This window comes from Spongiactinospora gelatinilytica, assembly GCF_003236385.1.
GTDB lineage: Bacteria > Actinomycetota > Actinomycetes > Streptosporangiales > Streptosporangiaceae > Spongiactinospora > Spongiactinospora gelatinilytica.
In genome coordinates, this window is record NZ_POUA01000004.1 from 1 (window position 1) to 57,211 (window position 57,211).

Here is a 57,211-nt window from a genome sequence, read left to right on the forward strand (position 1 = left end):
CCTGATCGGCGGTGCGCTGACCGAGTACCTGTCCTGGCGGTCGATCCTGCTTATCAACGTGCCGATCGGGCTGGCCTGCCTGGCCGCCGCCCAGGCTCGCGACGGTGAACACCACCAGGCCGGCGCTGAAGACGCGCCGGTGCCCGTACAGGTCGGCCAGCCGCCCGCCGACCAGCAGCAGCCCGCCGAGGCTCAGCGCGTAGGCGTTGCCCACCCACGCCAGATGCCGCGCGTCGAAGCCGAGCGCGTGCTGGATGGACGGCAGCGCGACGTTCACCACCGACACGTCCAGCACCACCATGAACTGCGCGGCGCACAGCAGCGCCAGTACGACCGGCACCGACCACCTCCCCATATTTCGATGCGATCACATCGAATTACCGAGCCCCAGCATATAATCCGATGTGAGCACACTGAAAAGCCGGGAGGAGCCATGGGCAGGGGGCCGGGCGCGCAGCATGTGCGGCGGCGCGGTGAGATCGCCGACGCCGTGCTCGCCATCGTCGCCGACCGCGGCCTGGCGGCGGTCTCGCTGACCGAGGTGGCCGCCCGGGCCGGCGTCTCACCAGGCAGGGTGCAGCACTACTTCCCGGCCAAGCGGCAACTCATCGAGGCCGCCTTCGAGCGCGGCAACGAGCTGTCCAGCGCCCGCATCCGGGCCAAGACCGGCGCCGACCTGGAGGCCGCCGAGCCGCGCCTGGTGCTCACCACCGTGCTGGGCGAGCTCATCCCCTACGACGCCGCGACCGAGGCGCACCTGCGCGTCAGGCAGTCCTTCCAGGCCATCGCCTTCGCCGAGGAGGCCATCGCCGCCCGGCTGCGCGTCCTGTACGCCGACTTCCACCACCAGATCGCCGATCTCATCGCCCGCGACCAGAAGGCCGGCCGCATCCCGGCCGCCGTCGATCCCCAGGGCACGGCGCTCACCCTGGTGGCACTGGCCGAGGGGCTGGCCGCCTACGTGCTCACCGGCGTCACCCCCGCGACCACCGCCCGTGAACAGGTGCTGGCGGCCATCGCCGCCCTCTACCGCTGACCCGCCCCACGGCCCGGCCGATTCAGTGGCGACCCGGCACACCGGCACGCCGAATCCCGATCGATCGGCCACGCCTTCACATCGCCTTGAGCGGTGCCCGTGACACACCCAGCGCCGCGGTCTTCACGGCGGGCGCCGGCCGGGGCGGGTGGAACCGGGTCGCCGGCGCCGCGATCGACACGGCCGCCACCACCGTGCCGCCTCTGAAGATCGGCGCCGCGATGCGGGCGATCCCCAGCCGCGCCTCCTCCCGCTCATAGGCCACGCCGGTCGTCCGGATCCGCCGGATCTCGTCCTTCAGCCGGGCGGGGTCCACGATCGAGTACGGGGTGAGCCTGCGCAGCGGACGGTGGAGCACCTCCTCCAGCAGCTCCGCTTCGGCGTGGGCCAGCAGTGCCTTCCCGACGCCGGTGCAGGTCAGAGGGAGTCGCCCGCCGACCGCAGACGGAAGCGAAGGCGACGTCTACGTCACCGGCTCCGGCTCCGGCTCCGGCTCCGGCGGCCGTCTCACCATGGACGGCGTACGCGACCGTGTCCGCGCCTACCGCGACGTCCTCGCCCCGGAGACCCGGCTCGGCATCCACGCCCACCAGAACCTCGCTCGCCGTCGCCGACAGCGTCGTCGCCGTAGAGGAGGGCGTGACCCGCGTGGACGCCTCCCTGGCCGGGCATGGCGCGGGCGCGGGCAACTGCCGATCGAGCCGTTCATCGCCGTCGCCGAGCCAAGGGGTGGGAGCACGGCTGCGACCTGTTCGCTTTGCAGGACGCCGCCGACGCCATCGTCCGCCCCCTCCAGGACCGCCCCCGTCCAGGTGGGCCGCGAAACCCTCACCCTCGGCTACGCCTGCGCGTACGCCAGCTTCCTGCGCCACGCCGAGACCGCCTCCCGCAGGTACGGCGTCGACGTGCGCGCCGTCCTGCTCGAAGGCGGCAGACGCCGCCTCGTCGGCGGCCAGGAGGACATGATCGTCGATGTCGCCCTCGACCTGCTCAACGCCTGAAGAGTCATGGCCGCGGGCGGGCCACGCGTTCGAGCCTGGTCCAGCCCGCCCGGCTTGGGCAGCCGCAGCGCGTACGCGGCGAGCGCCATGGCGAGCAGGCCGAGCGGCAGGTTGACGTAGAAGATCCAGCGCCAGCCCCAGGCGTCGGTGATCGCGCCGCCGGCGAGCGGGCCGCCCACGCCGGCCACCGCGAAGACACCGCCGGTGAAGCCCTGGACCCTGCTGCGCAGCCGCTGCGGGAACAGCTCCGACAGCGCGATCGCGGGCAGTACGAACAGCGCTCCGGCCCCGATGCCCTGGAAGGTCCTGGCGGCGATCATCTGCGGCGTCGTCTGGGCCAGGCCGCACAGTGCGGAACCCACGACGAAGACGGCGACCGCCGTGACGAACACCGGGCGCCGGCCGAACCGGTCGCTGATCCGGCCGTAGAGCGCGCCGGTCGCCGTCGAGGCCAATATGTAGGAGGTGACGATCCAGCCGATCGCGTCCATGCCGCCCAGGTCGGCGGCGATGTCGGGCAGGGCGATGGCCACCACCGTCTGGTCCAGGACCGACAGCAGCATGCCGATCAGCAGGCCCGCCGTGGCGAGCGGCACGTTAGCGCCGCCCTTCGGGTGGGCGGCGGCGGCGTTCTGCGCGAGGTCCGCGGACGCCATGATCAGCCCTTCGCTGAGGAAGTTGTGCACACTGCCCGCGGCGGCGTTGCGGCCCTCCTCGGCATCGACCAGCAACACCGCCCGGTGAACCCGCCCGAGCGCCAGAGCACCGGCCATCCCGGCCGGGCCCCCGCCGACGATGACGACGTCGAACATTCCTTGCCTCCGATCAGCGATCATCGCTTGATGTGAGGACAAGTCTGCAAGTTAATGTCAACATGAAGTCAAGTGGCCGGAGCCGGCCACGAAGCAGTTCGGCCAGCCCAGGTGCCGATCAATTTGAAGCTCGGGCCCAGTGGTGCAGTGCGGCGCCACGCGCTCCGCCCGCCGTACCGGGGCCGGCAATGATCCGGTTCGTCGTGGCGGTTCAGGAGGCCGCCGTCGAGACGCCGCCGACGGTTTCGGGGAGGCGGGCGAAGGCCGTCGTCGCGATCAGCACCACCGCCGCCACCACGCCATTGTGCGGAATGGGGGACAGACCGATGAAGAGCCCCACCACGATCGCGGCGATGCCCAGCGTGCGCAGTAATCGCTCCCTGCTCATGTCCCTCCCGGGGAGTCACATGAAATGAGTCTCCTTCCCCCGCCCCCTTCTGGCAAGATCACCGGCCCGTCATCTCGCGCCTTGCCCAGCGGGAGCGACGATCGCCCCCCTGACCAGCGCCATGATCGGCGGCGCGTCGCGTGTGCGATCCATGGGTGGCTCCGACCGGCTCACGTCGCGACCGTGACAGACCGTGACATCGGTGACGCCCGGCGCCCCTTGGTGCGGATCTTGATGTCGCCCATGTCGGTCACAGCGAGCTTCAAGATCTCATGCGGGTGCCCGTGCGCCTCCAGCGCGGCCATCGCGCCGAGCCCCGCCTCGTCCTCGCCGTCGTCCGGGCCCGCCGGCACCTCGCAGCGGAAGGTGAAGGCCGTCACACTCGAATCGTGGGTGAACGTCCCGGCCTCGGTGTAGGCGGTGCCGCCCGCGGCCAGCACGGCCGCCCGCCCGGCGTCGTCGAGCCCGGTGAACTTCCCTCTGATCGTCACTCTGAACAACTGCTCATTCCTCTCGTACGGCATAGCCGAGCAGGCGCTCCCCCATGAGGCCCTCCACGACGTCGATCAGCTCCAGCACGTCCGCGGCGATGACGCCCGGCCGCTCGCCGGCCGCGGTACGCCTGCCGATCTCCGAAAAGACCAGGCTGTGCAGGCTCCCCAGCTGCCAGGCGACGGCCCGGGGCAGTGGGTCGCCGGGCGCGGCGCCGGTCTCGTGGGCCAGATGGGCGGCCAGTTCGGCGGTCATCTGGTGGGCGAGCCGCTCCAGCCGGGCGGTCAGCGTGGGCGCGGCCCGCATCATCTCCAGCACCCGCCCGAACCCCTCGCTCAGCCCGACTGTGCGCTCACGTCCGCGCACCTCCTGCCGCAGCCGCGCCAAAACCGCATCGGCCGCCGACCGGCCGGGCCCTCGCCCGCGCACGATGTCGGCCAGCCGCTGCGGGGAGGCCTCCTCCGGCGGGAGGACGAGGTCCTCTTTCGCCTGGAAGTAGTTGTAGACGGTGTTGACCGACACCTCGGCGGCCGCGGCGACCTCGGCGATCGTGACGTTGTCGAAGCCGCGCGCGACGAACAGGCCGATGGCCACATCGGAGATGCGTTGCCGGGTCTGTCGCTTCTTGCGCTCGCGCAGCCCTTCGGTCATACGTGGAGTCTATTCAAAGTTTGGAGTCGATTGCAGAATTTGCCCCTGCGCGAGGGCTCCCTGGGGTCGTGGGCGTGATCGTCGCAGTCGGACCGGTCGCGACGATCACGCCCACGGTTCATACCAGGGTCAGCTCAGCGGGCGCCAGGGGCCGCGTGGATCGCCCGGTTGCTGGTTGCGGGTCCACCATGCGGCCCTGTACCGGTGGCCACGGTGTTCCACCACGTCACCGGCCACGAAGATGCGGGTCGGTGTCCAGGCGGCGGTGCCGTCGGCGGTCGCGGCGATCTCCTGCCACGGCCCGTTCGGGTCGCCCGGCGCCTGGTCGCGGGTCCACCACGCCGCCCGCCAGAGCGCACCGCGGTAGGTCACCTCACTGCCGCCGGTGTAGACGGTCCCGGCGGCCCAGGCGGGCGCCTTCGCCACGGTGAGGGCGCTGACGGCGCTGCGGGTCACGTGTCCCGCGGGGTCGCGCAGCTCGGCGTACCACTCGTAGGAGCCGCCGCGCGTGAGGCCGTTGAGCACCACCGAGACCTGCTGGGCGCCGACCGCCGGCCGTACGGGCCCGACCTGCTGCCGCGCGCCGGCCGCGACGGTGAGCGATTCGGCGGCGAGGGTCCGTGTCGTGCTGCCGCCGAGGTCGATCTCCAGGGCGAAGTTCTCCGTGTCCGCGCCGTGGAAACCGGGGATCGCGCCCTGGGGGACCTTGTGGTGCCAGTTCCCGTCGGACGTCGCCTTGCCCAGCAGGGGCGACCAGGTGTTGAAGTAGATCAGGTCGTTCTCGGCATCGACGCTGATGTGCTTGAGGTACTCCTGCCCGCCGTAGACGCGCGACTGGTAATCGGTCAGTACGCCGTAGACGTGGTTGCCGCCTGCGGACTGCCGCGAGGCGACGCCGGTGCCGGCGATGTGGCCGCCGAGCACCAGTTTGACGTTCGGGTACGGATCGACCAGCGCCTGGGTGACGTTGCCGTTCGACCAGCCGTTGACGCCCTGGTTCACCGAGTTGTGATTGGCGATGATCACCGCGTGGTCGGGATGGGCCTCGATGACGCGCTTGGCCCAGGCCAGTCCGGGGTCGCCGGCGTTGTCCGCGGAGAAGAAGCCGACGGTGATCAGCAGGAGCTTCGCCCCGTCGATCTCGGCCGTGTAGTAGTAGTTGTCGATGTTGTCGCTGCCCCCGAACCGCCAGGGGCCGCCCTTGAGACTCTTCTCGAACCGCTCCATCGGGAAGTACTTCGGCAGCATGATCCGGCCGTTGCGCGCGTCCGAGTAGTCGTGGTTACCCCACGAGATCATGTACGGCAGGCCCGCCTTCTCCAGCGCCCGCGCCGACGGCTCGGCGTTCTCCCACTGGTACTCCTGCGACAGGTACTCACGGTTGACCCAGTCGCCCGACTGGAGCACCAGCTTGGTCTTGCGCTCCGCCGCGACGTCGGCGACGTACTCGAACTGGTGCGTCATGAGGTCGGGCGTCGCCTGCGCGTAGAGCTGGGAGTCCGGCACGTGGTCGAAGGCCCAGTCGTACCGGTCGGCGGCGGGCATGGACTCGATGTCGTCGCCCTCCTGCCCCGGCAGCGCGGTCAGGCCGCGCCAGACCAGCAGGTGCAGCTTCCCGCCGGCCACGACGTTCTCGCCGGCGCGGGCGGTCACGTCCAGCTCGACTGCGGCACCGGACGGATCGGCCCCTGCGTCCTTCAGGATCCAGCGGCCGGCCGCGTGGTCGTACACGTGGGCCGAGACGGTGCGGTCGTCCCCGGAGCCCGTCCAGGTCAGATGGAACTCCTGCTGCTTCGCCTGCTCGCCGGTCAGTGAGATCTCATAGATCTGGAACGGGTTCTCGTTCGTTCCCTTCGTCGTCGGCAGCGACTCCTTGCCCACGGTGCCGCTACCGGGCTTCAGCGCGTCGGGCACCCGGTCCGGGGTGGTCCCGGTGCGTACGACGACGTTCGAGGCGCTGAGCGGGATGGTCGGGCCCGCGTAAAACCTGGCCTCGACCGGCTCGCGGTCCTGGGTCTGCGGCGTCGCGCTCAGCGTGACGCGGTTGCCTGAACCCGAGGCGGCGTCGCTCACCTTCGGCGCGGCGGGCGCCACGGTGTCCTTGACCGTGACCCGGATCTCGACCGGCTCGGCCACGTCTCGCGACCCACCGGAAGCGGGCTTACCCGACTTGCCGATGGCGGCGGCGCCGACGGTGAGCGTGTGCTCGCCGATCCGGTTCACCGGCACGCGTACCGTGAACGGCCCGGCATCGACCCGCTGGGCGAGCACCTGCTCGCCGCCCACCCGCGCGGTGAGCTCGGCGCGCCGGCTGACGGTACCGGTCACCTCGACCAGGCCCGCTTCCAGCGAGCCGCCCGCGCGCGGCGTGCCGACCACCAGCGTCAGGCGCTCGCGCGCACGCTCGACCCGCTCGCCGAAGGTCACGGCATCGCCGAACAGGTTCGCATGCCGGAATGACTCGAAGGCGGGAGTGAAGGCCACGCCCGCGATCTGCACCTCATCGACCAGTCCGTGGAACGGCGTCCGGAGGGTGCCGTCGTTGGTGTAGTAGTCGCCGATCGTCGTCTGCACGGCCGGGTCCGAGAAGGTGCTGCGGTACTCGACCATCTGGCTGTGCACCTCGCGCCCGTCGACGAACACCGAGTACGTCATGCCGTCGTAGGTCTGGGTGACCAGGTGCGGCCTGCCGTCGGCCGGGAAGCCGAACCGGTTGCTCAGATCGACGTTTCCGAACTCGAAGCTGTTGCCCGAAAGGCGCGTGCCGACCTGCTTCTCGTCCGGCCGCACGCCCTGCCAGAACGTGAGCTGCCCGTCACCGGTCGCGCTCTCCTTCGCGACCACGGGGGCCGGTGCGCCCAGCGCGGCCAAATCCTCCTCGGTGAGGGAGTACACGCCGCTGATCGCTATACGGTCGTGACCGCCGCCGACGTCGCCCGCGTACTGCAGGCGCGACGCGCCGAACCGCGCCTGGCCGGTGCCCCGCTCCGAGGGGCCGGCGGTCAGGTCGCCGCCCACCACGAGGCCGGTCTGCCGCCCCGTGGAGTCGGTGCGGCGCTCGCCGCTCGCGGTGTCGCCGCCGAAGTGCTCGACCAGGGAGTACGCCTCACCCCACACGGCGGTGGGGTCGTTGCCGGGCGCCCCGCCGCCGAAGTAGGCCCACACCTGGCGCGCCGATCCGGCGGGCAGGCTCGGCACCCGGACCCACACCGTCGAGGTGGTGCCCGGCCGCCAGGTCTCCACCTCGAACGGCAAGGGCGCGCCGTCGGCGGCGAAGAAGGCCAGCTCGTCCCGCTTGACGTCGGGTGCCGACGGGATGCGGAGCTGGACCGGCGTGCCGGTGAAGTCCGACGCGGTGTCGTTGCGGACGGTGACCATCTGGCGGGCGGTCGCGCCGGGGTCGGCCCAGGCCACGGTCTTGCCGTCGGTGGACACCAGCCCGCCCAGCTCGCGCAGCCGGCGCTCGGCGTCCGCAAGGCGCGCCAGCCCGGTCAGGGCGCCACGCTGCGCCTCGGTGAGCCCGTTCACGGCATCGCGCACCGCGGCCACCGCCTTGGCGTCCTTCAGCGTGATGTCGGGGGCGGCGGGCAGTTCGTCGATCCGGGCGGCGACCGGGGAGATCGCGCGGTCGATTCCGAAGCCCTCGAACAGGCGCGGTACGCCGCGGTCGCGGATGTCGTAGACGTTCACCGTGAGGCGGGCGGCCGTGACGTTCACCGACGTGAAGTTCTCGCCCGCCTGCTCACCGGTGCGGTCGAACAGCCGCAGGTAGGGCTCCAGGTCCACGCCCTGCGGGTTGGTGGCCTGCTTGTAGTGCTTGGCGCCGGCGGTGTTCGGCAGGAAGTAGATGGAACCCTTGGGGTCCACCGCGTACTCGACGCGCTTCCCGGCGCGGACCTCGGTGATCTTGGTGGTCTCGACCGGCCGTGCGCCCTGGACCCCCTTGGGGTCGGCGGCCAGCACCTTGGACCGGCTCATCACATGGTCGTGGCCCTGCAGCACCAGGTCGATGTCCAGCTCGTCGATCACCGGCACGAGAGTGCGGCGCATCGCCATGACGTCGCCGTCGTCCAGGTGGTTCGCCGTCGTGTAGGTGCCCTTGTGCATGGACAGGACGAGCCACCTGGCCCCGGCGTCGCGCGCGGCCTTGGCGTCGGTCCGGAGCCAGTCGATCTGCTTCCGGGAGATCCCCTCGGGCCCGCCCTCGTTGGTGTTGAGCACCATGAAGTGCGCGCGGTTGTAGGTGTAGGAGTAGTACACGCCGCCGGACCGGTCCTGGTCCTGCGGGCCTTCCAGCGTGAAGTGGTCGGCGAACGCGTTCGCCGCCGCGTCGTGGTTGCCCGACGCCGGCGCGAGCGTGGTCTTCAGCAGGCTCGGGCGGGCGGCGTCGAGCAGGTCCTTCCAGTCCTGCTCCCGGCCGCCGTCCTCGACGACGTCGCCGTTGTGCATGACGAACTCCGCGTCCGGCACGTGCCGAAGCGCCTTGGCGATGGTCTGCGCCGACAGCTCCGCCTCGGCCAGGTTCTGCGACTGGGTGTCGGTCAGGTCGATGAACGTGAAGTCCTCGTCCCCGCCCTTCGCCGTGACGAACGTGCCGGTGGCGCTCCACACCTGCTCGCCCGCGCTGCCCACGCGGTAGTAGTACGTGGTGCCGGGCCGCAGGTCGCGGGCGACGGCGCGGTAGAAGGTCTCCCCGTCCGCGCTCTCCTCGCGCTGCGCCTGGACGGTCACCGTGGCCGAGCCCTCGGGGAACTCGCGGTCGGTGCTCAGCACGGCGACGGCGCCGTCCGTGTCCAGGGTCGAATACCAGGTGAAGGCGCGCTGCGTGCCCGGGTCGCCGTGGAAGGTGGTGGTGATCCGGTTCGGCGCCTCGGCCGAGGAGACGTACTTCGGCACCGGATGGCCGAGCTTGGCGTCCCAGCTCCACTTCTCGGCGAAGTCCCAGCCCAGCTTCTCGTACGTCGCCCGCTGGGCGAGCAGGTCGGCCGTGGCGTCCGTGCCGTGCTGGTTCTTGGCGCCCGGCCCGCTGACGGCCTGCCCGCCGATGGTGATCGCGGCGTTGGCCAGGTTGTTCTCGGCCGTCCAGCCGTCATAGCCGGTGTAGCCGACGACGCGACCGGCGAACCCGTCGATCCTGCCCCGGTAGGCGATCGAGCCGGACAGCGCGACGTTGCCGGTGAACGAGCCGCCCGCGCTCGGGTTGCCCGGGTAGGCCACGATGTTCGCGGCGTCGATGCCGCGGGTGCCGCCCGCGCCGCCGTCGGCCGCCACGCTGAGGGTCGCCTCGGCGAGGTTGTTGCGGATCGTCACGCCGCCGTTGGAGTAGGACACGAGGCCCGCGGGCATCTTCTGCGCGCTGATCGCGGCGCGTACCCAGTTGTCGGTGACGGAGCCGCCGCGCAGCTCGGCGACCAGGCCCGCCACCTTCTCCGCGCCGGTGGCCGTGAGACCGGCGTCGAGCACGGCGTTGCCCGTCAGGGTCGCGTTGGTGGCGACGACGGCGAGGCCGGCCACGAACCCGCCGCGCGTGCCACCGTCGGCCTTGACGTTCGTCAGGGTGAGGCCGCGGATGGTGCCGCCGACGAGCTGCCGCACCAGGCCGAGCCGGTCGGCCTCGCCGCCGGCGCTCGACTGCGGGGCGTAGACCAGGCCGCTGACCTTGTGTCCCGCGCCGTCCAGCACGCCCTCGAAGCGGTTGATGCCGCCGAACGGCTCGCGTCCGGCGAAGTCGAGGTCGGCGGTCAGGGCGAAGTGCCTGCCGCCGGTGTACCGGGCGTTGCCGGCGTTGAGCTGGGCGGCGAGCAGTTCCAGGTCCTCGGGGGAGGCGATCTCGTAGGGCTGCTCCGCGGTGCCGCTGCCGAACAGCGTCGGGGTGTACTGCGGCACCGGGTGGCGCAGTGCGTCGTCCCAGCGCCAGGCGTTGGCGAAGTCCCAGCCCAGCTTCTCGTACGTCGCCCGCTGGGCGAGTTGGTCGGCCGTGGCGTCCGTGCCGTGCTGGTTCTTGGCGCCGGGCCCGGTGACCGGCCGGCCGCTGATGGTGATCGCGGCGTTGGCCAGGTTGTTCTCGGCCGTCCAGCCGTCGTAGCCGGTGTAGCCGATGATGCGGCCGACGAACCCGTCGGCCTTGCCCGTGTAGGCGATCGAGCCGGACAGCGCGACATTGCCCGCGAAGGAGGAGCCGTTGGGCGAGCCCGGATAGCCGGCGATGAGCCCCGCGTCGATGCCGCGCGTGCCACCGTCCCCGCCCGGGGCGTTGATCGTCAGGTCGGCCGCCGCCAGGTTGTGCCGCACCTGGGAGTTCTGGTTGACATAGGCGGCGATGCCGGCGGGCATCTTGGCCGCGCTCAGGGAGCCGGTCACGAGGTTGTCCTCGATGGTTCCGTTGTGCAGCTCGGCGACGATGCCGCCCACCTTCTCGGCGCTGTTCGCGATGAGCCGCGCGCCCTTCACGGAGTTGCCCGTCAGGGTGGAGTCGGTGGCCACCACGGCGACCGCGCCGATCCAGCCGCCGGTGCTCGTCCCGGCGTCGGCCTGCACACGGTCGAGGGTGAGGTTGCGGATCGTGCCGCCGTCCAGGCGACGGACCAGTCCCAGGCGGTCGGCCTCGCCCCCCGCCGACGCCTCCCGTACGAGCCGGATGTCGCTGATCGTGTGACCAGCGCCTTCGAGTGTTCCAGTGAAGGAGTTGATACCGCCGAAAGTGCTTCCGCCGAAGTCGATGTCGGCGGTCAACCGATAGGCCGCGCCGCCGAAGCCGCCCGGGTTCCCGTTGATCGCGCCGGCGACCGTGCGCAGGTCGTCGGCCGAGTCGATCTGGTACGGGTCCCGGGGCGTGCCGCCACCGTCGATCCCGGGCAGCGGGTCCGCCGCATGGGCGGCGGGCACAGCCGCCCCGAGGGCGAGGACGACGCCTAGCGCGGCGGTCACGCGTGCGAGGGCACGGGTGCGTGACAGGACATGGGATTGCATGCGGCGAGTTCATCGATCAACGTTGAATGCGCTCGGGCCGACCGGCAACGCCACGATGAACATCGTAGATTCGGCTCGTTGAATTCTGGATTTTCGGCCGGTCTGGCGATCCGCGCGGGCGGCGACCCCGAGTTCGGCTCAGCCGTGGCGGCCGAAGCCGCCCGCCTCCGGGAGCCGATCGCTCAGGGACCCGCCCTGGCCCAGCGGACCGCGCCGATGATGCACAGCTCGACCTTACGCGCGGGTGTGCTGGATGCGGCGGTCGCGGTCACGGCCCGGGGGCATCGTCGCCGACCTGACCAGGGCGTTCGTCGGCGTCGAGGCGTTCGATGAGGCCGTCCAGCAGGGTGCGGAGCAGGACGGTGAGGTGTTCGCGTTGGTCCTCGTCGAGGTGGGCGATGAGCGCGTCTTCATGGGTCAGCAGGGCATCGACGGTGTCCTCGACGAGCCGGTGCCCGGCATCGGACAGGGTGACCGTCTGGGTGCGCCCGCGCGGACCGCGTGTGGTGTGGACCAGGTCCGCCTTCTCGGCGCGGGTGACGCGCTGGCTGATGGCGCCCGCCGTGACCAGGCACGAGGCGCGCAGCTCTGCCGGGGTCATGGTGTACGGGGAGCCGCTGCGCCGCAGCGTGGACAGCAGGTCGAGGGTGGCGCCGTCGATGCCGAGTCGGGCCAGCGTGCGGCGGCGTTCATCGCCGAACAGTTTGGCGGCCCGCCATACGCGGGTGACGATCCCGATCGAGGCGACAGGGGTGCTCGGGCGCTCCCGGCGCCAGGCCAGTTGGATCTCATCTACGGCGTCGGGTTTGCGGTGCTGGGTCACGTTTCCTATTCTACGAGGAGAAGTTTAGATCTAAACAAGGAGTCAGGGCATGACGCGTACAGCCGTGGTGACGGGTGGCGGCACAGGGATCGGGAAGGCCACTGCGGCGGCGCTGGCAGCCGCCGGCCTGGAGGTGGTGATCACCGGCCGCCGCAAGGACGTCCTGGACAGGGCGGTGGCCGAGTTGGGAAACAGGGTGCGGGCCGTGCCGTTCGACGTGACGGTTCCCGCCGAGATCGAGGCCGCGTTGCCCGAGCTGCCGCAGCGGGTGGAGGTGCTGGTCAACAACGCGGGCGGCAACACCGACTTCAGGCGTCCCGAGCCCCGGGACCTGGCCGGGCTGCGGGACGCGTGGCTGGCCAACCTGGAGGCCAATCTGGTGAGCGCGTTGCTGGTGACCACGGCGCTCACGCCGCGGTTGACGGACGGGGGCCGCGTCGTCACCCTCGGCTCGATCGCCGCGGCCAAGGGCGCGGCGGGCTACGGCGCGGCCAAGGCCGGAGTGCTCGCCTGGAACGCCGAACTGGCGTTCCAGCTCGGCGGGCGCGGCATCACCGCCAACGTCGTGGCACCGGGGCTGATCGAGGAGACCGAGTTCTTCGGCGACGGGCTGCCCGAGCAGCGCCGTACGGCGCTGGTCGCCCAGACCGCCACCGGCCGCGCAGGCCGGGTCGAGGACGTCGCCGCCACGATCGCGTTCCTCGCATCCCCCGGCGCCGGTCACATCACCGGCCAGGTCGTACACGTCAACGGCGGCGCGCACCTCGGCGGCTGACATCTGGAGGCGACCTGTGATCGTGCCGGTGTCCCGGCTCGGGAACGTGACGCCGTCGCCGGATGCCGCCTCACTCAGGGGGTGAGGGCGTATTCGGTGAACCGGCCACAGGACTGGAAGCCCAGACGGTGGTAGACGGGTTCGCCGTCCGTCGATGCCTGGAGGACCGCGATGCGGTGGTCGTGGCTCCGGGCGGTGTGGAGGGCGGCGAGGGTGATGGAGCCGCCGTACCCGCGTCGACGGTGGGTGGCCAGGGTGGAAATGTTGTAGATTCCGGCGACCTGTGCGTGGTGGAAGACCTCTCAACTCGCTCGGCGGCGCGCACGCCATCGTCGTGGCCGCGGACGATCCGGAGGTTGCCGCCGTGGTCGCGCAGATCCCGTTCAACGGGTTCCCGAAATCGGTCGAGAACCGCAGCACCGCCCAGGCCCTGCGGCTGCTGACCGCCATCGTGTGGGATGCCGGCTGACCCTCACCCAACGGGCCATACCATATGGTATTGTATGGTCGCTTGCATGGCGGCACACCCGGACTGGCTGCACACCGGGCTCCGCGTCCTCACCCAGAACGGGGCCCCGGGCGCACCACGCACTTCGAGCCCGAGCACGCGCGCGCCTCATCTTGGCGGTGGAGGACTCCGCCGTGCGCGACGACCGGAACCCGCATCGACCAACCGCGCCTGCTGTGGCGCGACCTCGGCGGCCCGGAAAACGACGTCACCCTCCATGGCCCACCCGCTCTACCTGACCCTCATCGACGCCCCGGCCACACGACACCTGCCGGCGCGCACCGCGCCTGGCCCCGCACGAGGAGGCGTCATCTACTTCCGGGTCACCGGCGGCTGGCCGCTGCTCGCCATCGGCGTGCTCAGCCTCATCGCGTCCCGCCGCGCTCCCCAGGCACGTACCCGCCGACACTGACCAGACCATCAGACGCCCGCTACGGCTCACTCACCACCACGGCGTCGTCGCACGAGTTCCAGGAGATCTAGGGCAGCGTGGATGTCAAGGTGGTTGGTCGGTTCGTCGAGCACAAGCAGCGGGCTGTCCTGGGCGATGGCGCGAGCCACAAGCGCGCGCTGCTTTTCACCGCCGGACAGAGTGCTGATTTGACGCGACCGGTACTCGAGCAGGCTGACGCGTGCGAGCGCTTCGGTAACCGCAGCGCGATCCGCCAGAGCAGCCGAACCGGCAACGATCACGACTGAGGCCAGCAGCCCCGCGCCCGCCGATACGCCGAGCACATACGGGTCGGCGAGTGGATTTCACACGGTAGCCTGCAGAACCGTCCCTACAAGCGCCAGGCCCGCCCCGACCACACAGGCAAGCAGCACGCGGGGTACCCGAAGGTTCCAAACGATCTGGTCGCCAACGCCTCCGACATGCCGGGAACCGCCGGCCATGCGATGCCAGAGCACGTCTCCGACCGTTGACATGTCGATCCCGACCGCCCCGAAGGCGATTCCAAACGCCGTCATCGCCACGAGTACGAGGCACAGCACCGGCACGACTGCCCATGGTGACGACCTGAGCCGTGGCGTGTGGACCGGTTCCCGACCGCCGACGGCTGAGGGCTCGCCGCCCGCAGCGCGATCCTGTGGTTCGCTCAACCGCGCGGAGCCCCCGCGCAGGCTCATCGCCTACTCCTCACCGAAGGCTCCGGGATGAAGGAAGCGAGCGAACGTCTCCACGATGTACACCGGGCGCACGCTTGTCCTCGCGGCCGTATCCGCGGCCACGAGATGAATCCCGTCGGTCCGCAACAGGTCGTCGGGTGAACCGGCTTCCGTGACCTCGCCGGCATCAAGGGAGACCACCTGGTCCGCGGCGGCCAAGGTGGCAGGGCGATGCGCGATCACGATGACCGTACGGCCAGGGTCGGCACCGAGGTTGACGATGGCCTGGGTGATGGCGGCTTCGTTTTCGGGGTCGAGTGCCGAACTGGCCTCGTCGACGAGCACGATCCGGGCCTGTTTGAGGATCGCGCGGGCGATTGCGACACGTTGCCGTTCGCCGCCGGACAGTTGCGCGCCGGCCTCACCGACGCGGGTGTTCCAGGCGTCCGGGAGGCGCTTGATGACCTCGTCAAGGCGTGCCGCGCGGGCCGCCTCCCTGAGTTCATCCCAGGTCGCCTCGGGGCGGGCGAGCCGCAGATTGTTCTCAATGGTGTCATCGAACAGATAGACGTCCTGAAAAATGATGGCGATCTGGTCGAGCAAGGTCTCGGGACCGAGTTCGCGCACGTCGATGCCTCCGACGCACACCTGCCCGGCATCGACATCGAAGAAGCGCGCGACGAGTCGGGTCACGGTCGTCTTTCCCGAGCCCGATGGCCCCACCAGTGCCGCAGTCGTCCCTGATGGGCATCGCATCGAAACCGCGCGCAGCGCCGGTGCGTCACCGCCCGGATAGGTGAAGGTGACGTCAGAGAGTTCGACGTCTGCGCCGTCGATCCTGCGCACCGGATCGGCTGGAACGGGCAGGGCCGGCGAGGCGAGCAGTTCCTCAATACGGGCGATCTTGTTGGTCATCGCCCGCAGGGCGCCGATGAGGTCGATGAGATTGCCGAGCGGTTGCAGAAAGCGCGTGGCCAGCACGAGCAGGGCGATCGCCTCGGCGACGCCGGCGTGCCCGCTCAGCAGGAGCCAGGCGATCAGTCCGAGAACCGCGGCGAATCCGCAGGCGATCACAGCGGTGTAAAGGAAGAACGGGCGGCGCGCCCGGTCCATACCGTCGCGGTAGGTGTCGCGGTGGTCCTCCAGCGCGGCGTTCATCCGAGGCGTGCCTTCGGCCTGGTCGGCGGCACGCAGAACCGGCTGTGCCTGACCCAGTTCGATGGCACGGACGGCCACTTCGGCCGCAGCCCGCTCCAGCTCGACTTCCGCTTCGGCCGCCACTTTCGCAGCGTGCCGCAACGCCGAGGCCGCCAGGAGCGCGATGACACAGAGCAGCACGGCGACGCGCCAATCGACCGCCAACGTCACCACGACGACCGTCGCGGGCAGCAACGTGGAGGTGATGACGGGCCCTCCGATCGTCACGGCCAGGTTGGCCGCGTCCGCCGCACCGCCCGCTCCGACAGCGACCCACGTCCAGACCGCGCCGACTGCTCCGGAGGTGTGTTCCAGCAGGATACGAGCGATCTGGGCGGCTGCGATGTACGGCACGATCCCCGCGGCTGCGGACAGAGCCGACAGAACCGACCTGGCCCCCTCAACGTTGAGATGGTGGGAGTCGCAGCAGGTCCTTCCGAAGCCGCCACGGGTGAACGGGCGCCGCGTCTACACCGAGACGGAGCTCCGTCGCATCGGTCTCGCGTATCTGTGCTGCGTCACGGGATCGATGCCCCTTGTGCAGGCGGCCGTTGTGACGTCGGGAAAGTATCGAAATCAGCAGTGGAGGAGCACCGTGCAGCAGCACGCGGATCTGCTCGAAGAGCAGATCCGCATGCTTCAGAACACCCATGGATACCTGCTGCACCTGCTGCGATGTCCAGACGACGACATCATCAGCGAGTGCCCGGACCTTGATCAGGAATTGGCCGACCATACGCCGTGCGGGCGCGTTCTCACGCACAGCCTTGTTGACGCGGCGCAGTCGATCCAGCGAGGCCGGACACCCCGCGAGAAGCGTGATGAAAAGAGGGCGCCGCGTGATGAAACCGTCTCGGTCCTGAGCCGCTGCGCCGTGTGCGCGACACCGATCACCCAGCCGACTCAAGGACGACACCGCAAGTACTGCTCACGTGCGTGCCAGCAACGACGGCACCGGCAGAACAAGCGACAGCGAAAGGCGTAAGACCGGGCCAGACGACCAGCAGGGGAGCTCACGATCGCCGGGACGCCGACCTGCCCGACAACGTGAGCCTGACGCAAAAGGCGGGTCCATTACCGGGCCCCGTCCGCCGCATGTCGCCAGAGGGGCGACCAGAAAGTGAGCAACGAAACGGCCTGTTGGATGGTCAACGCCCTGGTGCAGGGTCTTCGCGGGCGGGGACCGCGGATCGACTTCCGGTCCCCGCCGCAGGGCGGGGCGGACCACGTCCCGCGCACCTGGAAGTTCGCCTTATCAGAAGGAGAACGCGTGCCCCATCCCCCACACCGCCGGTGGCCGACCCTCGGCCGACTGCTCATCGGCCTGCTCGCCACCTTCAGCCTGATCTTACCGGAGGCCATAGCACACGCCGAACCCGCCAACGAAAAGATCGACAGGGCGGTCGTCGCGGACCTGAAGGACGGCAAGGCCAGTTACCTGGTCCGGCTCAAGGGCGAGGCGAGCCTCGCCACCGCCCGCACGGCCACCACCAAGGCGGCCAAGGCCCAGGCGGTTCATGACGCCAAGTCCGCCCACGCGAACAAGTCCCAGGCCGGGCTGCGCCGGCTGCTGACCGAACGGAAGGCCGAACACACCCCGTTCTGGATCGTCAACGCCGTCAAGGTCACCGCCGACGCGAAGCTGACGAGCGAGATCGCCGCGCTCCCCGAGGTCGCCGCCATCGACCCCATCGACGAGATCGAAATGCCTGAGCCCAAGCCGGGTAAGGCCCAGCCGCGGGTCAAGGGGAAGGCGGCCAACGCGGTCGAGTGGAACATCGACCGCGTCAAGGCGCCACAGGTTTGGAACGAGCTGAACAACCGCGGTGAGGGCGTCGTCGTCGCCATCATCGACACGTGGCCGGACTTCGACCACCCGGCGCTCGCCGCGCAGTACCGCGGCAGGCATGCCGACGGACGCGTGGATCACAACTACAACTGGTTCGACCCTCACAAGGAATGCGCGACCTTCGGCCCGTGCGGCACGGAGGAGCACGGCACCCACGTGACCGGCACCGTCGCCGGCGAGAACGGCATCGGAGTCGCGCCCGGTGTCAAGTGGATCGCCGCCAGAGGGTGCGCGCGGGGGAGCTGCGCGGAGACCTCGCTGATCGCGGCCGGGCAGTGGCTGATCGAGCCGACCGACCTGAACGGCCAGAACGTCCGGTACGACCTGGTACCCGACATCGTGAACAACTCCTGGAAAATCCCTGCGGACACGAGCTACGAGCACATCGTCGACAGTTGGATCGCGGCGGGGATCTTCCCGATGTTCGCCAACGGCAACGGCGGCGAAATGGGCTGTGGATCGAGCGACACGCCGGCGGTGTACCCCCAGAGCTACAGTTCGGGCTCCTTGAACATCGACGGCGAACTCGGGCGCGGCTCGGCCACGGGCCCTGGGCGGGACGGGGACATCAAGCCGAACATCTCCGCCCCGGGAGTCGATATCCGTTCCTCGGCCCCCTACGGGGACTATCGGCTGATGAGCGGCACCTCGATGGCGTCGCCGCACGTGGCCGGCGCGGTGGCGCTGATGTGGTCGGCGGCGCCTTCGCTCCGGGGTGACATCGACGCCACCCGGCGGCTGCTCGATGACACCGCCATCGACATGCCCGCGTCCGACTGCGGCGGGACGCCGGACGACAACAACGTCTTCGGCGAAGGCGCGCTGGACGCGTACGCCGCCGTGCGGGCCGTGCCCGACGACGCGCTCGGCGACCTGCGCGGCACGGTCACCGCGGGCGGCATGCCGCTGCGCGACGCCGAGGTGCGGGTCACGGCCTCCTCCGGTCGTAAGGTGGGCACGGCGGCGAACGGCGGCTACTCGATGCTGCGCCTACCGCCGGGCCAGTACGAGATCACGGCGTCGAAGTTCGGTCACCGGAGTGCCAGCCGGACCGTGACCATCGTGGACGGGCAGGTCGCGACCGGGGACTTCGACCTGCTCCGGCTGCCGCACGGCACGGTGACCGGCACGGTCACCGCCGGCGGCGCAGCCGAGCCCGGTGCCACGGTGCTGGTGCCCGGCACGCCGGTCAAAGCGGTCACCGACACCTCCGGCCGTTATCGGATCACCCTCCCGCACGGGTCCTATCGGCTGGAGACCTCCGGTGCCTCACACTGTGTGACCACCGCCGCCCACCAGGTCACGGTCGCCGGGAACGTGACGAGGGACGTCGGACTGGATGTGCGGCGGGACACGTTCGGGTACACGTGCGAGGCCGGCACCGAGCCGTACATCGCGGGCACCGACCGGCTCTCCTTCCCCATGCAGGCGAGGCTGCCGTTCGCGATGCCGTTCTACGGCAAGACCTATTCCGAGGTCTGGATCGAGCCCAGCGGGGTGATCTCCTTCGCGACCATCTCCGACGGCGGCCACACCCCGCTGCCGAATCCGAACGCCCCGAACCTCGCCCTCTATCCGTACTGGGCGACCCTGAACGTGGACGCGGAGGCCGACATCTACACCGGTACGGTCGGCACCGCCCCTAACCGAACCTTCGTGGTCGAGTGGCGGAACGTCCGCATCGACGACCCAGAGGGCAGCACCGACCGTCTGTCGTTCTCGGTGCTGCTCACTGAGGACGGCACGATCAGCTACCGCTACAAGGACGTGGACGGCACCGGTGACCACGGCGTGGGCGCGACGATCGGCATCGAGAACGCCGATGGCACCGACGCGTTCCAGTACTCCTACGACAGCTCGTCGATCAAGAACGGGCAGAGCCTGACCTTCACCGCCGGCACCCGCGGCACCGTACACGGGCGGTAGCCGAACCCGAACCACCAGTGCGGCGGTGTCATCGGATCACCACCGCCGTCTCCGAATTCGCCGAACCGGCGGAACGCGGGCGCCTTCCCGGCAGCGCTCCGCCGGTCCGTCGAAGACCACCGGCGGGCAGGGCCACCACCCGGCCCCGCCCGCCGCGTGGCGTCACACGTTCACGTACACGTTCACGAAGAAGGCGATGCCCACAGGCCGAGTGCCGACAGAATGAACTGCCGCACCTCGCCCTTCCGCCAAGTACTCCCTATGAGACCGAGAACAACACGACCCCGAATGCGCAGTTGACGGCCATTATCGTTCCGAATTCCAACCAGGACCCTCCAGTTCGGCGATCACCTCACGCGCCGCGGCTCGTCCCGATCAACCGGGGTAGCCGTCCCAACCCTGACCAGCACAAATGCCCCTGGGACGGCCCCACGTAGACGACGGCCGGCGACGACCGCTGCCATCGAGTTGAGCGCGTACTTCACCGCTCACGCGCTGGTCCTTCGCCGTGCCGAATTCCTCCAAGCGCGCCCGTGCATCGACAGGCAAGCCCACCGCTGGCGGGGCCTGATCGACGACGCTCTCGGCGCCTCGACCGGACCGGACGGGAACGGCGACGGCGAAGCCGTGTAACACCAGGTAGACCAGCGGAGAGGGGCCAGGCCCTTGGAGAGCGGTACACGAGCGGTACGTGATCAAGGCATTCGGCTGCTCACGGTGGCACTCGGCCGCACACCCCAAAAACGCGAACGGTCTGCGTTTCCGCAGGCCAGCGCGCGTTTCCAAAGGAAGATCAGCGGTGCCCCCTGCGAGACACCCGACAAATCTACGTCCCCCAATCCCCCGCTTCCGCGCGGTTTCCTGACCGTTCAGGCGCGCATTAAAGTGGCCAAAGGGCGCTCACGAGCTTGAAGCACTAGTGCCGATCACAGGATGCCGCTGCCCATCTCGCAGTGTCCATAGCGTTGGATCCAGCGGACCACGACCATGGGCGTCCTGCTGGTCGCGCTGATCGCCGCCATCGTCTCCTTGCTCCACATGCACAAACTGTGCCTCTGTCACGGCTAAGACCACCTGGCCGCAGCACTCATTCCTCTCGCTGTCGACGGCGCGATCGTCGTCGCGTCGATGCCCGTACCGCTCGATCGCCCGAGGAGACCTTCGCCGACGGCTCGCTTGCACGCCAAAGTGCGCCCACCATGGCTTATGCTCCTGCTCGGACCCGCGAAAGCTCGATGGCCACGCCCGGCGCCGCGAACTCCGCCCGTCCTGATCGCCTCGTCTGCCCTCGACCTGCCGTGAAGAGACAACGGATGGTGATGGAGGGTAAAGCGTGGCTTCGTGTGTATGTTTCCTGGCTGCCGTCCCTTTGAACGGTCGGGGATTCATGGAGGCCCTGAAGCCAGCATGATCATGCTGGTGGAAGGGAGAACCACACCCGGTGCCGGCCCCGAGGAAGTACTCGCAGGAACTGCGTGAGCTCGCAGTGCGGATGGTGTTCGTGGTCTGTGAGCAGCAGCGGCCGGCCGCCTCAACCGCCGATGCGCAGCGGATCGCCGAGCTGAAGCGGGAGGTCCGTGAGGGTCAGGCGATTGAGATTCGGGACATATTGGACATTGCTTGAGTCATTCCGCAGCAGCCTCGGGCCGACCGGCCCACTCTTACGTGCCCTAGATTAGATGATTGTTTTATTTGACTCCCCTCTAATTAGGCATCAAACTAGTACACGGGCTGTCATCGCACCGCTACCCTGCGGTTGCCCTGTGCTGCCTGCTGCGCTCAGGGAGTGACCTCGGCAGCCCTGAGATGCCCGATACGGGAGGTACGTTTGTGATCAGTGGATGCTGCAACTCTGCGGCGGCGAGTGACGAGCCCTCCGCACTCGAATCCTCGCTGGACCAACTGCCGGTCGTCGTAATCGGCGCAGGCCCCGTAGGGCTGGCCGCGGCTGCGCACTTGGCGGAGCGGGGAATGAACTACCTCCTCCTTGAGGCAGGGGCCCAGGTGGGCGCCAGTATCGCTCAATGGGGACACGTACGGACCTTCAGTCCATGGCGCTACAACATCGACCCCGCAGCCCGCCGCCTGCTGGACACGCGCGGTTGGAGCTCCCCGGATTCGGACTGGCTGCCCACCGGTGCCGAAATCATCGAGCACTATCTCTCGCCCTTGGCCGCCCATCCTGCGATCGCGCCCCGCCTTCGCCTGGGGACGAAGGTCACCGATATCAGCCGTGTCGGTCACGACCGCGTGCGCACGGCGGGCCGGGAACTATCGCCCTTCGTCGTCCGACTGGCCGGGGGCGACGAAGTGCTAGGGCGCGCGATCATCGACGCCACTGGTACTTGGCACAGCCCAAACGTGCTGGGTGCCAGTGGCCTGCCCGCATACGGCGAGGCTGAGGCCTCCGAACTTATCGACCATGCCTTGCCCGACGTTCTGGGCGCTGATCGCGATCACTACGTCGGCAGACACACCTTGGTCATCGGTGCCGGGCACTCGGCTGCCACGACGTTGCTGGCCCTGGGCCGCCTCGCTGAACAGTTCCCACACACTCAGGTCACATGGGCAATCCGCGCTGGTAGTGCGGCTCGCTCGTATGGCGGCGGCGCGAAAGACGCCCTTCCGGCACGAGGTCAGCTCGGCACCCGCCTGGAGGAGCTGGTTCGTTCTGGGGTGATCGCGTTGCGCACCGGATTCTTCACCCATTCCCTTATCAGGGATACAGACTCGGTCGCGGTGATCGGTCGTGACCTTTCCGGCGCCGAGCAGAAGATCATCGCGGATCGCATCGTGGCCGCCACCGGCTATCGTCCGGACCACTCGATAACCACCGAACTGCGGCTGGATCTGGATCCGATATTGGGCGGCCCTCGGGCGCTCGCTCCACTGATCGATCCCAATGTCCATTCCTGTGGCACCGTACCCGCGCATGGCGCCGCCGAACTCGCCCACCCTGAACCGGACCACTACACCGTGGGAGTCAAAAGCTACGGGCGAGCGCCGACATTCTTGATGGCGACAGGATACGAGCAGGTTCGCTCCGTGGTCGCCGCGTTGGACGGTGACTGGCAGGCCGCTCGCGAAGTTCAGTTGGAGCTGCCCGACACCGGGGTGTGCTCCTCCGATCTGGCCGAGGCTCAAGAGTCCAGAGTCGGATTGGCCACCGGAATAAGCGGAGGTCTGCTGGGGACTCCTTTGGCGATGGCCGACTCGGAGGCGGCCGATCCTGACGGCTGCAGTTGCGGCTGATCCTTACTGCGGCGAGCCGGCCCTCGTGGGCGCGAGCCTGACCAGCCCATTAGGGTTGGCCTCGCGCCCAAGCCTGCATGAATTCCGCCGTACCGCCCAGCGCAGTGAGACGTGCCTCATCTGGGCCATGGCCGTGTCGAAGACCCGTCGCATGACTCCACGGACGCCATTGCATGGTCGGAGCGTGTAGGCCCTCCGCTCGGGTTCGTGCGACTTGGGGAAATGGAACTGAGGGTTACATATCGGGATCACTACGTGGCGGTCACGAGCCGGCGATACCAGCAGTAGTCGTATGGTCACGCTTCATACTTATTTCGGCGTTCGGTGCATTCCGGGGAGAAGGGGACGCTCAGCCGCTTGCGCACAGGGTCCGGCCCTGGTTTTCGTTGTTGACGGCCGAGCGTGCCGACCTGCCGGGGACGTGGCCGCAGGTGTGCGCGTAGGGATTGCGGTAACCCGACATCTGCCCGCCATAGTCGGCCTCGGGCCAAAAGCAGACATGCTCGGCCGGACACTCCTGCGGCCCGCCGCGCGGGCCGTCCTTCGGCATGCGCCGCACCGAACCGGTGCTCGGCCCCCAGATCAAGGTGAAACAGAGGGAGTCCCCCGGGGGGATGGCAGCACAGCTCTCCGGGTCGGCGGGAAACGCCCCCTCTTCTCCGTTCAGACCGCCCGGGTCGGTCCCTCGCTAGGGTCCGCGCGACCAGCCCCAAAGTAGCCTTCGGTAATCACGGTGACGGTCTATGCTGCGGCCCACGAGGAAGATGAGTGCAGAAATTGGCTGCAGCGATGGCCTGTCGTGTGACGGCGGCTCAACGCGCTCGCCGCTGAAGCCGCTGAAGCCGCTGAGATCAGGCGATCGTTGTTGCTGCGTCGTCGTGGTCACGGAGCATGCGCAGCACGGTGGCCGGTGAGGGATGCCGGCTCTTCTTCTTGCCGTGGGTGATGATGAGGCGCGCGGCGATATCGCGCAGGCTGAGGTCCTGGTCGCGTAGGTGCAGGGCCATGGACAGCATGGCCGGGTCGGTGACGGTGGCGCCGCCGATGTGCTTGCCGCGGATACGGGCCGATTCGTGGCCTTCCAGGGTGCGGACGCGGATGTATTCGCGTTCCATGCCGCACAGTGCGGCCAGGACGGTGAACACCACGCCGGAGGGGTCGTGGGTGCCCTGCAGGTCGCCGGTGAGAAATTCCAGGCCGATGCCGGCGGCGCGGAGTTGCTCGGCCAGGGCGGCCGGATCGAGGCCGCGGCCGAGTCGCTTGCGCTCGTGCACTACGAGGGTGACCGCGACGCCCGCGGCGCGGAACTCGTGGGCCAGGGTGATGGCCTTGTCGAGTTCGGGGCGGGTGGTGGCGCGGGTGGAGATCTTCTCCGAAAAGACGCGGGAGATGCCGGCGGCCTTGAGTGCATTCAGCTGGGTCCAGGGACTGGCGGATGGTGGAGGCGCGGGCGTAGCCGATGCGTACGTGCCCCGCGGGTTCGGCGCCGGCCGCGGCGGGGCGGGGCAGTTCGATCCAGGCCGTGCCCGGCTTGCGGGCGGATGGGGTGGGGGCGGCCAGGGCCTTGGCGAGCGCGGGGACGAGCCGGAAACAGGCGGTGTGGTACTGGACGGCCACCTTGCCCTTGCCGGTGCGGCAGGGCGAGTCGGCCGGAGCGGCGCAGGAGGTCATCGGGCAGTCGTGGGCCTCCACGCGGTAACGCCTATGAAACAGAACCCGGCGCCGGGCACCGGATGGATCGTTCATCTGCCGTTCGCCTGGCAGCCCATAGGCGTATGTCAAATCGATAAAGCTCTAAATAGGCGGACATCGATATGTAGTTGGGAGGGTGCTCATGACCAGCACCTACAAGCGCGAGGACCTGACCATCGACCAGCAACTCGCCCTGACCACCGCCGCACGTCGCCTGGGCGGGGAGTTCGCCGGTGTGTTCGGCACCGAGACCATCGAACGCTTCCTGCACAGCAGCTACGAGCAGTTCGCCGCCAAGGCGGCGGTGGCGAACTTCCTGCCGCTGCCGGCCGAACGGTTCGCCCGCCAGCGGTTGCACGCCCTGGCCCGGGTCGAGGGCAAGGGCGACGGACGGCCGATCGTGCTGTTCTTGTGCGTGCACAACGCCGGGCGCTCGCAGATGGCGCTGGGGTTCTTCACTCACCTGGCCGGTGAGCACGCGGTCGGCTGGTCGGGCGGTTCGGAGTTCGCCGGTGAGATCAACCCGGCCGCCGTGGCCTCGATGGCCGAGCGGGGCATCGACATCTCCCGCGAGTTCCCCAAGCCGTGGACCGAGGAGATCGTCCGCGCCGCCGACGTCGTGGTCACCATGGGCTGCGGCGACGCCTGCCCCGTCTACCCCGGCAAGCGGTATCTGGACTGGGAGCTGGACGACCCTGCGGGGCTTTCGGTCGAGGAGGTGCGGCCGATCCGCGATGAGATCGAGCGCCGGGTCCGGGCGCTGCTGGCCGAGCTGGAAGTCCCGGCCAGGGCATAGACATCTGATGATAGGCAAGGGTCGATATAGACTGGTTTCGACTTCGATGAATATCGATGCGGAAAGAGGTAGAATGGAGCTGCTGCAACTCCTGGAGTGCAGCCCCCCGCTGGCACGCGAGCCGCTGAACGCCGAGCAGGCCGCCGGCGTCGCCCGGGTGTTCAAGGCGCTGGGCGACCCGGTACGGCTGCGCATCCTGTCGATCGTGGCCTGCCGCGAGGGCGGCGAGGTCTGCGTGTGCGACATCACCGGCGCCTTCGAGCTGTCCCAGCCCACCATCTCCCACCACCTCAAGGTGCTCAAGGAGGTCGGCCTGCTGACCTCCGAACGGCGGGCCTCCTGGGTGTACTACCGCCTGGTCCCCGAGACGCTGGGTGAGCTGTCGGCCATCTTGGGCACCCCGGCGGTGGTATAGCCCATGGCCACCCGTACCCCCGCCCCGACGCCCGCACCGACAGCCGTACCGGGCCAGGGCGTGATCGCCGGGCTGTCCCGGCTCGACCGCTTCCTGCCCCTGTGGATCGGCCTGGCCATGGCCGCCGGGCTGCTGCTGGGCCGCCTGCTGCCCGGCCTGAACACCGCGCTGGACACGGTGAAGATCGGCCAGATCTCGCTGCCCATCGCGCTCGGCCTGCTGCTGATGATGTACCCGGTGCTGGCCAAGGTCCGCTATGACCGCCTGTCCACCGTGACCGGCGACCGCCGCCTGCTGATCTCCTCCCTGGCACTGAACTGGATCGCCGGGCCGGCGCTGATGTTCGCCCTGGCCTGGATCCTGCTGCCCGACCTCCCCGAATACCGCACCGGGCTGATCATCGTCGGCCTGGCGCGCTGCATCGCCATGGTCCTCATCTGGAACGACCTGGCCTGCGGCGACCGCGAGGCCGCCGCCGTCCTGGTCGCGATCAACTCGATCTTCCAGGTGGTCGCCTTCGGCGCGCTCGGCTGGTTCTACCTGCAGGTGCTCCCCGGATGGCTCGGACTGCCGCAGGCGGCGCTACAGGTCTCGGCATGGGACATCGCCTTCTACGTGCTGATCTTCCTCGGCATCCCGCTGGCCGCCGGATACGCCTCGCGCAGGCTGGGCGAGCGCGCCCGCGGCCGGGACTGGTACGAGAGCCGGTTCCTGCCCCGCATCGGCCCGATCGCGTTGTACGGGCTGTTGTTCACCATCGTCATCCTGTTCGCCCTGCAGGGCCGCACGATCAGCGAGCGCCCGCTGGACGTGGCCCGCATCGCGCTGCCGCTGCTCGCCTACTTCGCGCTGATGTGGGGCGGCGGCTTCGCCCTCGGCAAGGTCATCGGCCTGAACTATGAGCGCACCACCACGCTCGCCTTCACCGCCGCGGGCAACAACTTCGAGCTGGCCATCGCGGTCGCGGTCGGGGTGTTCGGCGTCACCTCCGGCCAGGCGCTGGCCGGGGTGGTCGGCCCGCTCATCGAGGTGCCCGTCCTGGTCGCCCTGGTCTACGTCGGCCTGGCCGGCCGGCGCCTGTTCGGCAAGGAGCCCGCCCATGCCCCTGCTGCCTAGCGTGCTGTTCGTCTGTGTCCACAACGCCGGACGCTCCCAGATGGCCGCCGGATGGCTGTCGCATCTGGCCGGTGATCGCATCGAGGTCCGCTCGGCCGGATCGCGGCCCGCGGCGGAGATCAACCCGGTCGCGGTGCAGGCCATGCGCGAGGTGGGCATCGACATCACCGGCCACCAGCCCAAGATCCTCACTGTTGACGCCGTCGAGGGCTCGGACGTGGTGATCACCATGGGCTGCGGCGACGCCTGCCCGATCTTCCCCGGCAAACGCTATGAGGACTGGGCTCTGGCGGATCCCGCCAGGCAGGACATCGAGGCCGTGCGGATCATCCGGGATGAGATCCGCGAGCGGATCGAAAAGCTCATCGCCACCCTCACCACGGCCCGCTGATCCGCCCGGAATGCTGGGCGGGTTACGGGGCCCGCCCACCGGCGCGGACCCCTGGCCGCAGGCGAGCACGCCCTGACCCCACGCCACCACAGGAGGCTGGACATGATCTCCCAACCCGCCCCAGGGCCAACCGCCGATGAGCGGCGCGCCGTAGGGAAACCCGCCCGGCATGCCGTTGAGGTCGTCGGCCCGGCTGCGTACGCTGGCCGAGCACATGCGCACCCTCGGCTGGCGGACCGGCGACTACGTCCCGGCGCATGTGGAAGGCCTGGCCGACATGCTGCACAAGATGTCGATCCACGCCGCCATGACCAGCGACGACGCGGCCGTCGCGGGCGCGGTCCTGGGCCGGAACCTCACCCGGGTGGGCCCTAACGTGTTCGTCGTGCAGCCCGAGGACGCCCCCGGCGCGCCATCCCGTGACCTGCAGTAACGCGTTGGCAGGTGCCGGGTGACAGCACCCCTGACGCTTGTCTTCGAACCGGAACTCGATCACCTGGGTCGGGCCGCTCAGCCACCGCACCCTCCGGTGGCACCCTATCCCCCGGCGTCGGCGGGCTCGCCATTGCGAAACTCGCGGCGGGTGAACAGATCAAGCAGCGCCTGGACGGGAATGGCAGGATGACCGGGATCTGGCAGGTACCGGCCCGGCACGATGGCGTAGAGGTTGTGCCGCCCCTGGCGTACTTGTCCGATGTACCCGGCCTGGCGCAGGTCGCCCACGATACGCCCGGCCGCCCGCTCGGTGATTCCGGTCCCCGCGGCGATGTCGCGCAGCCGGATGCGCGGGTCGGCGGCGATGAGGCGGAGCACCCGGGCGTGGTCGGTCAGGAACGTCCACCGGGGATGCGGCTGCGCGCCATCGGCGGTGTCGGCCATGCCCCGCCCGTCCCCTCCTCGCCCTGACCGGCCCTCAGACGGTGGCACAGCCGAAGGTGATGTGAGGAAATCATTATTCCGGCATCGGCGCATTCGTGACGGTGGCGCCGTTCACCATGGTGCGGGCGGGCGGCGCACGCCGCCAGGCGTCCCCTCTGCCCGCGTGCGCGCCGGGCAGGTCCGCGCCGGAGCGGGACGGTTGCCTTCGCGCCCGTCCCACCCGGGTGTTGTGGCGGTGTCCTGGTGGCGTTCTACCCGCTGAAGGCATTTCACCAAACCGGGTACCGATAGGCGTGCGATGAGCCGCCGAACAGGAGTGGCGACGGAAAGCCGGTGTGCCGGCGTTCGAGGGGGTTGACCAGCAGGCGGAGGAAAAGTCTCGTTTAGCCACCTCTAGAGCCCCGCTTGGCGTGGCTTGCTGTTCCGATGCGGTTGACTTGCAGAATCGTGCTGCTCAGAGGGTCGTCTAAGCTGTTTCCCCGTAACAGTTCGATCTTGAGCCTGGCCCGCGCTGATGGATGAGTCCTACTTTCCGGGCCCATGCCAGTTGAGTTCTTAAGCGATGAAGAGGCGCCGCCTACGGCCGCTACGTAGGGGCACCGACGCGGGCCGAGCTGGAAAAGATGTTCTTCCTCGACGACGCGGACCGGAAACTGATCGGGCGCCGCCGTGGCGATCAGCACCGGCTCGGGTTCGCCCTGCAACTGACCACGACCCGGTTCGTGGGCCGGTTCCTGCCGGACCCGCTGGAGGTCCCGGCCGAGGTGATCGACTACCTGACCGATCAGCTCGGCGTGGCCGACGTCTCGCAGATCAAGCAGTACACCGAACAGCGCCAGACGCAGTTCGACCACCAAGACGAGATCAAGAAGGCATACGGTCTGCGGGAGTTCTCTGCTGTGGAGGCGGAGTTCGCCACGTGGGTGGACGCGCGGGCGACACAGCAGCCGGTTACGGACCGAGCCCGCCACTCGCGGGCCTCATCGTCCCATCTCGCGCACGCGTCGCAGATCCGCTCGATCTGCCGCCCGCGGCAGTGACGCCGCCGTCCTTTCCATGCCTGGCATCGAGCTGATGCCGGGAGGGTAGCGGGCGGCGGCACCGGACAGGCTCGCCGGCGCATCGGGTGGCCAGGAGCTCGGCCATTCGGCCATGAGGACTCACCACGTGACGGGCAGCGCGGCCAGGCCGCCGGTCAGCGTGTGGGTGTTGAAACTCACCTCCTCAGGCGCGCAACCCAGCTTCAGCGTCGGCAGGCGGGTGGCCAGCTGGGAGAAGACGACGTGCAGCTCGATGCGGGCCAGCGGCGCCCCGATGCAGTAGCGGGCGCCGTGCCCGAAACTCAGATGCGCTGCGGCGGGCCGGGCGAGGTCGAAGCGGTCCGGGTCGGCGAACACCGCGCCGTCGTGGTTGGCCGCACCGGTGTCCAGCAGCACCAGATCGCCCGCGCGGACCCGCGCCCCGGCGACCTCCAGGTCGGTGCGCGCGTAGCGGGGGATGCCGCCGCCGCCCAGGCCGGGCGCGCGCAAGATCTCCTCCACCGCGGCGTCGACCTGTGACGGGTCGTCGACCAGGGCCCGCCACTGGCCGGGGGTGGCCAGCAGCCACAGCGCCCCCTCGCCGATCGCGGCGACCGTCGTCTCGTGGCCGGCGAACAGCAGGAACATGCCCATCGCGGCGGCTTCCTCGTCGCTGACGCCCTCGGTGGCCACCAGCCGGGAGATCACGTCACCGCCCTCACCCATCTCGCCGATGAGGCCCTGCTCGCGTTTGCGCGCCACCAGGGCCTGGCCGTAGCCGAACAGCTCGGCCAGCCCTTGCTCGGAGCGGGCCCGGTCGGTGACGTCGCCCGCCGCCTGCGTCCAGGCGCGGAACTGCGCCCGATCTTCGAATGGGACGCCGAGCAGCTCGCAGATCACCGTGATCGGCAACGGCAGCGCCAGCGCGGCGTGCAGGTCGGCGGGCGGCCCGGCGGCTTCCAGCTCGTCCAGCAGCTCCGTGGTGAGTTGCTCGACGCGGCCGCGCAGTGCCCGCATCCGCCTGGGCGAGAAGTGCGGCTGCAGCAGTGCGCGCGTGCGCCGGTGATCGGCCTGCTCGGTGGCGAAGTCGCCGAGCGGCCCGCCGAAGATCGCCGACTCGCCGGTCCGGCTGGCCGTCTCCGGCGCGGGGTGGGAGCGGCCGAGCCGGTCGTCATCCAGCAGAGCGCGCACCTGCGCGTACCCGGTGACCAGCCAGGCCGGGTCGCCGACCGCGGTGCGGATGGCATGGATCGGCCCCTGCTGCTGAAGCCTGCGCAGGCCAGGTGCGGGACGCATCGGATCGGGCTGCTCGAACGGCAGCTGCACAACACCCTCCTCAGTAGACGTGATTTTGTATACTCTAATGTGTACTAACCTACTTATAGACTCTCGCGTATACAAGAGAGAGGGTGCGGTGACCAGCAGCCCGGACGGCGACACCAGCCAGACCACAGCGGAGACCACTACGGTGGGCGCGTCGGCAAGCCCGGTGCCGGTGCGGCGGATGCGCCGGGCCGAACGCCGCGAGCAGATCCTCGACGCCGCCACCCGCGCCTTCGCCCGCGCCGGATATGCCGCCACCGGCCTGGACGACATAGCCGCCGAGGCCGAGCTCACCCGGGCGATGCTGTACCGGCACTTCGACTCCAAGGCCGACCTGTACCGGGCCGTGCTCGATCGCGCCTGCCTACGGCTGGCCGACGCCACCGGCGCCGACGACTTCGACGAACACGCCATCCCCGCACTACTGCGCGCCGCGGCCGCCGACCCCGACGGGTTCCGGCTCCTGTTTCGCTACGCGGCCCGCGAGCCCGACTTCCGCGACCTGATCGACTCCATCACCGCCGCCTCCCGCGAGGTCGCCCACCGCAACCTCGCCCGGCGCATCCCCGCGGGCCCGTGGCTGGACTGGGCGGCCGACCTGATCCCCGCCTTCACCCTGGACGCCGTCATCGCCTGGCTGGACGCAGGCCAGCCCGACCCCGGCCCAGCCGCCGACCGCATCGCCGCGGCCGTGCACGGCGTCATGGCCGCTGCCCACCCCCACCCCTGACCGAGACGGCCGGACGTAGGGCTCAGCTCTCGGCCAGGGCCCGGTAGACGCTGGCCACCGAGGGATGCTCGCCTTTGTTCTTACCCCTGGGAATGACCAGGTGGCCACGATCTTGGGCACCGGCACACCGCGTTCGCGCAACGTGCGCGCGTAGGCGATCATGTCGTCGTCGAACACCTTCGGGCGGCCGCCGTGGCGGCCGCGCTCGCGGGCCGAGGCCTGACCCTCCAGGGACTTCTCCCGGATGTACTCTCGCTCGGATTCGGCCATGCCGGCGAAGAAAGCGAACAGGGCGGCGCCGTGCCCGGATGGGTCGTAGAGGCCCTGCGGCGGGCCGGTGAGCAATTCCAACTGGAGATCGGAGCGGCGCAGGTCCTCGGCGATGGCCAGCAGCTCAGCCGCGCCACGGGCGAGGCGTTTCATCTCGTGCACGGTAAGGATCACCCGCTGGCGCGGGACGGCCTGCTTGATGGTGCGGGCGTACTCCATCGCCTTGGTGAATTCTGGCCGTACCTTGATCCGGGTGCTGATCTTCTCGGAGAAGATCGGTTCGCAGCCCGCCTTGCGCAGGGCGTCGAGCTGGCTGTCCAGTTCTTGCTGGGCGCTGCTGCAGCGGGCATAGCCCACCCGGGTCGGCTTCGCCGCGACGTCGGCGGGCAAGGCTTCGCGCGGCGGGCCGGGCTCCCAGGCGCGGCCGGGGCCGCGATCGGCGGGCGTGCGCACCTCCAGCTCGGCGCGCAACTGCGGCGCCAACATGAAGCGCGGAGTGTGGTACTTCGGCGCGACGTTGCCGCCGCGGGTACGGCAGGCGCTGCCCGTCGGCGCCTGGCACATCGGGCAGTCGAAGGACTCGACCGTGACGGCCGGGTCGGCAAGATCGCTCGTCGCAGAACCTATCGCGCCCCGGGTTCTGCGAGGAAGGTTTTGCGAGAGGTCTTGATAACGAAGATTGAGGACAAACCGGACGCGCGACGACGGCTGTCCGGCTCTCGCAGAACTGACCATTCCTGAGAACAAGATCAGCCCAACTCGAGGACTCACGAGGTCGTTCTCATCCAGATGAGTCCGGAACGGAATGTCACGCCAAGCCGCTTCGGCCCGGCCCGCTAACGCGACTTTTCGTTCGCATGCTGGTCAACCTGCTTGGACGGCCGGCTCGGCGGCCTCGGTCTCCTCCAGCAGCCGACGGGCGATCGGCGGGCAGCACTCGATCGTGACGGCGGCCACGATCCCACCCCTCCCATATTTCGATGCCTATCGAAGCTCGTCGAAATCATATGCGGTGGTAGGCGACCAGGGCCACCGCGGCGGTCACGCAGCCGGCGGCCACCGCGGCCATCACCCAGGCGTACCCGGCCGCCTGGGCCAACGCGACCGCGCCCAGCGGGGCCAGGGCCTTGTCCGCGACCGAGAACACGGCGATCCGCCCCGACAGCGAGGCGTAGGCAACCGTGCCGTACCGCTGTACGAGCAGATGCGGCAGGGTGATGGAGGCGATGCCGAAGCCGAGGCCGAAGCCCAGCACACAGCCGATCGCCCCGGCGACGGTCGAGCCGAACACCGGCAGCAGCAGGGCCGCGACGCCTTGGAACGCGAAGATCGCGGCGGCGATGAGGGCGGCGGGCAGGCGGCTTCGCAGGCCGGTGGTGATCAGGCGGCCGGTGACCGACAGCACGCCCAGCAGCCCCGCCATCGTGGCCGCCAGGAGCGGGCTGTGGCCGAGGTGGATGAGGTAGGTGACCAGTAGGACCGCCATGGTGGCCACCGCGCCGCCGCTGGCGGTGAAGGCGATCACCAGCAGCCAGAACGGGCGTCGGCGCACCGCCGCCTTGACCAGGCCGGCGCGTTCTTCGGCGGTCTGGCGCGTGCGGGCCGCGGCGGGGCGGCGCCGGATGACCAGGGCGTGCAGCGGGATCGCGGTGATGCCGTGGACGAGCGCGAGGACGACCAGGGCCTGGCGCCAGCCGTACCCGTCGACCAGCAGGCCGGTGAGCGGGATGAAGATCGAGGAGGCGAAGCCGGCGACGATGGTCAGCGCCAGGATGCCGCCCGCACGTCCCTTCTCGTCGGCCCCGTACCAGGCGACGATGACGGCGAAGGCGGCCTCGTACAACACCATCGCGCAGGCGATGCCGATGACGGCGAACACGGCGTACAACTGCCACAGGTGCTGCACGGCCGACCAGGCCGGCACCGCCGCCGCGCCGAGGACGGAGCCGATGGTCATCAGGCCGCGCGCGCCCCGCGCGTCCAGCCACCGGCCTGCGGCCGGAGCGCACACGGCGGCGATCAGGATCGACAGGGTGAGCGCGGCGGCGACCTGGGTGGGCGAGGCGCCGAGGTCGGCGGCCATCGGGGTCAAGAACACCGAGAAGGCGTAGTACAGCACGCCGTAGCCGATGGTCTGGGTGATGGCCAGGGCGGCGACGAGCCGCCGCCCGTGCCGGGACCGCGCCCCCGAAGGCGTTCCCGAAGGATCCCGGCCGCCGCCCCCGATCTCGGGGGCGGCGGCCGGGGTTGCGGTGCTCACAAGGGCCCGCCGAGCCGGTGGGTGATGCGCATGTCGTTCGTCTTCTCCGGGTCTTGTCTGGGGCGTGGCGGTCAGCCGCAGCAGTCGCCGCCGTCGGCGGTCGTGGTGACAGCGGCACCGGTTGTGACAAGCGGAAGCGGGGCGGCGAGCAGGCCGCCGCTGATGCCGGTGGCCGGCCCGATCCGCTGCTCTTGGGCCTCGGCGGCCGAGGAGGAGCACACCCCGGTCTCGGGCAGGTCCAACCGCACCTGCCGGGCGGCCTGCCAGTCCCCGGCGAGTGCCGCGACCACCGAGCGGACCTGCTCATATCCGGTGGCCATGAGGAACGTCGGGGCGCGGCCGTAGGACTTGACGCCGACGGCGTAGTAGCCCGGCTCGGGATGGGACAGTTCGTCCACCCCGTGGGCGGGCACGCTGCCGCAGGAATGGGCGTTGGGGTCGATCAGCGGTGCCAGGGCGCGGGTGGACCCCAGGATCGGGTCCAGATCCAGCCGCAGTTCGCCGGCGATGGAGTGGTCGGGGCGGTAGCCGGTCGCCGCGATGACCCGGTCGGCGACGACGGACCGCTCGAACCCGGACGGGTCACGGCTGATCACGATGATCCGTTCGCCGTCCCGGCGGAGCGCGTGGGTGAAGAACCCGGTCAGCAACCGGATGCGGCCGGAATCGACGTGCGCCCGCAGACGGGTGCCGAGCGCACCGCGCGCGGGCAGGGCGTCGGCCGCGCCGCCGCCGTAGGCGCGGGCGGCGCCGCTCGCGCGGATCGCCCAGGTGATCCGGGTGTCGGCGGGGAGTCCGGCCAGCGCGAGCAGGGTGGTGGCGGCCGAATGGCCTGCGCCGACGACCAGGACGTGCCTGCCCTGATACCGGTCGCGGTCGGCGCCGAGCACGTCGGGCAGCGCGTGGTCGACCAGTCCGTCCGCGATGGCCTGGGCCTCCCCATGGGCGGGCAACCCGCTCGCGCCGAGCACGTTGGGGGTCTCATAAGTGCCGGAGGCGTCGATGACGGCGCGGGCGCGCAACTCCTCGCCGGTTCGCAGGCGGATGAGGAAGGGGGCGTCCTGGCGGCCGTGGGTGCGGACCCGGTCATAGCCCAGGCGGCTGATGGCGGCCACCTGGGCGCCGAGCCGGACCCGCTGCCCGAACAATGTGGCCAGCGGGGCGAGGTAGCCGTCGATCAGTTCGGCCCCGGTGGGCAGCCACTCGGGATCGGGCGCGTCCCAGCCGGTGGCCTCAAGGAGGCGGTGGGCGGCGGCGTCGATGTTGTATTTCCACGGGCTGAATACCCGTACGTGCCTCCATCGCGCCACGGAGGCGGCGACCTGGTCGCCGGCCTCTAGGACGAGGTAGTCGATGCCGCGTTCGGTCAGGTGCGCAGCGGCGGCCAGGCCGGCCGGCCCGGCACCGAGCACCACGACCGGCAGCGTGCCGGCGTCGGGGCCGTTGACCATCTGCTCCAGTTCGAGGGCGGTGGTGGTGCCACAGCAGCCGTCGCTCATGACGGTGTCTCCTTGGGTTCAGTTGAGAGCGGGCGATGAGAGGGGCGGGTGCTCCGGGCGCGGCCGACCGGCGTGACGCGGCGCGCAACCACACCCACCCTCTGTTTAGAAGGATGTCGAACTAGTAGTCATCTTGAATCATTGCTTAGAGAGCTGTCAAATTAGCTGGCCGTCGAATCAGGCGTGCCGCAGGCGTCGGCCGGTCACAGGCCGACCCGGCCCGGGGCGTCGCGGACGTGCGCGATCAGCGGGCCCATGACGTACTCGGACGGCCTGCACCCGGGTGCCGGTGCGGATCTCGGTGTCCAGGGTGGCGGCGTAGCGGCGCAGGTAGGCGGCGACCTCGTCGCGGTGCGGGTAGTGGTGGGTCGCCGAGGGAAGTCCAGGCCGGGCATCGCGCTGAATCGGGCGGGCGAGAAGGCGGTGAGGCTGTCGTAGTGGTGCGGCCAGGAGCCGCCCGGCTCGCCCGCGGCTTCCAGGATCAGTGGGCGCAGGCCCGAGTTCCGGGCGGCGCGGGCGGCGGCCAGGCCGGACTGGCTTGCGCCGATGACGACGACGGGGGATGGGGATGTGGTCATGGCCGGGGCCGTATATCGCTATTTTTAGATATGTCAAAGTAACGATATGGTGAGATATCCGGCGAGAGGGGAGGACGCATGACGTCGCAGGGCGCTGCGGGCACCACCGGCGGACCGGCGGGCGGCTGGCAGCAGGCGGTGACCGAGCTCAGCCCCGCCGTGCACGCCTTCCTCAAAGCCCTGGCCAGCCCCGCCCGCCAGCGCGTCATGCTGCTGTTCGCCCGGGGGGCCGAACTCAGCGTTGGCCAGGTCGCCGAGGTCACCGGCCTAGCCCAGCCCCGCGCCAGCGAGCACTTGGCCGAACTACGGCGCGGCGGCATCCTCACCTCCCGCAAGGACGGCAAGACCGTGCTCTACCGCGCCGACAAACACGCCGGCGCCGCCGCGCTCGCCGAGCTCCAGGCCTTCCTGCAGCACTGCTGCTGACCCGGTCGACAGGCCATCATGATGACGCGGGCCGTCTTCCTTGACCGCTCATCTTTCCGCACTGTCAGATGGGTGGGCGGAGCGGGACGCCGTCCAGCTCCAGGTGGCGGCTCATGTCGAGTTCGATGCGGCCATACAGGTTCAGATGGGACCAGAACAGGGCGGTCAGCCCGCGCCGGGTCGAAGGTAATATGCTGCCGCCGGGTCTTCTGCTTGTCGGTGCTGACCCGGACCAGGCCGATGAGCGCCACAGCGGCCGCCATCCGTTCATCAAACGCCGTGTGTGAAGTAGATGAACCCTAGGGGAAAACGAACGGCCAAATGAACGCCCGAACCGGACACGGCGGTATCCCCAGCGCACCCCCTGCGCGCGTTCATCAAACGACCGTTAGACGAACGCCCGAGCGAAAAGCCTGGCGGGCTTCCGCTGATTTCTGCACTCGGCCTCCTCGCGGGCCAACTCACCACTTCTGCGAGCACGTCCCGTGATCACGGTTACGCACAGCTACCTTTCCCCGTATCGCACGGACCCGAGTGGAGGGCCGTGTAGGCGGAAGCGGCCTATGTCGTGAAGTCGGCACAGATAAGCGATGGACCCGATTCTACGGCAGCCAGGCGATTCCAAACCGTGTTCAAAGACCGCCTCCCCATGGCACCGTCGTCACAACGCCCGCGCTCGACCTTGGCCGCCTCCTAAGAGCTGTCCTGACGAGGCCCAGGTCGAGGAGGAGCAGCGCGACCTGGCGCCTACCGGTCTGTGACACGAGCCACGCGCCGGCTCGCTCATGGATCAGCCGCTACCACGTCGGCGCCTCTCCGGAACTTCACTACGACTGCGCTTCACGAAGCCGGAACATCGGCGAATCCACAGCACAACCTGCATTCACTTCCTGATCAGCGAACTGCAGTGCAGGTACAGAGACCGGTATCGACGGGGTTCAGAGGTTGCCCTCTCTCCTGCGAGACCGTAATTGCCGTGCATCGTAGCATGTCACATCCGAGGCGGTAGTCCATCTGGAGCCAGCACAGATTTCGTGTCGATATGGCTGTCCATTATATGCTGACCATATTTCAGCAGGAAAGGTCTTGCCTACCGATTCAACGGCGAATACTGTTGACATGAGCGAACCCTGTTGATACTTCTAGATTCATGGTAAGAGAACTGGACGTGCGCCTTCTTGAGGGCGAGGAACTGTCCAACCAGGAGCGGGCCCGTCGGCTCGTTCCGAAACTTAGGGCCCTGGCCGATGAGAACCGGGCGGTTTTGGCGCTCCTGATCGCTGAACGCCCTCGCACCGTCAGGGAATTGCAAGACGCGACCGGGATGAGTCAGACGCTTGTCAGCCATCATCTGCGGCCGCTCCGTGAGCAGGGGCTTGTAAAAGTCATACCGCGAGGGCGCTCGAACGTCTACACCCTCTGCTGTGAAGAACTGGGAACGCCGGTCCGCTGGCTCGCGTCGCTGGCGGCCCTCACTCCTGAAGGAGCCCAGGCGTGCTGCCTCAGCGACTTAGACGACGAGAAAAGGGAGAGTATGGACGATGTCGGATAAGTGGATCGAAACCTTCCGGACCTTCGGAACCATCCTGGTCGAGCTTGTTGTCTTGTTCCTCGTCGTCGCATTTCTGGTTGCCCTGCTCCAGCGCCGTGTGGGCGACGAGAGGCTACAGAGGTGGATGGCGGGCGGAACCCTACTCGCGCCGATCAAGGGGATCGTGCTGGGGGCGCTGACCCCATTCTGCTCTTGTTCGACACTTCCCATGCTCATGGGCATGATCAAGGTCGGCGCACCCTTCACCGGCGCGGCCGCCTTCCTGCTCGCTTCTCCATTGCTTGACCCGATCATCCTCGGGGTCGTCTGGATCTTATTCGGCTGGCAGCTCATGCTGGGGTACGGGCTGATCACCTTCGTCGCGATCATCCTCGTCTCCCTGCTGTGGGGCAAGTTGGGGCTCGAACGCTACGTCCGGCGCGTCAAGGTTCAGGCTGAGCATGACGGATCGCCCTGGCAAGGGCTGCGCCGTGAAAGTCGCCCCGCCTGGAACCAGGCCAAGTCGTTCTTCAAGCCGCTGGTCATCCCGCTCCTGCTCGGCGTCTCCGTCGGTGCGTTCATCTACGGGGCGGTTCCGGAATCCTTCCTGGTCTCGGTGGCCGGTCCGGGCAACTGGCTCGCGGTACCGACGGCGGCCCTGATCGGCATACCGCTGTACATTCGGACCGAATCCATCCTCCCCATCGGCCTGGCGCTAAGTTCTGCAGGCATGGCGCTCGGACCCGTATTCGCCCTGGTAATCGGTGGTGCGGGAGCGAGTCTTCCTGAGCTGTCCATGCTGTCCGCGATCTTCAAGCCCCGGTTGGTAGCCGCGTTCGTCCTGTCGGTGCTCGTTGTAGCCGTGACAGGCGGCATTATCATCCCGATGCTCTGAGCCACGTCGAGCAGGGGCTCCCATTCGGGCCGGTCCTCATGGCCGCCTGTGGGCACCCGAGCCGGCACGCTATCGGTCATCGACCGAACCAAGCGGCCCCCGGAGAGCGATCCGCGACCGGTCGTTCTTCGGGGGCGCATCTTCTTCGCCAGACTCCCACAGGGCGGCCCCCGCACAGAGTGCGCCGTAGATCCGCTCCCTTAACGCACACCTCGCGGACCGGGCCGACCGATGCCGCCAGCGGGCAGACCATCTCCCTGGCGCGCCGTCGCGACCTGATTGGGTTCAAGCGGGATGGTGTCCAATCGATGAGGGACGACCGTTGGGACAGTAGCTCCCAGCGGGAGTCGAGCACCTTTTGTAAAAGCAGGCCAGCGGCGGCAAGAGGTACATGGTCCAAGGATGGGCGGCCCATCTGTCCAGGAAATAGGTGAAGGCAGAAAGGAGGATCATGTGGCCGCGAGGGACATCGTACCCGTCATCAGAGAGCGTTTTCAGGCGACCTTGGCGTCGGTATCCCCAGATGTGATGCGAGCGCTGATCAGCGCATTCACACAGCAGATGATGGATGCCGAAGTTGACCGGCTGTGCGGAGCCGCCTATGGCCAGGTCCATGCTCGTCGGATGAACTCCCGAAACGGGTACCGCTGGCGCGAGTGGGACACTCGTGCAGGGACGGTTGAACTCGCCATCCCACGTGTACGTTTTGGCACATACTATCCACGATGGCTACTCGATCACCTTGGGTCTGCAGAGCGAACCTTGGCCGATGCGTCAGCGACTTCCTATTTGCTTGGGGTGTCCGTCGGACGTGTGGAGCGACTGGCAGATGCACTGGGCCTGGACGCATTGTCGCGACTCCAGATCACCCATATCGCTCGCGAAATGGATGAGCTGGTCGATGACATCCGTAACAGGCCGCTCAGCGATGGTTTGTACACGTTCCTCTGGCTCGATGCGGTCAGCCAGCAGGTGGAAGAGGACGGCCGCACAGTCGAGTTGTACGCGTTGATCGCTATCGGGGCGAAGGCCCAAGAGCCTGGGGGGATCCTCGGGGTCGACATCGTGTCCGACGAGGCTGACATCGGCTGGCTCATGTTCCTGCGCGGCCTACGAGCACGAGGACTGCGCGGAGTGAGGCTGGTCGTGTGCGAATCGCATACCGGATTGAGGGAGGCGATCGCCTCCGCATTCCCTGAAGCCTGGACAGTGCCACCAGGCGCATTACGCCGGGCAGAGGACTGTGCGGCAACTCGATGACTCCTTAGCACCAAGCATCATTCAGCCGGAGGGTCACTCATAGCCCGATCGCGGCATGGGTCAGGCTGCGAGGCCATCCCTACACCAAGACGGCGACGTCATCCGAGGAGGAAAGGGATCTACAGGAGGGCCTCCACGCATCCGTCGACGGCCGGCCAAGCCTCCAGAGCGATACCGCGGGCCGTTATGCCGAAAACGATCTTTTGGCCGGTCCAAATTATGCGGGATGCTGGAAGAAGTACAGGCATTACGCTGCATTGATCCAATCTTCACGATTGACACCTGCAAATATTGTTGATACTAATGGGATGTGTTGAAGGGTCAGGCAGTCGTTCGGCCTTGGAGGCAGCACGGCGCATCCGGTGTTGTGACCGGTACGTTCAAGCTCGGCCTTGACTCCACGTCTCCAGATGCTGAACGCTGGCGCCGGCCAACGACAGGAAGCGAATTCATGCACCACAATCGCTTCGACATCACGGATTGGAGAATTTGGGCATGGTGAAGCTCCTAGGCAAGCTCTTCGGCGGCGGCGAGAAAGAGGAACAGCAGCTGAGCAGTTGCTGCGGCTCCGTCAACGTGACGGCTGAAGAGGAAACGGTCGAGGCTCAGGTCGAGCCACAGGCCGAGCCGACTCCGGCACCGGTTTCACAGACGTCGCGCTAGCGCTCTTCCTGCGCCGCACAATATGCAGAAAGCGTGTGGCCCTGCTAGCCGTTTGACCTCGGTGCGCGGCGGCCGGGGTTTCGGCTGGGAGGGCCACTGCGTATCGGCCTTGGGCCTGACCCCGACGAGCGCCCCCAGCCGACCGCTTGGCCCATACCAGAGGATGCCTCATCGACCTCGAGCCAGCGGCGTTCTGTTAGGCGGTGCCGGAAGGCTCCCCCGTCTGCCGCTGGCTACCAGCGAGCGAATGCGAGTATCGAAGTTATGGCCTGCCTTGCTTCGCCTTTTCTGTATCACCGCACACTTCCCTCGATCGAGTCCCAGAGCCGACTGTTAAATGCAGAGAGGGTAGTATGGTATTCACCTATTCGTTCATGGTCCCCCTCGGAACCCCTGTTCCGGACTTCAGCCTGCTCGCTGTCGATGGCCGTAAAGTGGGCGTCGCCGACCTCGCCGACGCCTCCGCTCTCCTGGTCGTCTTTCTTTCCAACCGCTGCCCGTACGTGCTGCACATCGAAAGGCAGTTCGCTCACTTTGCTGATCAGTACCACGGCCGAGGGCTGGCTACGGTGGGTATCTGCTCCAGCGACACAGAAAGTCACCCAGAAGACCGGCGCCAGGGCCTGGCTCAGCAGGCGCTTCGCGCGGAGTTCGGATTTCCCTACCTGATCGATGGGGGCCAGGAGGTTGCCAAAGCCTTCCGGGCCGCCTGCACTCCGGACTTCTTTTTGTACGGCAGCGACCGGCGACTGGCCTACCGTGGCCAATTCGATAGCGCACGCCCGGGTAACGGTGTTCCTGTGGAGGGTAGTGTTCTGCGGGCGGCGGTCGAGAATGTGCTGGCCGGTCGCCCTGTCCCGGAACCCCATACGCCCAGCGGCGGATGCAATATCAAGTGGCGTCCAGGCAACGAACCCGCCTAAGCCCGCGAAAAGTTCCTTCGCCCTGTGGTGACCGTTCCCCTTGGGGTGGATGCGCATGCCGTCGTGTGCTGTGGGCAGTATTGCGGATCGGCCGGCATGCGCCTCCCCCTTTTCGTGGCGGCCTAGCGTCTTCACTCAGGCCAGTAGTCGCCGGATGGTCATCGCGAAGATTTCGAGTGCGAAGACCACCGCGAAGATGGCCAGAACAATCCAGGTGATCACTTCGTATTCTCGGGTGTGGGAGGCCTGTAGGAGGTAGAAGCCGACGCCTCCTCCGCCGACGAGGCCCAGCAATGTCGCGTACCGAATATTGACGTCGAGCTGATACAGAGTCGCGCCTATGATCGCTCGTGCGGCCTGCGGCAAGATCGCTGTGAAATATATCTGTGTCCGTGAGGCGCCGACCGCGTTCAGGGCTTCGAGGGGGCCATGATCGACCTCTTCCAGGGAGTCGGCCACGAGTTTGCCCAGGAGGCCGATGGACCCGATGGCCAGAGCGAGCGCGCCGGCGACCGGACCGAGACCGATGATCACGACGAACAGAATGGCGAGCACCAGCTCGGGTATTCCTCTTACCAGCAAGACGATCCCGCGGAAGGTGGTGTGGATCATTCGATGGCCGGAAACGTTGCGCGCGGCGAGCGATCCTAGGGGGATCGCCAGCAACGCGCCGATGAGCATCGAGGCGAGGCCGATCTCGAGGGTGACGAAAAGTGCTCGCAAAAGGTCCGGAGCCACACCCGCCGTTCCGGGGGGCCAGAACAGGCCAAGCGTCGTCAGGAAGCCGCGCAGGCCGCCGCTGAGGCTGAGGTCCAGTGCACCGCTGCGGAGCAATGACCATAGAACAACGGCCACCGCGATCGCGGCGTAGACGATCCGCCGAGCGCGGTCGAAGGACCACGCAGGAAAGATCGGCCGGTCCGCCGTAGGGAGTGTCGAGAGCTGTACCGGGGCGGGCGCATAGAACGACCGGCGGCGCAGCAGCGCGGGCAGCCGACGCAGGGCGCGTTGTTCCGCTGATGTCGTCATGCGCATTAGAGACCGGCGCACGACTGCGGACAACAGCTCAGAAAGGAGGCACAGGAGGAGCAGAATGACAGCCCAAACGATCCCGAGCCCGAACTGCAGCGCTCCGAAAGCCTTCGACATTTCAAAGCCTATGCCGGTGACGCCGACGAATCCCAAGAGTGCCGAGTGACGCAGGTTGATGTCGAATCGATGCAAGCCGATCGCGATGAATGCCGGTAACGCTTGTGGGAGGATCGCGGTGCTGAGCTGCTGGCCTCGACTGGCGCCGATGCTGCGCAGGGCCTCGCGGGGCTTATCACTGACCTGCTCGAGCGCGTCCGCATAGAGTTTGCCCACCATTCCGACCGAGTGCAGGCCCATGGCGAGGATGCCGGGGACCACGCCCAGGCCGAACAGCCGCACGAATAGGATGGCCAAGACGATGTCCGGGACGGCGCGTGCCGCCACGATCACGCCCCGCGAGCCGAGGCGAAAGCCGGTGCCGCGCGTGGTGTTGGCCGCGGCCCACACGGCCAGTGGAAAACTGATGGCCACCGACAACAGGGTGGCCAGCAGGGTAGTGGCCAGGGTGAAGCCGGTCTGCTGGACCACCTCTTCGCCGCTGGGCAGTTCAGGAGGCCAGATTCGATCAATGAAGCCGATCGCATTGGCGTAGCCGTGCACCACCGTGGCGAAATTGATTTCCAGGTGGATGACCGACGCGGCGCCGAGACCCAGAAGAGCCAGCAACAAGGCGCCGACCGTGGCACTGCGACGGCGCCCCGGGCGTCTGCGCCGCGGGGTTTGCGCCACTGACGAAGTTGCCGACAACTCGGCCGATGCCGTCATCCTGGCGAGCCAAGCCGCGTCGGCGCCTGCAACGTCATCGGCTCCGGCGACCCGTTGTTGTAGACCTCCATCACAGTGTCGGCGTTCATGAGGCAGGCAGGAGTGTCGAGCACGATCGCACCGCGCTGGAGACCAATGATCCTGTCCGCGCACGAGAGGGCCAAGTCCAACTGGTGCAGGCTGCTGACCAGCGTCATTCGCTGTTCGCGAACGATGTCCTGCAGCAGGCCCATGACCATCTTGGCGCTGTCGGGATCAAGGGACGCCACGGGTTCGTCGGCCAGCAGGATCGCCGGACGCTGCATCAGCGCCCTGGCGATCGCCACACGCTGCTGCTGCCCACCGGATAACGTATCGGCACGCTGGAAGGCTTGATCGGGCAAGCCGACGCGATCAAGATGTTGCAGGGCTTCGCGCCGTAGGCGTGAGGAATAGGCCAACAGGCCCAGGCGTGGCCCGCGAAGGCGGCCAAGGGCGCCGCTGCACACGTTTTCCAGGACACTTAGCTGACCAACGAGGTTGAACTGCTGGAAAATGAACCCGATATGACGGCGCAGGGAGCGTAGGGTGCGTTCCCGTGCGGTTTCCACATCGGTGCCCAGGACGGACACCTTCCCAGAAGTCGGCTTGTGGAGCCCAGAGATATGCCGGAGCAATGTGGACTTCCCCGCTCCGGAGCTTCCTAATAGAACACAGAACTCCCCCGGCGGAACAGTGAAGGTGACATCCCGCAGTCCGACAATTCTCTTATCAAAGGTTTTGGTCACTCGATCTAATGATATAACTGACGCATTTCGCTCGCTCGCGGTCATGTACACCTCAACGCACTATGGGCGCGGAACAACTGTACGAACGGGATGGCTTGTAAGCTGCTAGTCGGCTCGCGGCCGGCACGCCTCCGCCTTGGTGAGCTTGCATATCCGGCGGATGGGGTCGTAGAACTTGTCTTCGACCTTGGTGAATCCCCAGTAGCCGGCGATGTCGTCGACACCGAGGCTGTCGGCATTGCCACGCTGCAATATGGCGGTGGTGATGGCGGTGCGCAGCTCGGGTTTGAGCCTGTTGGATATCGCCAGCGGCGAGTTGACCACCGGCGGCGACTTCCAGAGAATGGAATAGTCTTTTATGTCGATGTCCTCCTGAAATGGCAGGACCTCCTCAAAGAGCAGGTCTCTGATCGCAGCCGCGTCACAGTCGCCGTCGCGGACGGCGAGAAGGGAGGCATCGTGGCCGCCGGTGAACGTTTCCTTGTAGCTTCCCGGCTTAATCCCGGCCTCAAGCAGGCCCGCCAGCGGATAGAGGCGGCCGGAAGTTGAGTTGGGGTCGACGAAGCAAATGTGCTTACCGCGCAGGTCGCGCAAGGTCTTCAATCCGCTGTCGGCCCGAGCAACGATATAGCCGTGATAGCTCGGGGTGCCGCCTTCTTTATAAAGCTCTGCTGCGATAGGTGAGATGTCGACGCCCGAGTCTTTTGCCAGTACGTAGCTGAACGGACCGTACATCGCTATGTGTACGGTGCCCGCGCGCTGCCCTTCGACCACGGCCGCGTAGTTGGTCATGACCTCGAGTTGTACCCTTTTCCCCGAGGCCTTGGACACCAGATCGGCGAGGGGCGCATATTCGGCCTTCAAGGTGGCGGCATTCTCGTTAGGGATCAGTCCCATGACGATGGTGTCCGGATCGGACAGGTTGGTGCTCGAACCGCCACAGGCCGCCGTGGCGATGGTAGTCAAGGCACAGATCATTGCGAGGCGGACGGTGTGCGATAACGGTGAGGACATTCGGTCATCCTTCGGACGACGCGGACTCGGTCGTGTTGTTCAGGGTGGCGGTGAAGCGGCTCCGCAGAGACTGTGGGGAATGGGCGCTGGTTGCACGTGGTGGTAGCGGGTTCTGTCGCCGCCGGGTGGGGATTACGCACATATGTGGGCCAGGTGATGTGAGTGCCGCAGTGACCGCCTCGGTCACTTCAGGCAGAGTGCGGCACGTTCGCGTGCTGCGGTATCCGCATCCTGCGGCGACCTGGTCGAGGCGAGTCGTGGCCGATGTGGTGGCCTGGGAGCCGGTCGACTCGTGGACGCCGTTGTCTAGCACGATGTGGACGAGGTTGGGCGGGTTCAGGAAACCGATGCTCGAAAGCGCTCCAAGATGCATCAGCGCCGCGCCGTCGCCGTCCAGCACGATGACCTTCCGCTGCAGATCGGCCAGGGCGACGCCCAGGGCGATCGAGGAGGCGTGGCCCATGGAGCCTTGCATATAGAAATTGGCCGGCCGGTCGTCGATCCCGAACAGCTCCCGGCCGGTATACCCAGTGGTGGCGATGATGGGAGCATCGCCGGCGAGCTTGGCGATGACGCGTACGGCCTCACCACTGTCCAGTCGGCCGTCCTGGTCAATGTGGTTCTCGGTGACCCTGGCAACGACGCCCTTCTCAACGCAGATGAAGGGAGCGTGCCCCGCCGACATCGAGCCGATGGCGGTGTTGAGAAGTTCCCGGAACCGCTCTTCGTCATCGCCGGCCCGCAGGGTCCAGTTCGGGACCCCCAGCATGTCGAGGTAGGGCCGGGTAGTCGGGCCCATGATGGCGTGCTGGGGCTCATCGTCAGCGGGATCTGGCTGTCCGCGCAGGCTCACAAAGGTGAGGACCGGGATGCGGTAGGTCATGACCAGCGAGGTCAGAGGGTTGATCAGATTACCTAGTCCGGAGTTCTGCAGCATGACGTAAGCGCGGCATCCGGCCAGTGCCGCGCCGACGGCCACAGCGAGCGCATTTCCTTCGTTGGCTGCGGGGACGTAGCGTCCTGGCGTTCGGCTCAGTAGTGCGATCGGCCCGCCGAAGAAGGAGCAGGGAACGCCACTGGCCAGACTGAACCCCCGCTGTTCCAGTTCGTCGCAGAACAGTTCGGCAGAAATCATCGTCATGCTCTTTCTCGCGAAACTGATGCCTCACCCTTGTCGGATGGGTTGGGCGGAGTCATCGACCAGCTCGGGCGCCGACATGGCCGCGGGGATGGGCAGGCCAAGTAGCCGAAGGACCGTGGGACCGACCGAGCAGATCGCCGCCTCACCACCGCTCGGAATCTTCAAGCGCTCACCGCGCACGGAGATGAGCGCGCAGGGTACGCGGTTGGTGGTGTGACCGCCATAGCCGATAGCGGGTGCGCCGTCAGTCGGTGAGGTGAGCATTTGCTCGGCGTTTCCGTGGTCACCCACCAGTAGAGTCCAGCGCCCGCCCGCGAAGGCAGTGGAGCAGATCTGGGCGGCGGCACGGTCGACCGCCTCCACCGCCTTTCGTGTGGCATGGTAAGCCCCGGTGTGACCGACCACATCCATGTTCGCCAGGTTCGCCACCACCAGGCCGACATCGGGTCGGGCCGCGGCCTCGATGACCGCCTGAACGAGCCCGCGAAGATTCATCTCGGGATGGTCCTGAACCGGCCCCGTTGCGGCCGGCGGAACGAGTACATGCTCCTCCTGTTGCCGGGGCCGCGCGTCCCGGCCGTTCAGGTAGAAGGTGACGTGTTCGAATTTCTCCCGCTCGGCTATCCGGACGGACCGTACTTCGGAGTTTTCGAGGGCGTCGGCCAGGCCGCCCGAGGCATCGGCGCGTGGCACGAGGGCGGGAATGCCGGCATGGGTGTCGTAGTGGCCAAGGCTCAGTAGCCGGACACGGCTGCGGGCGGTGCTGGCCAGGAGTACGGCCACCATGTCCGCGAGCGGTGCCATTCGATCGCTTCGGAAGTTCATGAACACGATGGCGTCGCCGTCCCGAACCGGGGCCGGCCCACCGGTCGCACCGGTTATCACCGTCGCAGTGACAGAGCCGTCGGGCGCTCCGCCGCGCAGCGCGTCTTCGGCATTGGGGGCGCTGCGTTCGGCCCTGCCGTCCAGTACCAGAAGGGCCGCCTGGGCGGTCAAGTGGTCGGCACCGCTTTTGTCCATGGCGAAGTTGCGCCCGATCACGGTGGCGACGGCGCCCACTCCGGATACTTTGACGATTTCGTTCAGACGCGATAAGTACAAAGCGCCGGTTCCGTCTGGTACGTCACGTCCGTCCGTGATCGCATGGATCACAACCCTTTCCAGGGCATGCGCTCGAGCGGCACGCAGGACCTCGGCGATGTGGTCGATGTCAGAGTGGATCCGGCCGTCAGAGATCAACCCGACGAGGTGCAGTGTTCCGCGCTGCTGGGCCAGTCTCACGCAGGCTTCCCGCAGCAGGGGATGGGATCGTAGGGCTCCTGACTTCACCTGCTGCTCTACCCGGAGACTGTCGTATTCGATGGGTCGCCCGGCGCCCATCACCATATGTCCGATCTCGGAATTGCCTACGGTGCCCTCTGGAAGACCCACTGCGCCTCCGGAGGCGTCCAGGAGTACTCCGCGCCTGCCGAGGACCAGCCCTTCGAGGAAGGGGCACTCCGCCTCACTGATCGCGTTGCCGGGCGCAGGCGGCGCGTGTCCCCACCCGTCGAGGACGAGCAGGACTCCTGGCATGCGGGCCCTCATCGGCCGCCCCGCAGGCCTTCGAAGCGCTCCCAGAAACTGGGAAAAGACTTGGTCACGCATGCCGGTTCTTCGATGACCACTCCTGGGGTACGCAGTCCAGCGATGGCGAACGCCATGGCGATGCGGTGGTCGTCGTAGGTGTGGATCCAGGCGCCTTTCGGCTCAGCGCCGCCGTGGATCGTCATCGTGTCGATGGTCGTGTCCACCCTCACGCCCATCTTGCCCAGTTCCGTCGCCACGGCCGCGATCCGATCGCATTCCTTGAAACGCAGGTTCCCGATACCGGTTATGTGCGTACGCCCTTTGGCATAAGCCGCGACAACGGCCAGAGTAGGGACGACATCGGGCATGCGGGTCATGTCGATGTCGATACCGCGCAGGGCGTCCCCTTCCACGGTGATGCCGTCGGCACCGGCCACGCAAGTGCACCCCATGTCGGTCAACGCCTTGATCAGCCCAACGTCACCTTGCCGAGAATCTGGACCGATCCCAGGGATGGTCACCTTACCGCCGAGAATCGCCGCGGCCGCCACGAAATACGACATCGCCGAGGCGTCGGGCTCGACGGTGATGTCCCCGCCGAGGTACTGCTGCCCCGCTGGGACGGCGAATGACGAGTAGCCGTTGACGGAGATCTCACCGATGCCGGCCTGCCGCATGGCGGCGATCGTCATGTCCACATACGGTCCTGAGACCAGATCGCCGTCTATATGCAGCTCGAGTCCCTGTTCTGCCACAGGAGCGCAAACAAGCAGGCTGCTGGTGAACTGGCTGCTCACCGTGCCGGAAATGTGAGTTCCTCCGCCACGCCAAGCCGGTCCCCACACTTCGATCGGAGGTGAGTCATTGCCGTGGAGTGCCCGCGCACGCACCCCGAGCGCGCGCAGCGCTTCCAGCAGGTGCCCCATCGGCCGTTCACGCATCCGTTGATTACCGGTCAGCACTGTCCGTCCGTCGGCCAGGGCCGCCATCGTGATCAGGAACCGGATTGGAGTCCCGGCGTTGCCCATGTCGATCTCTTGTGCGGGTGCGCGCATGGGTCGGCCGTTCGGCGAGACCGTGATGCTGGGGACGTCGGGCCGTAGTTCCACATCGACGTGCCCCAGCCTGCGCAGGGCCTCGGCCAGAAGGATGGTGTCCTGGGAGTGAAGCGCGTTGTGCAGTGTGGTCGGTTGGGCGCACAGGCCGGCGATCGCCAGGAATCGGTTGGTGTAGCTCTTGGAGCCGACCACCTCCACGACCGTGTCCAGGCCGGTCAGGGGAGTGATCGGGTAATGGGGAAGGTCGAGGATCGATGTACCTGAGGTACCTTCTGGGGTTCGGTCCATCCTGGCCATCCTTTGGTCGTACCGGTCGCGAAAGGTCCGCGGTGGCTGCGGGAGGCTACGGCCGCCGATGCACTTTGTGCTGGGCCGCCTGCGCGCGGGGGCGCAGAACGAGTAAGTCGACGTTGACGTATGACGGTCGGGTTATGGCCCAGGCGATGGCGTCCGCCACGTCGTCGGCGACCAGTGGATGGTCCACACCGGCGTAGACGGCGGCTGCCTGCTCTGCGTCTCCCCGGTACCGGTTCAACGAGAACTCTTCGGTGTGAACCATGCCGGGGGCGATGTCGATGACACGGACCGGTTCCCCACATAGTTCCAGGCGCAGAGTCGCGGCTAGAACACGTTCGCCGTGCTTCGCGGCACTGTAGCCCCCGCCGCCCTCATAGACGGTGAACGAGGCCGTCGAGGACACGATGACGATCGTTCCATCACCGCTGGCGATAAGGTACGGCAGCAATGCCTGCGTCATGTGCAGCGCGCCCAATACGTTTACCTCGTACATCGCACGCCAGTCCGATGGCAGTGCATCGGAAATCGGCTCGGTCCCGAAGGCACCACCAGCATTGTTGATCAGGACATCACACCGGTCCAAATTGCCGGCCATGGCCTTGACAGCTGCTTCGTCGGTGACATCCACCAGCAGCGCCTCCGCTTGCCGCCCCTCCGCAACCAGCTGCCGTACGAGAAACTCCAGGCGGTCGATTCGCCGGCCGACGAGTAAGACCCGATAACCTTCATTCGCCAACCTGACGGCCGTCGCCGCTCCGATTCCGCTACCTGCTCCGGTTATAAGCGCGGTGGCCGGCCCGTTCTCCGGGCTCTCCCTCATCAATTCGAAACACCATGTGTCGGCGAGGAGTCGTGATCGGGTGACGTGCCGCCCATGCCTTGATTGCTGGCCTGAGCAATCCACACATGCGCGCCCGGCTGTAGCCGGAATACCGTGGGCTCATCTGCGGAACCTGTGGTCTCCACCTGGCCCCCTACGAAAAGCAAGTGCGCCAGTCCGGCGACGACATCCGGGAAATATTGATCGACCGTGAACCCTTGGGCGCTCGCCGACTGATTGTGGACTCCGAGGATCGGGCCACCATAATCGAGTGGCGACCACAATATCGCGCGTAGCCCGGCGCCGATGTCGACATGGGTCCTGTCCGCCGATCCGATGGATTCGTAGTGGGTTCGGCCCGCCACACACGCCCTGATGTAGGCGTCTGACAGGGGATCGCCGGCCGAGGCGCCGAGTTGGCCTCGTGCCGATCTAGTGGAATCGGCCATCTTCGAATACCTCGCGATCAACGGTGGTCGTTCCGATGCTCATGGTAATTCAATGTCCCGCGTACGTGCATCCCAGGATCGTCGCGTTACCGAACTGTATCGGTTGGCCCATGATTGGAGGGGAGCACGATGCCACTCGGCCCTTTTTAGACAGCAAAAGATGGGCAAGCCGCTACATGCGTATGAAACCTCTCATCCCGCCTATAACGCCCGGCCTTGCTAAAGTCGCTAGCACTTAATAGATTTGTCGCATTCAGGTGCCTTTGCTAGCCAATCGTCCCTTCTGACAACAGAGCCCCCCAAGAAAGAGGGATCTAGCAATTCATCCGCGACAAGGGCGAACTGACACTCCAGTGCCTTGGCGGATGGCTCAAGGCACTGGAGGTCTCATGATCAGAAGTTGATCGAGATGACCTTGCCAGGGCCGGAGCCCTTGGTCGTCGTCAGGGTGTGCGGGACGCCGGGCGAGATGTAGAAGCTACTCCCCTGGGGCAGTATGACCTCCCGGGGGTTAGCCGGGTCGCCCCACTTGAAGTGGATGTCGCCCTCCATGCAGTAGATCACCTCGTGAGCGTCGTGTCCGACGTTGAAGGCGGCCGCGTCCGGGTCGTCGACGTTCACCTCCAGCAGGAGGGGCACGAGCTTGGGCACGGTCCGCGTCCGCACCAGGCAGTGGTAGGTGTAGTAGTTGGTCCCAGCCCGCAGTCCCTTGATGATGGGGTTGTCCTGCGGTAACTGGTAGCTGACGCCGTCGTCGAGGTCACTGACGAATTCGGGAGTGAGTTCGGCCAACGACGTCCCGAGCACGCCGGCGATGGCGGTCAGGGTGTCCAGGGTGAGGGGGGCGCCCTTGTTCTCCTCCAGCGCCTCGATGTCCTGGGTGGGCTTTCCGAGCGCGGCCGCGAACGCCGCTCGGTCCATCTTGATGTGCTCCCTGCGTGCCTTGATCTTGTCGCCGTAGGTCTCTTCCAGGACTGGTGCGGTCATTGGTAGATTCCTTTCATCTCTGTCACGAGACGGTCTGGAAGTTCGGACTGTACGTGTCGGCAAGCGATCTTGCCTGAACCTACGAAATTCGCCGCTATCACCCCGCTTCTCTACTCGGCGGTGCTGACTGCTGCGGCCGGAGAGCGCGCGATCCGGGTACAGTGGAGCTTGTTGGACCACCCGCTGTACGGTGAGAGCAGATATGCCCACTCGGAGTCTTGCGCAACTCCCTCAAGAATGAAGCACTCCGCGCCCTCCGCTGCACATCGAATGAGCGCGTCCACCTTGGTCTTGAAGCCCCCTGTGGTGTCCCATTCACTGTTGGTCCACAGTGCTTCATAGGCTGCCTGGGGGGTCATGGGGTCCACGTAGCGGAGCGTTTCCTTTCCGCCCGGTCCTCCCAGCACAATGCCCGGGACATCAGTGAAGCTCGCGACCCGCAGGGGTGTCTGCAAGGCACGTACAAGGAATTCTGGTACGCGGTCACTCGACAGGCCGTGCAGGTTTCCATTGGCGTCCAAGACGCTGTCGCCCGATAGGATCGGAAGCGCGCCGCTCGCCAGGACCCGCTCGACGATATCGGCCCTCACGCGGAACGACAGATCGTCATCCAATGTCGCCATCGCGCCAAGCTGGAGCGGAAACGCCCTTACCCCGAGACCTACCAAAGCTTGCGTCCATGCCCACCGGACGTCCGCGAGCGCCTTGGTCAAGCCGATTGCGGCGAAGGGGTCTGCCGGATCGATTCCTCGTAGTGCGCCGTGCCCGATGGCACCGCCTCCTGTGATAAGGACGACCTGGCCGGGAAAACGCTCATGAAGGCTGGAGATCACTCGAGCGAACCTAGCAATACGACCTTTATCCAAGCTGCCGGCGACACTCTTATCAGAGAAAAGACTGCCACCGATCTTCACCGCAAGCACGCGATCTGACGCCGAGCTCTCACGGGCGCGCTGCGTGGAGCGCCATGTTCTATCGACAGCCGGACTACTCAACCCCATCGCCTCCAATGCTTCATTGGAATGAAATGAAAGGCAGCCCGCACGACAGGGTTGACAATCGCGCAGAGGCAGTCACGTCGAGTGATTATTGTCGACCTGGGGTGTTTACTGCCACGTACGCTAGCGGCTCATATTGAGTGCGTCTAGGGGGGTGAGGAAGAGATTTTCGAACTCCACGAAAAGTGTGTATGGCCAGCGATTATGGACACCTATTAATATCTATTATTGACATCAGCAACTGCTATTGCAACCATGTGTGATCGAACGAATCCAAAGTGCAGCCGAATTGGGGCGGCTCGGGAACCGTCTGCTGAAGGGCCGAGCGGTCTCCGAGACGGGCCAACGCGCGTCTGTGCCGGCGTAGGCGGCAGCAGTGGCTGCAGGCCCCCAGCGCGGGGCCGGTCTCTAACGTACACGGGATTGTCTGGTGAACTCGCCCATGTTGATGTGTGGGCGTACAGCGACTCCGCACTGGGAAGCCAGGCCGAGCCGGCCTTGCCGGCAGAGCCGTGGATAGAGATCCTGTGCGTGATGGATCGGCCGGAAGTACCGCACCCCACCCGAAGAGTGTGTGTCGTCGGGGTGCCCCCAAGCCGAGGCTCGTCGGCTCGCCTGCGAGCGACTGCGACCGAGAATCAGTTGAACCGTTATGCCCGTGTGGCCCGCTGCGGGCGGCTGATCGGTTCCCCGCATGGTGGTCAACGGACGCCGCAGTGATGAATGCGCAGGCTAAGGCCTGCGCAGTGTGTAAGTGTATGGGAATTTCATCGCTCACTGGCATGATCAAGCTCCGATTACACGATATGGGCCTGGTCACGGTGATACTGGGACAGGCCGGTGGGGGGTGGACACGATGTTCGCGGCATCATGGGCAGGAAGGCGTGATCCGGGAGCCCGCCGGATCAGCGTTCACTCTGTCCGGGCAGGATTTTCCAGGGCACGAGCCCGCCCCTCATGTGGCTGCTGAGCCATGTATCTGAGTTCAGGCATCGGAGTCCTTGTGTCGGAGACGTACGACAGGGGCGAGGCGGTCGATGCGATCGGCGATGTCGGCGAAGGCGCTATCAAAAGCGGCGTCATCGTCGATGGGAACCGGATCTGGAATGGACCAATGCAGGCGTCCCTGTCCGCGTAGTTGCTCATGCACGTTGTCGCAGACGGTGATGAGGAGATCACCGGGCCCCAGGACATCGTCCATGTGCGCGGTGGAGGCCTTGTCCATGGACAGGCCATGGCGTTGAGCGACGGCGATGGCACGGGGGTGAACCCGCTCGGCGGGTATCGTGCCGGCTGAGACCGCCGGAACAAGACCTTTGCTGTCCCACAGCGCGGCGGCGAGCTGAGAACGGGCCGAGTTGTGCGTGCAGATGAACAGGACCCGTGGCGCATAGTATGTCTGGCTTAGCAGCGGAGCGGTGAGGGTGCTTGTGGTCAGTCGCAGGTAGGTTCGGCGCCGATCGCCCTCAGATGGGCGCCGCTCGATGAGCCCGGCATCCTGCAGAGTGGTGACATGGTGGGCGAGTAGATTGGCAGGCAGGCCGATCAATGCGCCGAGCTCGCTGGGCGACGCGTCACTCACGGCCAACCGTTCAATGATCGCCAACCGTGCGGGCTCTCCCAGCGCGGCGTGCACACGCGCTCGTTTCACCAGTTCCGCATCATATTCAACCATGATTGAATCAATGATAATTGAACAAAAACGCCATGGTCAACTGATGCAGCGACCTCGCCGGCCTGCGAACCCCTTCCCAGGCCCTGCGGTGTGTCTGAACGGCTTTGCGAGACGGTTCTGCGGCGCCTCCTTGTGGGCCCCACGGTCCGGCAGTGGTGCAGTCGCTCGTCAGGCGAGGCGTGCGCCTCGTGAACGCAACCGGACGACCTGGCCGAGCGCGCCAAGGTGGTGCCGCCGGCCCACACGCGAACGAATGCAGCGAAGCCCCTCTCCCAAGGGGACTGCTCCTCCAGGTGCGGTTGCCCGAACCGGCGACCTGCGCTTCACACACATCGCCTCAACCGTCGTGCGGCAGCAGCTCGGCGATCAGTTTCTCCACTTAGGCGCGGATTTCATCGCGGATCGAACGTACTTCGTTTATGTCGCGTCCGGCGGGATCGTCCAGTTCCCAGTCCTCATAGCGCTTGCCGGGGAAGATCGGGCAAGCGTCTCCACAGCCCATGGTGATGACGACATCAGATACCTGGACAGACGCAGGCGTCAGCACCTTGGGATGCTGATCAGAGATGTCGATTCCCACTTCGCGCATTGCCTGGGTGGCCACGTGGTTGACGCTGTCGGCGGGTATGGAACCGGCGGAGCGAACTTCGATCCCACCATCGGCCAAGTGTCGCATGAAGCCGGCTGCCATCCGTGAGCGTCCCGCGTTGTGTACGCAGACGAACAATACGCTCGGCCTGTCATTCACGGCGCATACTCCTCCGCGATCGAAGACGTCGCGGGCGCAGGGCAGAAGCGTCGCCGCGCCCACAGTGAAATGTAGACCAGGGCAACGAGAGCCGGCACCTCGATCAGCGGCCCGACCACGCCGGCGAGGGCCTGCCCCGAAGTGGCGCCGAAGACGCCGATGGCCACTGCGATGGCAAACTCGAAGTTGCTCCCGGCCACAGTGAAGGCCAAGGTCGATGTGCAGTCGTGCGGCAGGCCGAGGCTCCTCCCCAAGGCGAAGGAGCCGACCCAGACCAGCGTGAAGTAGGCGAGCGACGCCAGGGCGATACTGCGCCGGTGCCGCAGGTTCGCGTCCGGCCGAGTGTCGCCCCAGCCGACTTCCTGTGGCCGCTTGACTGATTCGACTAACATCTATTTAGGTGGGCTTCTCATCGGCTCCAGGGAGGTAGCCATGGTTCAGTCGAACGATCTACGCGAGCAGGTCCGTACCCGCTACGCCGCCGCTGCACAGGCCGTCGCGGCGGGTAACTCCACCGGATGCTGCGGTACCGGAGGGTGTGACCCCCTCGAGATCACCGATCCCGTATATGGCAGCGGCTTGTACGGCCCGGCCGAGCGGCGCGGCCTGCCTGCCGATGCGGTGACTGCGAGCCTCGGGTGTGGAAACCCCGTCGCGGTCGCCGAAATCCGGGAAGGCGAAACGGTATTGGATCTCGGATCGGGCGGTGGCATCGACGTCCTGCTGTCCGCCCGGCGAGTAGGACCCGGCGGCAAGGCCTACGGCTTGGACATGACCGACGAGATGCTCGCCCTGGCCCGGGCGAATGCCGCAAAGGCCGGTGCGGACAACGCCGAGTTCCTCAGGGGCACCATCGAGGACATTCCGCTGCCGGACGACAGCATCGACGTTGTCATCTCCAACTGCGTGATCAACCTATCGGTCGACAAGACAGCTGTTTTCGCCGAGACGTTCCGTGTCCTGCGCGCCGGAGGCCGGTTCGGCGTCTCGGACGTGGTGGCCGAGGATCGCCTCTCCCCTCAAGAGCGAGCTGCCCGCGGGGACCACGCCGGCTGCATCGCCGGAGCCCTGTCCACCAGCGAATACCATGAGGGGCTGGCCGCCGCTGGATTCATCGACATTGAGATCACCCCCACCCATCAGGTCGCCGACGGAATGCACTCGGCCGTCATCAAGGCACTCAAAGCCTGACGATCGAACGAAACGGCGTGTGTTCGGCAGGACAAGGTCAAGCCAGGGTGAGAATGTACAGATGCACCATCTTCTCGATGATGACCTGCTCGACGGTCCCCACGAGATCACCACGCGCCTTCGTCCCGAGCGCTACGCGCGTCCGGTCGCAGCGGGTGACATGCAGGGGCTCCTCACCGAAACCCAACAGCTCTGCCAGGTGTGGGGCGGCGCCGGTCAGCCGATCGTCCCGGTGACCGCCGGACACCTTCCCGAACCCTACGTCGCGCTACTGCAGACCCAGCAGGTCGACTATATCGGCGGTTTGCAGAAAGACTTGGAGGTGCAGGTGCCCGCATGGGTCGAGCGGGCACGCCCCCGAGACTACCCCGTGCTTGTTATCGCGACCTGCGACAGCATCGACAAGTGGAAGCCGGTCGATGTCGCGGATCTCGCAGACGACGATCCCTGGCTGGCGATCTACGCCGCGACTCTCGGAAACTGGCCGGTGGCCCCGGAGCCGAAGCTGGCGAGGTTCGCCGGCATCGGCGATGACTTACGCTTCGAAGACTTCGTGCCCGCCACAAGGCACGATACCGTCGGCTCGCTTGACGATCTTCTCTCGCGCTTGACCGATTCCGGGCGATTGGGACCTCGGAGGGTCAGCAATATGTATCTCGCTTCCGGCCAACGCCTCGACACCGGATACATGGGAGCTAGCGGCATCATTCCCGAGCCGGGCTCGCTTCGCCGGGCCGCCGGACCGAACATCATCGTGATCACTTCGCCCGGATCTGTGGAGGACATCGCGCTTCTCTGGAACCTGCGCGCGGCACACGGCGATAGGCGAGCGCTCCCCATCGGCATTCCCCGCGAGGCTGTCAACGCCGATGCCGTGCAAAGGCTCCAGGAACCCGAGTACGCCACGTTCTTCGGCTGGAGCGGAGGTAAGTGCCACATCGCCAGCGCTTCCTTGAGCTATGAGGAGTTGTGCGCGCTGGCGGAACTGTCGCCCACGGCCATCGCGGTCCGATACAAGGACGTGCTGACGTTCGGGCCCGCTCCCGCGAGGCCCCGCACTCACGTGGTCGGGATCTTCCCCGATCGGGTGGCGGTCATCCGCCTCGTGGGCGCAGTGCTGGCCGAGCAGACCGATGAGTGGGTGGAAGGCCGTCGCTACATGGGCCTGGATGTGCTGGCCAAGGCCAG

At 67.4% G+C, this 57,211-nt stretch carries 50 protein-coding genes and 9 pseudogenes (1 of these 59 cut by a window edge); 25 read left to right on the plus strand and 34 right to left on the minus strand.

All coding sequences use genetic code 11. From position 1 onward, the window contains the following. A partial coding sequence (locus tag C1I98_RS00855) for an MFS transporter (protein ID WP_146607214.1) occupies positions 1–355 on the minus strand: 355 nt, incomplete at its 3' end. A gap of 78 nt (positions 356–433) precedes the next feature. Between C1I98_RS00855 and C1I98_RS00860 the strand changes: the two genes are divergently transcribed. Then, complete coding sequence (locus C1I98_RS00860; protein WP_111165118.1) at positions 434–1,036, plus strand: TetR/AcrR family transcriptional regulator; 603 nt, start codon at positions 434–436, stop codon at positions 1,034–1,036. 76 nt (positions 1,037–1,112) lie between these two features. On the opposite strand, the pseudogene C1I98_RS00865 reads toward C1I98_RS00860, so the two are convergent. Further along, a pseudogene (locus C1I98_RS00865) lies at positions 1,113–1,475 on the minus strand (IclR family transcriptional regulator domain-containing protein); the annotation flags it as partial. Positions 1,476–1,848: 373 nt separating this feature from the next. On the opposite strand from C1I98_RS00865, the gene C1I98_RS46285 reads away from it, so the two are divergent. Continuing rightward, complete coding sequence (locus C1I98_RS46285) at positions 1,849–2,037, plus strand: 4-hydroxy-2-oxovalerate aldolase family protein (RefSeq protein WP_438672065.1); 189 nt, start codon at positions 1,849–1,851, stop codon at positions 2,035–2,037. A 38-nt stretch (positions 2,038–2,075) separates the two neighbouring features. On the opposite strand, the pseudogene C1I98_RS00870 reads toward C1I98_RS46285, so the two are convergent. The 6 genes and pseudogenes from C1I98_RS00870 to C1I98_RS00890 all read right to left on the minus strand — a co-directional run. Beyond that, a pseudogene (locus C1I98_RS00870) lies at positions 2,076–2,873 on the minus strand (MFS transporter); the annotation flags it as partial. Between the two features lie 187 nt (positions 2,874–3,060). Then, positions 3,061–3,237: a hypothetical protein gene (locus C1I98_RS41065; protein ID WP_158557826.1), complete on the minus strand. Its 177-nt coding sequence runs from the start codon at positions 3,235–3,237 to the stop codon at positions 3,061–3,063. Between the two features lie 170 nt (positions 3,238–3,407). After that, positions 3,408–3,728 (minus strand): DUF6204 family protein, encoded by a 321-nt coding sequence (locus C1I98_RS00875; protein WP_233506947.1) that lies wholly within the window; start codon positions 3,726–3,728, stop codon positions 3,408–3,410. Positions 3,729–3,741: 13 nt separating this feature from the next. Then, on the minus strand, positions 3,742–4,380 hold the full coding sequence (locus C1I98_RS00880; protein WP_111165121.1) for a TetR/AcrR family transcriptional regulator: 639 nt from the start codon (positions 4,378–4,380) through the stop codon (positions 3,742–3,744). Positions 4,381–4,509: 129 nt separating this feature from the next. Continuing rightward, positions 4,510–11,307 carry a DUF2341 domain-containing protein gene (locus C1I98_RS00885; protein WP_146607215.1) on the minus strand — a complete coding sequence of 2,266 codons (6,798 nt, stop codon included), beginning with the start codon at positions 11,305–11,307 and terminating at the stop codon, positions 4,510–4,512. 310 nt (positions 11,308–11,617) lie between these two features. After that, complete coding sequence (locus tag C1I98_RS00890; RefSeq protein ID WP_199536636.1) at positions 11,618–12,172, minus strand: MarR family winged helix-turn-helix transcriptional regulator; 555 nt, start codon at positions 12,170–12,172, stop codon at positions 11,618–11,620. Between the two features lie 49 nt (positions 12,173–12,221). Here C1I98_RS00890 and C1I98_RS00895 point away from each other — a divergent pair, with 49 nt between their 5' ends. Beyond that, the gene (locus C1I98_RS00895) at positions 12,222–12,947 is read left to right on the plus strand and encodes an SDR family oxidoreductase (protein WP_111165124.1); all 726 of its coding nucleotides are present in this window, start codon (positions 12,222–12,224) and stop codon (positions 12,945–12,947) included. A gap of 74 nt (positions 12,948–13,021) precedes the next feature. Here C1I98_RS00895 and C1I98_RS00900 read toward each other — a convergent pair. Continuing rightward, positions 13,022–13,225, minus strand: a pseudogene (locus C1I98_RS00900) (GNAT family N-acetyltransferase); the annotation flags it as partial. 56 nt (positions 13,226–13,281) lie between these two features. Here C1I98_RS00900 and C1I98_RS44875 point away from each other — a divergent pair. Next, on the plus strand, positions 13,282–13,416 hold the full coding sequence (locus C1I98_RS44875) for a hypothetical protein (RefSeq protein WP_267898005.1): 135 nt from the start codon (positions 13,282–13,284) through the stop codon (positions 13,414–13,416). Between the two features lie 256 nt (positions 13,417–13,672). Continuing rightward, on the plus strand, positions 13,673–13,867 hold the full coding sequence (locus C1I98_RS00905; protein ID WP_111165125.1) for a hypothetical protein: 195 nt from the start codon (positions 13,673–13,675) through the stop codon (positions 13,865–13,867). 26 nt (positions 13,868–13,893) lie between these two features. On the opposite strand, the gene C1I98_RS45255 is transcribed toward C1I98_RS00905, so the two are convergent. Genes C1I98_RS45255 through C1I98_RS00920 form a run of 3 tightly spaced genes read right to left on the minus strand, consistent with a single transcriptional unit; the run spans position 13,894 to position 16,113 of the window. Continuing rightward, the gene (locus tag C1I98_RS45255; RefSeq protein ID WP_146607216.1) at positions 13,894–14,190 is read right to left on the minus strand and encodes an ATP-binding cassette domain-containing protein; all 297 of its coding nucleotides are present in this window, start codon (positions 14,188–14,190) and stop codon (positions 13,894–13,896) included. Between the two features lie 21 nt (positions 14,191–14,211). Continuing rightward, a complete protein-coding gene (locus tag C1I98_RS45260) occupies positions 14,212–14,583 on the minus strand; it encodes an iron chelate uptake ABC transporter family permease subunit (protein ID WP_146607217.1) in 372 nt (123 codons plus the stop codon). 3 nt (positions 14,584–14,586) lie between these two features. Then, positions 14,587–16,113 (minus strand): ABC transporter ATP-binding protein, encoded by a 1,527-nt coding sequence (locus C1I98_RS00920; protein WP_233506948.1) that lies wholly within the window; start codon positions 16,111–16,113, stop codon positions 14,587–14,589. Here C1I98_RS00920 and C1I98_RS43450 point away from each other — a divergent pair. From C1I98_RS43450 to C1I98_RS00940, 5 genes and pseudogenes are all read left to right on the plus strand, one after another. Further along, a pseudogene (locus C1I98_RS43450) lies at positions 16,103–16,246 on the plus strand (MerR family DNA-binding transcriptional regulator); the annotation flags it as partial. The gene C1I98_RS00920 and the pseudogene C1I98_RS43450 sit on opposite strands and share 11 nt — an antisense overlap. 108 nt (positions 16,247–16,354) lie before the next feature. Next, positions 16,355–16,744 (plus strand): hypothetical protein, encoded by a 390-nt coding sequence (locus C1I98_RS43455; protein ID WP_233506975.1) that lies wholly within the window; start codon positions 16,355–16,357, stop codon positions 16,742–16,744. A gap of 285 nt (positions 16,745–17,029) precedes the next feature. Further along, complete coding sequence (locus tag C1I98_RS00930) at positions 17,030–19,534, plus strand: S8 family serine peptidase (protein WP_111165129.1); 2,505 nt, start codon at positions 17,030–17,032, stop codon at positions 19,532–19,534. Positions 19,535–20,975: 1,441 nt separating this feature from the next. Next, positions 20,976–21,158 (plus strand): hypothetical protein, encoded by a 183-nt coding sequence (locus tag C1I98_RS00935; protein WP_111165130.1) that lies wholly within the window; start codon positions 20,976–20,978, stop codon positions 21,156–21,158. Between the two features lie 182 nt (positions 21,159–21,340). Continuing rightward, positions 21,341–22,786: an FAD-dependent oxidoreductase gene (locus C1I98_RS00940; RefSeq protein WP_111165131.1), complete on the plus strand. Its 1,446-nt coding sequence runs from the start codon at positions 21,341–21,343 to the stop codon at positions 22,784–22,786. A gap of 349 nt (positions 22,787–23,135) precedes the next feature. Here the strand turns inward: C1I98_RS00940 and C1I98_RS00945 are convergent, their stop codons facing one another. The 3 genes and pseudogenes from C1I98_RS00945 to C1I98_RS46290 form a co-directional block, all read right to left on the minus strand. After that, entirely contained in the window at positions 23,136–23,336 is a 201-nt protein-coding gene (locus C1I98_RS00945; RefSeq protein WP_111165132.1) for a peptidase inhibitor family I36 protein, read from the minus strand. Positions 23,337–23,637: 301 nt separating this feature from the next. Beyond that, positions 23,638–24,201: a recombinase family protein gene (locus C1I98_RS00950; RefSeq protein ID WP_199536640.1), complete on the minus strand. Its 564-nt coding sequence runs from the start codon at positions 24,199–24,201 to the stop codon at positions 23,638–23,640. 187 nt (positions 24,202–24,388) lie between these two features. Further along, a pseudogene (locus tag C1I98_RS46290) lies at positions 24,389–24,532 on the minus strand (zinc finger domain-containing protein); the annotation flags it as partial. Between the two features lie 88 nt (positions 24,533–24,620). Between C1I98_RS46290 and C1I98_RS43460 the strand changes: the two are divergent. From C1I98_RS43460 to C1I98_RS00975, 5 genes are all read left to right on the plus strand, one after another. Next, complete coding sequence (locus C1I98_RS43460; protein ID WP_111165133.1) at positions 24,621–25,274, plus strand: arsenate reductase ArsC; 654 nt, start codon at positions 24,621–24,623, stop codon at positions 25,272–25,274. A gap of 73 nt (positions 25,275–25,347) precedes the next feature. Then, positions 25,348–25,689, plus strand: coding sequence for an ArsR/SmtB family transcription factor (locus C1I98_RS00960; protein WP_111165134.1), 342 nt, complete (start codon positions 25,348–25,350; stop codon positions 25,687–25,689). Between the two features lie 3 nt (positions 25,690–25,692). After that, positions 25,693–26,805 carry an ACR3 family arsenite efflux transporter gene (gene arsB / locus C1I98_RS00965; protein ID WP_111165135.1) on the plus strand — a complete coding sequence of 371 codons (1,113 nt, stop codon included), beginning with the start codon at positions 25,693–25,695 and terminating at the stop codon, positions 26,803–26,805. Next, the gene (locus C1I98_RS00970) at positions 26,789–27,196 is read left to right on the plus strand and encodes an arsenate reductase ArsC (protein ID WP_111165136.1); all 408 of its coding nucleotides are present in this window, start codon (positions 26,789–26,791) and stop codon (positions 27,194–27,196) included. Before arsB ends, C1I98_RS00970 begins: the two co-directional genes overlap by 17 nt. Positions 27,197–27,365: 169 nt before the next feature. After that, positions 27,366–27,629 (plus strand): hypothetical protein, encoded by a 264-nt coding sequence (locus C1I98_RS00975; protein ID WP_111165137.1) that lies wholly within the window; start codon positions 27,366–27,368, stop codon positions 27,627–27,629. Between the two features lie 104 nt (positions 27,630–27,733). Here the strand turns inward: C1I98_RS00975 and C1I98_RS00980 are convergent, their stop codons facing one another. Continuing rightward, positions 27,734–28,075: a helix-turn-helix transcriptional regulator gene (locus C1I98_RS00980; protein WP_111165138.1), complete on the minus strand. Its 342-nt coding sequence runs from the start codon at positions 28,073–28,075 to the stop codon at positions 27,734–27,736. A 587-nt stretch (positions 28,076–28,662) separates the two neighbouring features. Here C1I98_RS00980 and C1I98_RS00985 point away from each other — a divergent pair. After that, a pseudogene (locus C1I98_RS00985) lies at positions 28,663–29,115 on the plus strand (DUF4158 domain-containing protein); the annotation flags it as partial. A gap of 120 nt (positions 29,116–29,235) precedes the next feature. Here the strand turns inward: C1I98_RS00985 and C1I98_RS00990 are convergent. Beyond that, on the minus strand, positions 29,236–30,420 hold the full coding sequence (locus C1I98_RS00990) for a cytochrome P450 (RefSeq protein ID WP_233506956.1): 1,185 nt from the start codon (positions 30,418–30,420) through the stop codon (positions 29,236–29,238). An 88-nt stretch (positions 30,421–30,508) separates the two neighbouring features. Here C1I98_RS00990 and C1I98_RS00995 point away from each other — a divergent pair, with 88 nt between their 5' ends. After that, positions 30,509–31,147 (plus strand): TetR/AcrR family transcriptional regulator, encoded by a 639-nt coding sequence (locus C1I98_RS00995; protein WP_233506958.1) that lies wholly within the window; start codon positions 30,509–30,511, stop codon positions 31,145–31,147. Between the two features lie 255 nt (positions 31,148–31,402). Here the strand turns inward: C1I98_RS00995 and C1I98_RS45470 are convergent. The 4 genes and pseudogenes from C1I98_RS45470 to C1I98_RS01015 form a co-directional block, all read right to left on the minus strand. Continuing rightward, positions 31,403–32,152: pseudogene (locus C1I98_RS45470) on the minus strand (recombinase family protein); the annotation flags it as partial. 268 nt (positions 32,153–32,420) lie between these two features. Then, positions 32,421–33,677 carry an MFS transporter gene (locus C1I98_RS01005; RefSeq protein WP_111165141.1) on the minus strand — a complete coding sequence of 419 codons (1,257 nt, stop codon included), beginning with the start codon at positions 33,675–33,677 and terminating at the stop codon, positions 32,421–32,423. Between the two features lie 71 nt (positions 33,678–33,748). Next, positions 33,749–35,176: an FAD-dependent oxidoreductase gene (locus C1I98_RS01010; protein WP_111165142.1), complete on the minus strand. Its 1,428-nt coding sequence runs from the start codon at positions 35,174–35,176 to the stop codon at positions 33,749–33,751. Between the two features lie 203 nt (positions 35,177–35,379). Continuing rightward, on the minus strand, positions 35,380–35,754 hold the full coding sequence (locus C1I98_RS01015) for an NAD(P)-binding protein (protein WP_233506960.1): 375 nt from the start codon (positions 35,752–35,754) through the stop codon (positions 35,380–35,382). A gap of 78 nt (positions 35,755–35,832) precedes the next feature. Here C1I98_RS01015 and C1I98_RS01020 point away from each other — a divergent pair, with 78 nt between their 5' ends. The 6 genes from C1I98_RS01020 to C1I98_RS01040 all read left to right on the plus strand — a co-directional run bounded on the left by C1I98_RS01020 (position 35,833) and on the right by C1I98_RS01040 (position 41,452). After that, positions 35,833–36,180, plus strand: coding sequence for an ArsR/SmtB family transcription factor (locus tag C1I98_RS01020; RefSeq protein WP_111165143.1), 348 nt, complete (start codon positions 35,833–35,835; stop codon positions 36,178–36,180). Positions 36,181–37,330: 1,150 nt separating this feature from the next. Beyond that, positions 37,331–37,732 (plus strand): ArsR/SmtB family transcription factor, encoded by a 402-nt coding sequence (locus C1I98_RS01025; protein ID WP_111165144.1) that lies wholly within the window; start codon positions 37,331–37,333, stop codon positions 37,730–37,732. Further along, complete coding sequence (locus C1I98_RS01030) at positions 37,722–38,606, plus strand: permease (protein WP_111165145.1); 885 nt, start codon at positions 37,722–37,724, stop codon at positions 38,604–38,606. Before C1I98_RS01025 ends, C1I98_RS01030 begins: the two co-directional genes overlap by 11 nt. Positions 38,607–39,059: 453 nt before the next feature. After that, positions 39,060–39,866, plus strand: coding sequence for a transposase (locus tag C1I98_RS01035; RefSeq protein ID WP_158557828.1), 807 nt, complete (start codon positions 39,060–39,062; stop codon positions 39,864–39,866). A 495-nt stretch (positions 39,867–40,361) separates the two neighbouring features. Next, on the plus strand, positions 40,362–40,529 hold the full coding sequence (locus C1I98_RS41070; RefSeq protein WP_158557830.1) for a hypothetical protein: 168 nt from the start codon (positions 40,362–40,364) through the stop codon (positions 40,527–40,529). A gap of 353 nt (positions 40,530–40,882) precedes the next feature. Then, positions 40,883–41,452 carry a thioredoxin family protein gene (locus C1I98_RS01040; RefSeq protein ID WP_111165147.1) on the plus strand — a complete coding sequence of 190 codons (570 nt, stop codon included), beginning with the start codon at positions 40,883–40,885 and terminating at the stop codon, positions 41,450–41,452. A gap of 135 nt (positions 41,453–41,587) precedes the next feature. Here C1I98_RS01040 and phnE read toward each other — a convergent pair whose 3' ends face one another. From phnE to C1I98_RS01100, 13 genes and pseudogenes are all read right to left on the minus strand, one after another. Beyond that, positions 41,588–43,309, minus strand: a complete 1,722-nt coding sequence (gene phnE / locus C1I98_RS01045; RefSeq protein ID WP_111165148.1) for a phosphonate ABC transporter, permease protein PhnE — start codon at positions 43,307–43,309, stop codon at positions 41,588–41,590. Continuing rightward, the gene (gene phnC, locus C1I98_RS01050) at positions 43,306–44,121 is read right to left on the minus strand and encodes a phosphonate ABC transporter ATP-binding protein (RefSeq protein WP_111165149.1); all 816 of its coding nucleotides are present in this window, start codon (positions 44,119–44,121) and stop codon (positions 43,306–43,308) included. Before phnC ends, phnE begins: the two co-directional genes overlap by 4 nt. A gap of 60 nt (positions 44,122–44,181) precedes the next feature. After that, positions 44,182–45,090 carry a phosphate/phosphite/phosphonate ABC transporter substrate-binding protein gene (locus C1I98_RS01055; protein ID WP_111165150.1) on the minus strand — a complete coding sequence of 303 codons (909 nt, stop codon included), beginning with the start codon at positions 45,088–45,090 and terminating at the stop codon, positions 44,182–44,184. Positions 45,091–45,094: 4 nt separating this feature from the next. Continuing rightward, the gene (gene aepY / locus C1I98_RS01060) at positions 45,095–46,231 is read right to left on the minus strand and encodes a phosphonopyruvate decarboxylase (RefSeq protein WP_233506964.1); all 1,137 of its coding nucleotides are present in this window, start codon (positions 46,229–46,231) and stop codon (positions 45,095–45,097) included. Between the two features lie 24 nt (positions 46,232–46,255). After that, entirely contained in the window at positions 46,256–47,806 is a 1,551-nt protein-coding gene (gene gpmI / locus C1I98_RS01065) for a 2,3-bisphosphoglycerate-independent phosphoglycerate mutase (RefSeq protein WP_199536638.1), read from the minus strand. Positions 47,807–47,814: 8 nt separating this feature from the next. Further along, positions 47,815–49,146, minus strand: coding sequence for a 3-phosphoshikimate 1-carboxyvinyltransferase (gene aroA / locus C1I98_RS01070; RefSeq protein WP_111165162.1), 1,332 nt, complete (start codon positions 49,144–49,146; stop codon positions 47,815–47,817). Between the two features lie 55 nt (positions 49,147–49,201). Then, a complete protein-coding gene (locus tag C1I98_RS01075) occupies positions 49,202–49,975 on the minus strand; it encodes an SDR family oxidoreductase (protein ID WP_111165152.1) in 774 nt (257 codons plus the stop codon). Beyond that, a complete protein-coding gene (locus C1I98_RS40240; RefSeq protein WP_146607218.1) occupies positions 49,975–50,424 on the minus strand; it encodes a hypothetical protein in 450 nt (149 codons plus the stop codon). The genes C1I98_RS01075 and C1I98_RS40240 overlap by 1 nt, the downstream gene beginning before the upstream one ends. A gap of 393 nt (positions 50,425–50,817) precedes the next feature. Continuing rightward, entirely contained in the window at positions 50,818–51,411 is a 594-nt protein-coding gene (locus C1I98_RS01080) for a cupin domain-containing protein (protein ID WP_111165153.1), read from the minus strand. Positions 51,412–51,521: 110 nt separating this feature from the next. After that, a complete protein-coding gene (locus tag C1I98_RS01085) occupies positions 51,522–52,325 on the minus strand; it encodes an amino acid kinase family protein (protein WP_158557832.1) in 804 nt (267 codons plus the stop codon). Between the two features lie 1,069 nt (positions 52,326–53,394). Then, a complete protein-coding gene (locus C1I98_RS01090; RefSeq protein WP_111165155.1) occupies positions 53,395–54,084 on the minus strand; it encodes an arsenate reductase/protein-tyrosine-phosphatase family protein in 690 nt (229 codons plus the stop codon). Between the two features lie 379 nt (positions 54,085–54,463). Further along, entirely contained in the window at positions 54,464–54,832 is a 369-nt protein-coding gene (locus C1I98_RS01095) for an arsenate reductase ArsC (RefSeq protein WP_111165156.1), read from the minus strand. Continuing rightward, positions 54,829–55,140 (minus strand): annotated as a pseudogene (locus C1I98_RS01100) (arsenic resistance protein); the annotation flags it as partial. The gene C1I98_RS01095 and the pseudogene C1I98_RS01100, both read right to left, overlap by 4 nt. Before the next feature lie 124 nt (positions 55,141–55,264). Between C1I98_RS01100 and arsM the strand changes: the two are divergent. After that, a complete protein-coding gene (gene arsM, locus C1I98_RS01105; RefSeq protein ID WP_111165157.1) occupies positions 55,265–56,023 on the plus strand; it encodes an arsenite methyltransferase in 759 nt (252 codons plus the stop codon). 1,048 nt (positions 56,024–57,071) lie between these two features. Next, positions 57,072–57,211: pseudogene (locus tag C1I98_RS01110) on the plus strand (transposase) (its annotated part continues 64 nt past the right edge of the window); the annotation flags it as partial.

Coding starts and splice junctions, on each gene's coding strand:
- C1I98_RS00860 (WP_111165118.1), top strand. CDS start 434: ATGGGCAGGGGGCCGGGCGCGCAGCATGTGCGGCGGCGCGGTGAGATC.
- C1I98_RS41065 (WP_158557826.1), bottom strand. CDS start 3,237: ATGAGCAGGGAGCGATTACTGCGCACGCTGGGCATCGCCGCGATCGTG.
- C1I98_RS00880 (WP_111165121.1), bottom strand. CDS start 4,380: ATGACCGAAGGGCTGCGCGAGCGCAAGAAGCGACAGACCCGGCAACGC.
- C1I98_RS00895 (WP_111165124.1), top strand. CDS start 12,222: ATGACGCGTACAGCCGTGGTGACGGGTGGCGGCACAGGGATCGGGAAG.
- C1I98_RS00905 (WP_111165125.1), top strand. CDS start 13,673: ATGGCCCACCCGCTCTACCTGACCCTCATCGACGCCCCGGCCACACGA.
- C1I98_RS45260 (WP_146607217.1), bottom strand. CDS start 14,583: ATGAGCCTGCGCGGGGGCTCCGCGCGGTTGAGCGAACCACAGGATCGC.
- C1I98_RS00940 (WP_111165131.1), top strand. CDS start 21,341: ATGCCCGATACGGGAGGTACGTTTGTGATCAGTGGATGCTGCAACTCT.
- C1I98_RS00945 (WP_111165132.1), bottom strand. CDS start 23,336: ATGCCGAAGGACGGCCCGCGCGGCGGGCCGCAGGAGTGTCCGGCCGAG.
- C1I98_RS43460 (WP_111165133.1), top strand. CDS start 24,621: ATGACCAGCACCTACAAGCGCGAGGACCTGACCATCGACCAGCAACTC.
- C1I98_RS00960 (WP_111165134.1), top strand. CDS start 25,348: ATGGAGCTGCTGCAACTCCTGGAGTGCAGCCCCCCGCTGGCACGCGAG.
- arsB (WP_111165135.1), top strand. CDS start 25,693: ATGGCCACCCGTACCCCCGCCCCGACGCCCGCACCGACAGCCGTACCG.
- C1I98_RS00970 (WP_111165136.1), top strand. CDS start 26,789: ATGCCCCTGCTGCCTAGCGTGCTGTTCGTCTGTGTCCACAACGCCGGA.
- C1I98_RS00975 (WP_111165137.1), top strand. CDS start 27,366: ATGCCGTTGAGGTCGTCGGCCCGGCTGCGTACGCTGGCCGAGCACATG.
- C1I98_RS00980 (WP_111165138.1), bottom strand. CDS start 28,075: ATGGCCGACACCGCCGATGGCGCGCAGCCGCATCCCCGGTGGACGTTC.
- C1I98_RS01010 (WP_111165142.1), bottom strand. CDS start 35,176: ATGAGCGACGGCTGCTGTGGCACCACCACCGCCCTCGAACTGGAGCAG.
- C1I98_RS01015 (WP_233506960.1), bottom strand. CDS start 35,754: ATGACCACATCCCCATCCCCCGTCGTCGTCATCGGCGCAAGCCAGTCC.
- C1I98_RS01020 (WP_111165143.1), top strand. CDS start 35,833: ATGACGTCGCAGGGCGCTGCGGGCACCACCGGCGGACCGGCGGGCGGC.
- C1I98_RS01025 (WP_111165144.1), top strand. CDS start 37,331: ATGGTAAGAGAACTGGACGTGCGCCTTCTTGAGGGCGAGGAACTGTCC.
- C1I98_RS01030 (WP_111165145.1), top strand. CDS start 37,722: ATGTCGGATAAGTGGATCGAAACCTTCCGGACCTTCGGAACCATCCTG.
- C1I98_RS41070 (WP_158557830.1), top strand. CDS start 40,362: ATGGTGAAGCTCCTAGGCAAGCTCTTCGGCGGCGGCGAGAAAGAGGAA.
- C1I98_RS01040 (WP_111165147.1), top strand. CDS start 40,883: ATGGTATTCACCTATTCGTTCATGGTCCCCCTCGGAACCCCTGTTCCG.
- phnE (WP_111165148.1), bottom strand. CDS start 43,309: ATGACGGCATCGGCCGAGTTGTCGGCAACTTCGTCAGTGGCGCAAACC.
- phnC (WP_111165149.1), bottom strand. CDS start 44,121: ATGACCGCGAGCGAGCGAAATGCGTCAGTTATATCATTAGATCGAGTG.
- C1I98_RS01055 (WP_111165150.1), bottom strand. CDS start 45,090: ATGTCCTCACCGTTATCGCACACCGTCCGCCTCGCAATGATCTGTGCC.
- aepY (WP_233506964.1), bottom strand. CDS start 46,231: ATGACGATGATTTCTGCCGAACTGTTCTGCGACGAACTGGAACAGCGG.
- gpmI (WP_199536638.1), bottom strand. CDS start 47,806: ATGCCAGGAGTCCTGCTCGTCCTCGACGGGTGGGGACACGCGCCGCCT.
- aroA (WP_111165162.1), bottom strand. CDS start 49,146: ATGGACCGAACCCCAGAAGGTACCTCAGGTACATCGATCCTCGACCTT.
- C1I98_RS01075 (WP_111165152.1), bottom strand. CDS start 49,975: ATGAGGGAGAGCCCGGAGAACGGGCCGGCCACCGCGCTTATAACCGGA.
- C1I98_RS40240 (WP_146607218.1), bottom strand. CDS start 50,424: ATGGCCGATTCCACTAGATCGGCACGAGGCCAACTCGGCGCCTCGGCC.
- C1I98_RS01080 (WP_111165153.1), bottom strand. CDS start 51,411: ATGACCGCACCAGTCCTGGAAGAGACCTACGGCGACAAGATCAAGGCA.
- C1I98_RS01090 (WP_111165155.1), bottom strand. CDS start 54,084: ATGGTTGAATATGATGCGGAACTGGTGAAACGAGCGCGTGTGCACGCC.
- arsM (WP_111165157.1), top strand. CDS start 55,265: ATGGTTCAGTCGAACGATCTACGCGAGCAGGTCCGTACCCGCTACGCC.